This window comes from uncultured Abiotrophia sp., assembly GCF_963520105.1.
Taxonomy (GTDB): domain Bacteria; phylum Bacillota; class Bacilli; order Lactobacillales; family Aerococcaceae; genus Abiotrophia.
Genome location: NZ_CAUQPN010000004.1, coordinates 57,672 through 115,342, shown reverse-complemented (window position 1 = coordinate 115,342; position 57,671 = coordinate 57,672). Strand labels below are relative to the sequence as shown.

Below are 57,671 nucleotides of genomic sequence, written 5' to 3'. Positions count from 1 at the left end.
TAAGCCTTCCTCTTCTGTTGTTAAGGGAGACTGACTTTTTAGAAAACTAACATTTCCTTCTCTATAGCGCTTCATCACCATATAGAGATGTGAATATAAATTTACGTCATAGGGATAGGAAATGGCTTGCCCTAATTCGGTCTCAATATAAGTCAGTTGACTCATAATAAAATGGTGATCAAAAGAGCTTACTTCGTGCTCTGCATTATTCATGTAGGCGCTTTTATTTTGCTGTATAAACAGGGTATTGATGGCTATTCTAACCTGTTGTTCACTACCTTCAACTCTTACTTTTTGTCCTTCTACAACCAGTTTAAGCTGAAAGGCCGCTAGCGTATCCTCCATTTTTCGGCAATGGCGCTCAACTGTACTTTTACTCATGTAATCAATTGACATGATACTAGTCAAATCTAGACGGTAAGGATACTTAAAGAGTAGGCGCAATAATCGATTGGTCTCATCACTGTCGCCCTCGAAAAGTTGCGTCCAATCTTTATCGAGGTAATAACTGCTGAGTTTGTAGCCCTTACCTGTCTCTGCTAGAATAATTGGTTCTTGATATTGGCTAATCGCCACCTCATTTATTTTTTTAACCATTCGATAAACGGTCTTAGATGATACAGACATATGCTTGGATAAATCAGATGCAGACACGTAGTCATCGAAATTCAAAGCCTTCAAAACCGACTCTTCCTTCAAACTGAATGTCATACTTGTCACCTCTTATCTTTATTATAGTTAAGATACTGAATTTTTTACGTCAATCACTGTCTTTAAGACGAGCCACTCTGCTGGTATTGGGACTAGAAGGTGGCCTTAGCTATAGACAGCCTTCGAAATTTATTAGCCAAAATGTCCATAGTCTCCTCTCTTCCCCTAGTAGGCTTCAATATGCTTGGCTTTTTTCTCTATGCAAAAAGCCCCCGACAGCTGTAAGGCTGCCGGGGGCTGGTGCCCGCCACCTACTAGTGGACTATTTTTCTAGTAGTTCCCAACGTGGGGTTACTTTGAAGAAGTCAGCTAGGTCATATAACTGGCTATCGCTAATGCCATCTTGATGTGGCAAGTGAGCGATGCTGAGGTAGACCTTGGCTGCCTTGTTGACGGTCTCAATGAGGCCAAAGCAGTCCGCAATGCTTGAGCCAGTGGCTAAGATGCCATGATAAGCCCAGACGACGATGCGACTGTCCTTTAGTTTGGCCGCTGTCGCCTGACCAATGGCTTCGGTCCCACAAACCATCCAAGGCACGACCCCGATACCATCCGGGAAGACAATCAAGCACTCGGTAATCATACGCCAGAGAGTCTGGGTGAAGGCTTGGTCTGTCTGATCCAGAATGAAACTGAGGGCGGAAACTTCAGTTGCATGGTTGTGGAGGACAATCCGATGATGAGGGTCTACTGCCAGTCGGGTGCTATGGCTAAGTAGGTGCATATAAATCTCTGACGTTGGTTTATTGTCCCCTTCGAAGCCCCAGACAATGGCGTAACCATTAGGCTCTACTCGAATCACACCCAAAGTCTCCGTCAGGGAATCCCGTACCCGGCGAAATTCTGAGCCTGACGCTGTAATCAGGACATGACGACCTACCATCTTCTCCGGCACATGTTCCAAGGGAACAAAACGTGGGGATGCCACTTGATCAATTTGTGTGAGTTGCTCTTCAGTGAGAATAGCGGAGATATTGCCTCCGTTCTTCTCATCCCACCCCATTGACCACATGACATGGGTAATATCTGCAAATTCCGAAACGATGGTGCTGTTTTGGAACATGTTCTATTCACCTGCCTCTTCCATTTTTTTGTTGTAGGCCATACGTGCGCGATAGAGCACATAGAAGAGGCCAGCCCATAAGACGAAGAGTAGGATGCTGACAATATTGCCAGACAAACCAGTAGATAAGAGATAACGGAAATCAGGACCTTCAAAGGTTGACCAAGACAAGAGCTTGCCAGCTTCTACTACCGCAGCCCCTGTTTCATTAGCCAAACGGGTAATATAAGTAGCGAAGAAAGTTGCCCCGTAGAGGAAGAGCGGTGCAGACACCACCCCATGGAAGATCATCCGCGCCAAGTTCCCGTTGGTTAGGAGCAAGGCCCCTACAACGAAGGACAGGTTGATAATCCCCGCAAATGGTAAGACAATGTTACCAGGTAAGATAACAGACATAATCAAGAGCACTGGGATGGTAATAATCACGGCTACCCATAGTTCGTTACGCCCTGCCAAGATAGGCCAGTCCAAACCGATGAAGACTTCACGGTCGCTAAACTTCGTCCGCATAAACTCAGAGATAGCCTCAGATACAGGCGATAGAGCTTGAGAAAATAGCTTAGAAATCATTGGGAAGAGGGTCATAGCGGTCGCTGCTTGGACAGCTAACTTGAGGGACCCTGATAGGCCGTAACCGGCTGCCAAACCCAAGACGAAGCCAATAATGGCCCCCATAACGGAGTTTTCGCCAAAAATCCCGATCTTTTCCTTAAGGGCATCGGCATCCATTGGCTTGTTGAAGAAAGGAATCTTCTTCAGCAACTCATCAATTGGATAGAGAATAACGGAGATTAAGACAATAAAGTGCGGCACGGTTACCCCTGGAATCCCGGTCAAACGTTCCACTTCAGGTCCGTACATATCGCCCGCCTTGAGCTCGAAAATAATTTGAATCGTGGCTGCAACAAAGCCCATGATGACATTGCCGGTAATATAGGAAACCATAACGGCGGTAAAGATTTTACCCCAGACATTCCACATGTCCACGTTGACGGTCTTGGTTTGTTTGAGCATCAGCATGACAATGTTGACCCCAATGGTCAGAGGGAACATGAGAAAGGCATATGGCCAAGCCCAAGAGATGGCCGCCATCCCAGGCCAGCCCCCGTCTACAGCTGGCAAGGAGAAGCCTGTTCTCGTAGCCATTGAGGCAGCTGCATCCCCCATAGAGGTCATCATGTAACCAATCAATAGCCCCATCCCAGAGAAGGCTACCCCTAAGGTCAGCGCTGAATGGAAAGCCTCGGAGAATTTCATCTTCATAAGAAGCCCGATAATCAACATTAAGAGGGGAACAAAAACGGCTGCTCCCAAATCATTTAAGACATAATTGACAACTGTTTGTAAGATATCCATGTGTCATTCCTCCTTGATTCACACGGTCGTCGTTGCTAGGAAGTTAGGTCCTAGGCCTTCAAGAAATCAATAATCTTTTGTAACTCAGCATCTTGCCCCATACCTGTCAGGAAGGCAATGCCGTTAAAGGTTGGGATATCGATTTGATCCTTAGTTTTAACGATGGAAACATAGGCATCCGCATCTTTGACATGGTGTTTGAGTGATTTAATGTCCACTGCTTCGACATGAGCAGGTACGCCCTTGCCTTTGAGTAACTTATCTAACTTGGACGCCACTGTTTGAGAGGTCGCAACACCAGAACCACAGGCAACAATAATCTTTTTCATAATCAATCATCCTTTCTAATGGCTTAATAGGTCTACAATCGCTTCTGGCGACTGGGCAGCTTCTAGTTTGGCTACCAAGTCTTCCTGGCTTAAAAGTGCCATGAGCTCTGCTAGGAGATCCACCTGAGCCTTGGCTTCTTTTATACCTAAAATCATAATATAACGCGGATAAACTACCAAATCATCGGTCCCCATCTGGATAAAAGGCATTACCGGCTCTACCAGACGGTAAAAGGCGATAAAGGGACGTTTGACATGTTCAACATAGGTATGGGGAATAGCCACTGTCACATGTTCCAAGGCCAATCCTGTCGGGAACTCTGCCTCTCGCTCCGCCAAAGCCTGACCGAAGCTATTGGCCACATAACCTAAGTCTTGCAACTTGGCAGCCTGGTGGGCAAAGAAGAGGGCTTGGTCTGTCTCCTCACACGCCAAATCAATCAATTCCGACTGAATTAAACTTGCTACAACCCCCATTCGGGTCACTTCCTTCCTAGAATACGTACAAGGTGCAATAAGAGATAAAAATCTTCATCCTGGCCAAAGCTTAGATTGAACTCCGCTTGCAGGGTCTCCTTAAGGGTCTTTACCAGGTCCCATTCCCGGGGAAAGACTCCTGCAGTCGTCTCTAAGACAGTTTCGATTTTTTCCGGCGAGACGGCCTCTTGGCCTGTCTGATGGCTTAGGGTCCGAATCAGGAAGTAGCGAATATGAACCACGAAGCGCCCATAGTCGGGTGACTCCTTATCAAGGGGCTCTCCCGTCTTAGTCTCAATCACTTGAATCAAACGATTAAGGATTTCGCTCAGTTCTACCACATTATGGAAGCCCGCCTGATCAATCTGGCCATTGACCAGATGCAAGGTCAGGAAGGAAACCTCTTCCTGGGCCAGTCTAAGTTGATACTTGGCATTGACCTGGGCAATGGCCTCGGCTGCTGCCTGATACTCGTCCGGATAAAGATAATGGAGCTGATACTGGAAAGGGTCGTAATCGCCCCCTTCAATAGGCTCCCGGTCCAAGGCATATTGCAAATGTTTAGCAATGGTAAAAATGAAGGTGTCCATCAAGGATTTCTTCAAACAGGCCTCAGCGATGATGGTAATGTCTTGAGCTAGTTCGAACACCCATGGTTCCAGTTCCTTAATTAAGCCTAGCAACTGTTCCTGACGGTAACTAGACGCTAAACTAAAGACCCTTGTCACAGCAGTTGGGTCAATGGTGTCCCCTTTTTTCTTGCCAAACCCTACACCTTTCCCTAATGCTACCAATTCCGCCCCATCATCTCTGGCGACTAAGACAGCATTCTGGTTGAGTGATTGAATGACTTTCACTGCGCACCTCCCCTTTCGACAAAAAATAGGCACAACTCTCCCTATATGGGAAAGTTATGCCTAATCTAATAGTTACACCACTTATTATCTACATTATAGTGTATGCGCTACCTAAATTCAAGGGCATTTTCTTTACAAATCCATCTTTTTGCCTACAATATGCAGAACTGGTTCCACCAAAAGCCCTTTGCTAAGGCATTCTTAAAAGCAAAACTGAGACTTAATCAAGCCTCAGTTTCTATAATCTTAATAAACTTGCTGACCGGCCAAATAGGTGGCGGTCACTTTTACTTGTCGCCAGTCCTTGACGCTTCGCAAATCATGGGACAGGACAACGAGGTCTGCCCACATACCGGCTTCCATTCCCCCAATATCAGTTCGACTTAAGGCCTTAGCTGCCCCAAGTGTATGGGCATAGAGGGCCTCTTCAAGTGTCAAGCGTTGTTCTGGCATCAAGCCTTGAGGCGGTAGCCCATCCCAGGTCTGGCGGTGGACTGCGTAATGCAGACTCTCCAATGGTGTTACATTGACCACTACGGGTGTGTCGGTTCCAAAGGCCAGAGTTGCACCTTGCTTCAAGAATTCCTTAAAAGGAAACATGTGCTTAGCACGTTCAGGTCCTACTTCTTCATCCAAGCTATCATAGCCTACCATCAGGTGGCTTGGTTGAACAGAAACCACTAGCTGCTCTTGGGCCACTAGGTCTAAATCAGCCCAATCCATTACTTCTAGGTGCTCAATGGTGTGGAATTTACCTAGACTGAGGGGAAATTTGGCTAGGGCTTCCTTGTAATAGGTCAAGGTCAACTCAATGGCCCGGTCACCAATGGCATGAATTCGCATCGGCCAATCTTCTTGGCTAGCAGCTAAGATAAGGTCATGCTGGGTCTCAATCGGGATTAAGGGCCCACCCACATCTCCCGGGTAATAGGGCTCCGGATACTCTGACTTGAGATAGGCTGTATGAGAAGACGTCACGCCGTCAAAAAACTGCTTGACCCCACCCATTTGTAGCCAAGGGCCACGATAGCGCTGATAGAGTTGGCGCAGAGGCTCACGATTGGCCCGCATAGCTGGGAAGAAGCTGAGACGCAGAGGGACCTGGGCCAGGGCGCGTTCATAGAGTTCCGGATAGACCATATCATCCGGACTCTCACCTGTAATGGCGACATCCCCTACCGCCGTTACCCCCATAGCATGAAGGTGACGACTAAAATCTTGCATTGCTAGAACTGCTGCTTCATGGAAGCGTCGGAAGACCTCCGTCTGATAGTAGACTGCAGCAGCTTCTAGGAAGGTGCCCGTTAATTGGCCATCTGCCTCATCAACTAGAGCCTGGCCTGACAGGGTCACAACATTATCAGGATTCAAGCCCAAAGCCTCCAAGGCTGCGGTATTGAGCCAAATAGAGTGGGCATCGCCGGACAAGAGCATGGTAGGCTCCGAACAGTAACGGTCAAGCGTGCGACGATGGGGTTGCTGAGACGGTTGAAACTCGCTAGCATACCAACCAATGCCTAAGCGCCAACCCTGACGTATAGGTAGCTCCTGGGCTTGCCGTGCGACTATTTCAGGAGTCGTCCCCCCTACTTGCCCCAAAATCCCCGCTTGAATCAAGCTAGAAGGATAGAAGTGGACATGCGCATCAATAAAACCAGGTAGCAACATTTGCTGACCTAGGTCCTTGAGCGGCAAGTGCTTGAGTGATTCTGGCACTAGAGCCTCAAGATTAGCATGGCTTCCCATCGCTTCTTGATTATCCGGCTCATAGACAGCCGTAATTCGTTGGTCACGAATTTCCACAAGGGCTGGCCCGATGGTCCCCTTAGTCGGGTTATAGAGGGCCTGTGTCTTCAATAGATAGTGCATTATTTCCTCCTATAAGGCCATCTTGAAGCCTAAGAATTGTTCGTTAAATTCCTTAATGACATCCGCCGGTAGGAACTCGTAATGTTCGAGTTGTTGCAAGATCTCAGCAGGCGGATTGAAGGCGGGGTTGTCCAGCGTCTCTTGAGGCAGTAGATACTTGGCTGACTCGTTTGGCGTGGCGTAACCTACATATTCTGCGTTTTTAGCGGCATTTTCTGGTCTTAGCATAAAATTAATGAAGGCATAGGCACCGGCTTCATTTTTACTAGTGCTAGGAATAGCGAAATTATCTGTCCATACAGCCGAGCCGTCTTTTGGCACGATATAAACAATATTAGGATTGTCCGCTATGACACTAGCAGCATCGCCGGAATAACCCATGCCAATCGGCGCTTCGCCTAAGCGCATGAGTGGTTTAATTTCATCGGTCAAGACTGCTCGAACATTAGGAGCCAGTGCCTTGAGGTAGGTACCGGCAATGGCTAACTCCCCTGGATCTTGGCTGTTAAGCGAATAGCCACGCGCCTGTAAGGCCATCCCCAGAGTCTCGCGATGGCCATCTAGGACTAGGATGGAATTCTTAAATTCTGGTTTCCATAAATCCGACCAATTCTCAATCGTGGCTGGGTCCACTTGCTCTGTATTGACCATGATCCCAAAGGTCCCCCAGAAATAAGGCAAGCTATACTGGTTACCTGGATCAAAAGCATGGTTAAGCAACCAAGGTGTTAGATGCTCTGTACCTTCTAAGCGGCTATAATCTAGCGGTTTAAGTAAGTTCTGATTTTTAAGACGCGCAACAATCGACTCGCTAGGGAAGACTAAATCATAGGGCGTCCCACCTTGCTTGAGTTTGGCTTCCATGGCGTCATTGGAATCAAAGGTCTCGTAGATGACCCGATAATTGCTTTCTTCTTCAAAGGCAGTGATCAGTTCAGGATCAATATAATCCCCCCAGTTAAAGATATAGAGGGGCTGACGTTCCACCCCTTGGGCGGTTGTTTGAAGGGACTGCTCCAAATGATGGCGTATCCCCCACAGGGCAGCCATTACCCCTACCAAAATCACTAATCCTTGTACCAAACGCCGCACTGCGCGTCCCCCTTTCTAAACCGGATTCATTCACTTCTTTCATTTTATCATAGTCGCCAGTCCACTACTAGCCCTGTTTTTCGGCCTTAGTAGCGGAGGCCTTAAACGTTCGGCTTTTCCTAGCTAAGCTATCAAAAAAGGCGCCCTACCATTCAGTAGAGCACCTGATACTTAAGTGTTTTGGGCCACTTGCTCCATAAAGGCAAGGGCTTCTTGATAACCGCCACTGGCCTTAAAGCTCTTGGCCACACGTCCCGCTGCATCACGATAATGAGGCTCTTCCAAAACGGTTAGGACGGCATGCCGAATGGTGACTGGTGTCATGAGCTTGAGCCAGTAACCGGCTCCCAGTTCAGCAGTCCGTTTGGCTACGGCTCCTTGTTCAGGCGTTTGGGGGCAGAGAATAAGGGGTACCTGATGATAGAGCCCTTCTGAGGCAGAATTCATACCACAATGGGTAATAAAGACGTCCGCAATGGCCAATACCGCCATTTGATCTACTCGATCGTGAATTTCTATATGGTCAGGCAAGCCCTGCCAGTCGCTAAGCTCACTCTGGCCTAAAGCTATGATGACTTGATAGTCCGGCAAATCCCTAAAGGCCTCTATTACGGCATGATAGAAGTCCTCATTATGAACGACTGTCCCCAAGGATACGTAGATGGTCTTGGCTCGTGTCTTAGGATAAGGTTTTTCAAACGGTCGAATTGACGGTCCAATAAAGCGATAGTTGGAGCCAAAACTATCCCAACATGGTTGAAAGTAAGGGGAAGTATAGACCATGGTAGGGGTAGCCTCATCATTTTGAATTAGGTCTAGGACACTACCAATTTCATAGCCTCGCTCCCGCAAGCGATTGAGCTCGCGATTAATACTTGGCATGGACCAGAGCAATTTCAATAAGGCCCAGATACTCTGCCTCATATAACGTGAGGAGTCCTTATTGAAGGCAAAGGTCGTGTTGGAGCAAACATAAGGTAGACCCAATTTCTTAGCCAAGAGCTTGGCCCAAGTTGCCATCGAGTCCCCCACAACTAGATCCGGTTGGAGTTCTTTCAAAGCCTCTAGAGCTGGACCTTCCATAGCCAAGGTAGATTGGACTAGCAAATGTGTGGCAAAAGCCAAGTCCTTGCCTGAGCGGTCTGAGCTCTCACGCTCATCTAGCCCCAAGTCAAAATCTCCATAGTCATCGCAAGCCACAAATTGAGCACCTGTCGCCTGAATGGCTTGTCTGAAGCGCTCAAAGGAAAAATAAGTTACTTGGTGCCCGGCCTCCACCAGATAGCGCACCAACCCCAGAGTCGGATTGGTATGGCCTTGAGCTGGTATACAGAACCACGCAATTTTCATTCTTATCACCTCATTTACAAGACAAGAGCAAATAATAGAGACAATATATTAATCCTATTATAACATGGTGCCCCGCTAAACCCCAATAAAATTACCCTAGCCAAAATAGACAAACACCACCCTATGCTAGGCTGCATAGGATGGTGACTGACTTACTTATGGGAGCCGATTGCCCCCCGCTTTATAGATACGATACCAGTCCTCACGACTGACGTCAATGCGACAGGCTTGCGCCAAATCCACTAAGCGCCAAGGCTGCATGGAACCCACTAAGACTTGCATTTTAGCAGGATGGCGTAGAATCCAAGCTAGAGCCAAGGCATCCGAGCTGACACCATAGCTTAAAGCCAAGCTAGCTAAACAATCCCTTAAGTCCTGATAGTCTGGATGTAACATATAGGGGCCTTGGTGTAAATCCACTTGGAAAGGCGACCAAGCCTGAACGGTTACCTGATGAAGGCGACAATAATTGAGGACATCACCATCACGATTGATACTTTCCGAGTCTTTGGTGTTGACATTCAAGCTAGCATCTAAAAGCACCGTGTGGGCTGGCCCAAATTCCAACTGATTGACAATGAGGGCTTGATCTAAGTAAGAAGACAAGAGACTTATTTGTCCTGGATTCTGGTTGCTGACGCCAAAGTAGCGGACTTTACCCGACTGATGAAGGTCATGGAAGGCCTCGGCTACTTCTTCTGGTTCCATCAAGGCATCTGGCCGATGCAGGGCCAAGACGTCTAGGTAATCTGTTTGAAGTCGCTTGAGGCTGCCTTCCACCGCTTGGATAATGTGGGCTTTGGAGAAATCGAAATGGTAGTTAGACCAGACATCGGCCAAGCCACATTTGGATTGGATTAAGAGGTCCTGGCGAGCTAGGCCGAGGCCTGTCCAGGCTTGGCCAAAGCGTGATTCAGATTGACCCTTGCCATAAATATCAGCATGGTCGAAGAAATTAATCCCTAGGTCCTGGCAGGTTGCTAGGACCTTTTGGCTGTCAGCCAAGCTTAGGCTATCCATACGCATACAACCTAAGGCAATGGCACTTGCCCCTGCTAGCCGACCTCCTAAGTTTAAGGTCTTCATGCCTCAGCCTCCCCTTCTTCTGGACGATAAACAGCCTGATCTACTAAATTCAAGCTCTCTACTGGCACCGACTCCGTCTCAAAGACCACGAACTCGTTGTGAGCCTTGAGGAAGCCTGACGGAACATAGAGGTATTGGATAGGCCCCTGAGACCAGTAACGGCCAAGGTTGAAGCCATTGACACAGACGCAACCCTTACCATAGGCAGAGCAATCAATAAAGGTATCCTGAATCTGATCCATCTCAACCTCGAAGCGATAGAAATGGGGACTCTCTGCTTGTGTAGGTCGCGGACCTTCATGGTAGCTAACCGCTGCTAGCATGTCTGGCTTGAATTCTAGAGCATATTGTCTGAAGCCTTTGCGGAACTGGTGGTTAATCATAACTCCGCCCTTAATACCCTTAGATTGGGTTGGACTATTGAGTTTGAAGCCGTAATTGACGCGCCCCATATTTTCTACCAAGACATCAACTTGAGCAGTGGCCTGGTCGGTATCAAAGAGCACTTCATCACCAATGTCTTCTCGGTATTGGGTCACGAGATGCTTGCCTTGGATAAAGACTTGAACCCGGTCATGAGCATTGATGATTTTAAGTCGTTCCGGATGGCCGTGGTGTGCGACCCGCGTCCGATAGAGAGTATAACCATAGTGTTGGCCCAAGGCTTCCATGGCTAGCGGGTAGTCCACTTCTTGGCCGGTTCCTAACTGGTCGGCGACTTCTAACAAGTCGGCCCAGCCAAGCACTGGATAGGTGCCATAGGCTCTAGCCTGGCGGCTACGCGGCTCAAACTGAGGTAAGTCTGGGAAAAGCTCATGGGTCACCCGCTGAACTGCATAATATTTGGCAGTTGGTTGGCCCCATTCATTAATTGGGGCATCGAAATCATAGGAAGTGACCTGCGGGAGATCCCGATGCTTGCGCGCAGAACAGCCATTAATAAAGCCAAAGTTGGTCCCGCCTCGCAAGAGGAAGAGGTTGACACTGCCGACAGCCATCATTTCCTTAACATCATGGGCCAAGTCCTCTGGGTCACGGCGGACAATAGGCTCATTCCAACGGTTGAACCAACCATCCCAGAACTCCGTGCACATAAGTGGCCATTGCTTGCCATGACGGTCGAAGAAGGCTTGGAGGGCTTGGGTATTGCCCGGTGCATCCGAGCCGAAGTTACCGGTGACAAAGATATCATCTTCAATCAAGGTGCCGGACTCTAGCGCTTCAATCCAGGTGCCATCAGAGGTAAAGAGTGGCACATCTATCCCCCGGTCACGCATCATTTGGGCCACGGCCCGTAAATAGTCTTTGTCTTCTGCATAGGAACCATACTCGTTTTCGACTTGCATCATCAAGATGGGGCCCCCATGAGTGAACTGATAAGGTACTAGCTGTGGTAGGAGCCAATCATAATAAGCCGCTACCTTGGACAGAAAGGCCTGATCATAGGTGCGATATCGCATGCCAGGATAGTTGAGCAACCAAGCAGGAAGGCCCCCAAAATCAAACTCCGCACAAATATAGGGACAGGGGCGGACAATCAAGTGCAGTCCCATACGGCTGACTAGGTCAAAGTAGGCTTTGAAATCCAGCATGCCGTGGTCTTCAAAGACTCCTTCATGAGGCTCATGCAAATTCCAAGGGATGTAAGTCTCGACGGTATTGTAACCTAGCGCCTTGAGATTGTAGAGGGTGTCTTCCCATTGATCTGGATGCAGACGGAAATACTGGATTGCTCCTGACAAGATTTTGAAGGACTGACCATCTAAATAGAATTGGTCGCGAATTTCGAACTGTGTCATGCGCCCATCTCCTGTTGTTTATCAGCAATCTTAACGAATGGATAGTAGACGGCAGTGGAAATCCCGATATTAATTAAGGACAGGACAATAGCCCGCCAGTCAAAGGCTGTTGCGAAGAAACCATAGAGGACAGGTGGCATTACCCAAGTTACGTTCTGAGTAACCGGTGCTACCAAGCCCATCGTTGTCGCAAAATAAGCCACTGTTACCATCAGCACTGGGCTGAGGACAAATGGGATGAACATAATTGGGTTAAGAACGATTGGCACCCCGTACATGACAGGTTCCCCAATGTTAAAGACCATAGGGAAGATCCCTAACTTAGCCACTTCACGCAAATGACGACTACGTGCCATCCAGAGAATGGATATAGCTAAGCCAATGGCATCGAACCAGACAAAGGCACCGAAGGAGTTATCTGTCCATAGATAAGGAATAGTGGTACCAGCGCGGTAGGCTTCTAAGTTGGCTAGCATGGTCACCCCGAAGAGACTGGACATAACAGGCGCCAAGACGTTGCCGCCGTGGAGGCCGAAGAACCAGAAAATCTTGTTTAAGATGACAATAATGAGGACAGCCAAGAAGCTTTGCGACATATTAAGCAGTGGCGCTTGTAAGACCTTATAAACCCAGGTAATCATCAATTCGCCGGTCAATTGATTGAAGGCATAGGTGGCAATGGCGACTACATACATGGCAATGGCTGCCGGAATGATGGATAGGAATGGCTTAACGATAGCAGGTGGTACTGAATCTGGCAACTTAATGGTCCAGTTCCGATTCATGACCTTACAGAAGATGATAACTGATACGAAACCAATGATAATCCCTGTAAAGTAACCCTTGGCCCCGATTTGGTCTAGCGGAATGGCATTACGTACCGTAACCGCTAATTCCTCCCCTTGAACTGCTACACCTTGTAGCTTATCGCCCAGAAGTCCAGCTAAGGCCTTAGAGTCAACATTTTCTAGCTTAAAGTTCTGCGTTACCGTATTGGCAATGGTAATGACGTAGGAAGCAACAGCCACCAAACCAGCGGAGACCGTATCCACCTTGTAAATCTTGGCGATATTAACACCAAAGTTAAAGAGAAAGAGAAAGACAACAATTGGGATAGACCCTTTGAAGAGGATGTAGTTGATATCAATCAACCAACCAAAAGTCTGCGGGATGAAGGTATTGCCAAATTGGCCAGGTAAATCCGCCAAAAAGGCATTAATCATGAGAGCGAATGATCCGGCCATAATAACCGGCATGGTCCCAATAAAGGAATCCCGAAGTGCAACAAGGAACCGTTGGTTCCCGACTTTGTTGGCGATAGGCATCAGACGCTCTTGCCAACGATCGACTAAACTTGCCATGATAATTCCTCCTTAAAATCTTTACATAAATTAATTAAAACCTCGGTTTGGATGTCTACCAACCTAGCTCGGACTGCTCCTCAGCCACTTATTGGGGTAAGACTTGGTAGACTTCGATTAATTCCTGAGCTAAATCGACAAAGGCGATACTGGTCATGAGATGATCCTGACCATGAATCATAAAGAGACTGAAGGGCTGCTCAATCCCTTGCGCTTCTTGAGCTAAGACTCCGGCCTGGGCGTGATGGGCTTCTAAGAGGGCTGCTCGAGCCGCTGCCATTCGCTCCGTCGCGCCCTGGAAATCTCGCTTCTTAGCTGCTGCCATGGCTTCGATGGCACAGGACTTGGCTTCACCGCCATACATAATCAACTGCATGGCTACTTCTAATGCGGCTTCTTGTGACATAGGCTTGCTCCTTTATCCCATGAGACTTGCGGCTAAGGCCAGGACCTTATCGCCTTTCATCATGCCATAATCTGTCATGGGGATGACTTCCACTGGGATGCCACGGGCTGACAAGTCAGCGGAAAATTCGTTCTTCAAATAGCGGACTTGGGGGCCTAACAATAAGACATCTACTGCATTGTTTTGGAGATATTCCTTGGCTTCTGGCACTGGCACAGCAAAAATATGGGCATCTAACCCTTGATCTTGCGCGGCCTTTTCCATCTTGGATACCATGAGACTGGTCGACATACCAGCGGCACAGACTAACATGATTTGCTTGGTTTCCATTTACAACACCCTTTCCTTAAAATTCGAAAGAAAAAATAACCGGTCCCTATTATTTTGAAAATGTAAACAAGCAGGCGTGAACGGAACCGATTCTTAATTTATTATTTACTTTCTATTACTATTATAGGGTTGAAAGGGCTTTTTGTCAACGTTTACATTTGAGGCTATGCTTATTTTTTGTTATGATATTCGAGAGGGAGTGATTATCCATGACGTTAACTAAAAAACAAGCCGCCTTAAGGGCCACCATCTTAGATAAACTATATGCAAAAGCACCACTATCACGTATTGATATTGCCAAAGAAACAGGCATAACGCCTGCTACCACGGGGGCTATTATCGGGGATTTAATTCGCCAAGAACTCGTCTATGAAGTTGGGGAAGCTGAAGATGATACTGTAGGCCGGAAAAAAACCTTACTTAGTCTTATGCCCCATCGTGCCTACTATCTAGGTATCGAAATCTCTGAAAAATACTTAGCCTTGGTCATTACAGATAATCTTGGCGAAATTCAAGCCAGCGACTATAGCATGACCTTCCAACAACTAGGTAACTACCCGACTAGCGCTGACTTAGCCGACTTCATTCATCAATTTATAGGGCAACATCCTGACTTTCCCTTGACCGCCATTGGCGTCGGGCTACCGGGCCACGTGGACTTCGACTTGAGTCCCTATATTCAATCCAACAATCAGCATTGGCAGAATCTCAATCTGGAAGAGCTAGCCCAGGCCTTTAGCCTGCCGGTTTATTTTGATAATAAGTCTCACTGCTTGACCCTGGCCCAAAGACTTTATGGCCAAGATGACAAAAACGATCATAATTTTATCGTCTTCCATGTCGCTAACGGTATTCATTGTTCCTATATGTATCAAGGGCAAATCTACGGGCGTCAGAACTTCCTGATTGGCGAAATCGGCCATACGATTTTAAATCCACAAGGGGAAGCCTGCACCTGTGGTAAACGGGGTTGCCTGCAAGTCTATGCTAGCGAATCTAGTCTAATCGCTAAGGCCCAAACCCTCTATCGGGTAGCTCAATCCACCTTCCTGCCTAGCCTAGTAGCAGAAGCAGAGGCAATCACCCTGGCTACCATTATGGATGCCTGCGCCTTAGGCGATACTAGCTGTCTCCAATTGATTCAGCAGGCCTGTCACCACCTGTCAATCGCCCTATCCAATCTCAGTCAGCTGATTGACAGTGACGCCATCTACCTTGACGGCCAGTTCTTCTCCTATCCACTAGTCGACACCCTCTTGCACCAGGAGCTAGCGGCTACCACCCCGCTCTTCCATAAGCAAAAGAAAATACGGCTCATTCCCCTGGCCTATAGCCCACTCAATATTGCGCGGGCAGCCACTAGCCTCTGTGTCAAAGCCAGCTTCTTATCAGCATAAAAATAAGCGGACCTCCTACTAAAGCTTGTAGAAGGTCCGCTCTTTTATTGCCTTAATTAGCGGTTAATGGAACGCGCAATCATGGAAATGGTATGTCGTTGACCGCGAATTGCCTTGCTGAGGGCAAAAATGTTCTCTACAGGAGCCAAACAACCATAGCCAGAGTCCCCAATGTGCTGGATGTCTACCCCACAAATCTTATTGCGGATAGCCATCTGCTTAATGGTGTCGGTATCCGAGCTTTCTTGGCTAGTTCCAATGGCGCTCATCACTAGAGCCCCTGCTTGATGGGCTCGCTGAACAATGGCCTTGAGATCCGCCTCATCGAAGCCTGGCACACTGCCTACAGCCGGCGCCAAAATAATATCGGCTCCAGCCTCAATGAATTGGCTGACCGCTTCTAAGTCTGCAACAGGCTCGTCAACCCCTGCCCCATGCATCTTCCCCGCAATAACCAAGCCAGAGAAGTGCTGCTTGGTTAGTCGGATGGCCTCCGCTATGGTATGATTGGTCACACCAGTCCCAGGATTACCCGTCAAACAGATAAAATCAAGACCAAAAGCTTCGGCCGCCTGTAGCGATGCCACATTGACCTGGCGCCCAGTCACTAATTCTTGCCGTTCTTCATTCATCTTAGCGTTAAGATCGACAGGCTCCAAATTGACGCCAATCGGGCGGCCCACCAGTCGATGGAGCTCGGCGACAAAATTGGGTGCATCAGGATCAATAGCAAATATAACGGGGTTTAGTAAGTCTACCCCATTTAGTAAAATGAGATCCGCCCCAAAAGCGCGAGCCATCTCTGAGTTGGTAATATCCCCAATGTAGGACTCCTTAAAGCCCACATTCTCAGACAAAATCACTCGACCTTCACTAGCCTTAATACTCTGTTTTAGTTCTGCTGCTGACATGGCCAGAATTTCCGACGTGTTGGCACTAATCAAACGTTTTACCATGTGAATCCTTCTTTCTATTATTTCTTAATCAGAACAACCCTAACACTTGATTACGCCTTTTTGTTTACATTTTGTTATTAATTAGTATAGCATGATTCGTCAGTTATGTAAACGGTTTATGTTTTTAGGGGGCGCTAGTCTTGATGTAACTATATCGGGTCAATTTTATACGCCGAGTTCGGGTTAACCCGAACTCACCATAAAATCGTGACCGCTTAAGAAAATTATATTCCAGGAGCATTTTCCTCATTATATAAGCATTAGTCGAAATAAATTCTGTTCAAAACGCCTTTTAAAAAATCCGTTGAATTGACTTATAAAATCTGCTAATCATTAGGCACTTAAGCTCCTAGTTTATTCACCCTATATGGACAAAAAGGTTGGGCCTAAACCCAACCTTTAGTTTTAATCCATCTTTCGAATCATCTTCCGAGTTTTAACCAAATGCTCCTTGGTTGCATGGAATTGGCGTTGAGCCACCCCATAGTAAAGCAAATCGGTAATAATCAAAGATCCATCTCGGGAAGTAACAGAGCCTAGGCGAATTTCTTTTTCGTCTTGGGGGATGAAAAGGCAAATATCAGCAAGACTGACGAGGGGCGCCTTGAGATTATGTCCCGTGATAGCGATTATTTTGGCACCCTGCTCCTTAGCAAGGTAGGCCATTTGATTGACACTATGGGTGCTACCACTATAACTAACTACCAACACCACATCGCCAGGCATACAGTGCGCCATTTGCGCCATTAGTATATGAGTGTCACGATCATAGGTGACTGGACGATTAATTCGCGTCAACTTATGAACTAAGTCCATGCAGACTACACCACTGCCTCCAATTCCACAGAGAAAGAGGCGATGGGCGCTAGCCATCCAATCAATGGCTTGCGCAAGATCTGTTTCATCTATGAGCTCATAGGTCTGACGTAGATTCTGTTCTAGGATACTTTGGGTCTTATGGATGAGCTTAGACAGACAATCTTTAGGATCTAAAAAGAGATCCACCTCAGGCATTTCCTCATCAGTCCGGTCCTGTGCCAAGTCCAATTTTAAGGCAGGCAAGCCTTTATAACCCATCTTCTTAGCAAAGCGAGTCCAGGCCGCCCCTGATGTTCCAGAAGCAAAACCTAACTCCACAGTATTCATATCTAACACTTCATGCCGGTGCTCCAGTATATAGCGACCGATCATCTGTTCAGTCGCTGTCATTGATCCTAGGGCACTTTTGATCTTGGTAATACAACTCATACGATTCTCTCCTTTGTTATACCAAACACTGAATCCTACTTTCCATGATAGCCACGCCTAGCCCATTTTCGCCTACAGTATATCACAATAAATCGCTTACAGCAACTAGCTTTCCCTATGTTTATTCACAAACAGAGAGAGATTTTTGTCATTATCCAAAAGAAAACAGGCTCTAATAGCCTGTTTTTAGCTGACTAATTTTACATCATAGACATACTTTGCATTCTTCTCTATCCACACTGTTTATTTTGTAGCGCCTTTTTACCCAGACATTTCGCTAGCCATAGGCTTTGCGCCGACAAATAGGCAAAAGGCAAGTACAAGACCAGGCTTCGCCAATAAGCAGGCCCGACCCCCACGCCGCCTCGCATCATGAGCCAATAGAGAAAAGGATAGCAGAAGAGCAGAAGATTGACTCCGGCGAGCCCAAGATAAAGTCGCCAGGTCTGACGATGACGAGCTACTGTCGCTAGAATCGCGCCCAAGAATAAGCAGCCATTAAGAACCGATGCTTCACGCCAATCCAAATTGTTAAAGCCAAAACGCAAATTATTCAATAAAGGGACTAGGAAATAGAGCAACATCCCCGTCTGTAAGTAAGCCAAGCCTAACTGATGACGTTCCAAGGCTACTTGCTTCTTGTTTCGAGCCCTTTCTGGTTTAGGCCAAGCTTGGGCAAAGTTCTTAAGGCGATGGCTCCAAAATAGTGAAGCGAGGAAGAAGACGCCTGACCGAATCATCAAGTCGACTTCGTAGGCAGTCCTTAGTTTTGTACTTCCTTGTCCTGGCACAAGCAGCCCCATCAGCAGACGCCCCCAGAGCACAACTAGCCCTAGCCACTCCAATCGATAGGCCCATCGCATGATAGCCCCAGATTGAAATAACCAGGCCATCCAGGTGACTGCCATAGCTAGTAGCCAGGCAGCAAAAGGCAAGTTAATGAAGTCCCAGTTAAAGATGTTCTGGTATATCCATAAACCGGCCAGCACCTTGAAGGCTAAAAACAAGGCAAAGGCACGGTCCTGGCGTGCTTTATCTACTATTGGCTCCATGGCAGGCTCTCCTTTCCTCTAGTTTCCTTTATTATAACAGACTCTCCAAAAGGCGTCATTAACCGACTAGCTCAAAAAAGCGCGGACTAACCCGCACTTTCTCATATTAGTTCTTAATTCTTGTCTGGCACAAATGCAAGCCAATCTGCATCCAAATACCAGCCATCTGGAATGGCCTGACTGTCTGTTTCATGATAGCCTATTTGACCACGAAGGGTTAGGACTCCTTGCCAACTGCTGATAGCCTGTGGGACTTTCCCCTGAACGAGTACTCGCAGAACTTTAGCTGTGGCTTCCCCACCAGTAGACTGACTGAAAGTCAACCAGTAAGCATCCCCTACTTGTCCTAAAAAGCCCTTCTCATTAGTGGTCATTTGACATTCAATCAATTGGCCCCTTAAGGTCTCTGCTTGGGTCAATACTTGGTCTAAATCTTGTAACTGATAGGCCTCTGCCCCTTGGTAGCGGGAAGTGACGCCAAAGACATAGCCTTTGACGCTAGCCTTGAGCTTCCATAAAAGTAATAGAGCTAGTGCCGGTAGTCCTATCAAGAATAATACAGACAGTCCTAGGTTAAAGATTACTTTCATCCAGGTCTCGTAATAGTGCAAATTATGAAAAATCGGAGCCGCTACAAAAGGCCAAATCCCCATCAGGAGATAAACTACATCTAAAATCCAGGCAAGCTTAAGCAAGTCCGAGCGATGATGGCGGTAGCCCCACCATGTTAAGTGGATTGTCGCTAACCATAAGGCAATTACTAACAGATATGTCAGTCCAAGGAAATATTGCAAACGCATAACGACCATCAGCCATCCTTTAACGAAGAGATAGCCTAATAAAACACGATCAAGCGATTTAGTCCCCATGGTTGTAGCTAGCTTTAATCGAGACTCCCGCTTGCTAAGTTCACGTCCTACTAAAAATTGCTGATAGGCACAATAAAGCACTGGCACTACTGGAATATAGAGAATTGTGCATATGGCTAAGAAAGCGATAGGGTGGAAAAAGACGGATAACTCTCGAATATCATGGCTTGCAAAGAAATGAATTACGATACCGGCATTGGTCGCACCCGCTAAGTAATGACACCAAGCTTGCTTTGATTTATAGCCTAACCAGGTTAATACTAGTGGTAATAAAAAGATGAGTTCCTCCAACAATAGGTTCCACAAATCACTCTGCCCAATCCGTCCGACCATGACAGAACCAAAGACAACTCGGCTAAGCCGGAATAAAAGATAAACCAGTTGGCATTCCAGCAACCAACGTTGCTGATTAGATACTGACCTGTTAACTTGCATATGTTTTCCTCCTCTTAGGGATATTTAATCTTACTGACTTTGCCTCGTTAGAACTAGGCAAGACAGCAATGTATGTAGACTGCGATAGCACTAATATAAAGCGCACTACTATGACAGATAGAATTCTTAAAACGGAATTATCATGAAACCTTCGAAATCAGCTTGGTGATCCTTCTTGTTTTCTTCTGTCATTAGGCCCCTCCTAATCTTGCGATTGATGCCTGTATCTCTTAGTTTCCAGTTCATGTAACCAAACAGCCCTTGCTTCATCGAAACGGTTCTTGGCGCCTAGGAGTACTAGCCAGATTATGATAGGGATAATCAATAGTATCAGGATAAGGCCTTGGCTTGCCCATAAAATATATGGGAAAAATAAGATTCCAAGCACCCCTAAGCCTACTTCTAGACTGGTCAAAACTAAATCCAGTTGGTAGCCTCTTTTGAAGATTGTCGTATCATGATCTTTCCACGCAATCATCAACCAATAGAAAGCCAATAGGCGCCCAACATATACAAACCCAAGTACAAATGCGAACGACATTAAATCTAAGCCTGTTATCAACGTTAATACTCGCAAAACAGTGTACAAGGTCATGTAAAGGTTAAACTTGGACTGGCGCCCCTTTTTACTCTCGTCAATCAATGCATGTGCCTCCTTAACTTACAATTAAGCTTATATTACTAGTCCATAACTAAACAGCCAATCTGACTAGTCTGAATCAAAACGGCGCTTGGCTCCAAATAAAACGAGCCAGATAACGATTGGAACCACAAATATCAGAGGCATCTGCCAGGATGATATTAATGCTCCAAGCGCATATGGCCATATTATTAAGAATCCTAATAACCAAGGTAAAAGTTCAATCCCAGTCAGTATCGTATCTATCAGAAAGCCTGCCTTGAAATAGATATCCTTATTGCCTATCCAACCTCTCATTAACAAATAGAAAGCTAGTAGCCTACCAAAATAGATAGTCGCAAAAAGTGGAACAAACGGGTGAAAAGTGAATAAAAGATGTCCTGTCATAAAAGTCAGTATTCTCATGATAGTATACCAAAACATAAAATCATAAAAGTGCGGTTTATGATGACGTGTCTTTTTCTCTGACATTAGGACTACCTCCTACTTTTCCTTCTGGGTATCGATTTAAGTTAACTAGCATAATAATACCAGTCACAAAAGTAATGACTCTTAATGCGGTATAAATAGACATGTATCTTTCAAAGCCTGGTTGGTGGCTTTGCTTGACTTCTTCTGTCATTCTCCTTACCTTACAGTCTGTCCTAACCAACCTAATGACGTTAGGCCTTTAATTAATAGACTATTAATATGGCATCATTATACCAAAGTTCTCAAAGCTTGGTAAAGCTTTCGCTTCATTCATTCTTACTAGATTTAACCCTATACACCCGATAAAAACCTGATAAATCAATATTTCAACTGCTCACATCTTATATTTTGTCAACTTTCTGCTGACTTTTGGATTTTGAATGTTTCGTCCATCAAAACACCCCTTAAAAATAATAACCGAGGCTAAATTCATTGTAATTTAGCCTCGGTTAAATTATTTTATAGCCTCTACATAGAAGAGCCTACCTACAAAATCCTTCGTTACTTGAGGGTAGAGATAAAAACCTGCCTTCATTAACTCTGCACCACTTGCTTCAAATGATTGGAAGCCTGACTCTACTCCACTGTTATTAGAATTTGAGTCATCACATGCCGATTCAGTTAACGCCATCGCTTCAGCTTCTGGTCCTCCTTCTTCTTTTGCAAGGGTGGCACCCCAAGCACCTTCGCCTAGTACTTGGGTCACACGATATTGACATTCTGATTTCAGACCTTCTAGTTTAAGCACTTGCAATGGCTGCGAAGCCTTTCTTAATACTTGGAAGACCATGACCATAGATTCTGTCTGAGAATCATTGGTCAAACTCCAAGCAGTAAGGTTCCCATCAGCTTCAAAAGGACTAAGTAAACGATGGAAAGTCCCTTGTTGGAAAAGAGTCCGATGGTTTTTATAGAATGCAACTTGATCCTTTATTTCGGATTGCTCAGATTTTGTTAGCTTAGTAAAATCTAGCTCATAGCCAAATGCTCCATAGAAAGCAACTGCCGCTCGTGATGCTAGCGGTGTCTTACGCCCAGTTTGGTGATTTGGTACTGCTGAGACGTGTGCCCCCATCGCATTAGTAGGTACCATAAGAGAAGTTCCATACTGAATTTTCAATCTAGCTACCGCATCCGAATTATCACTAGTCCATACTTGTGGCATATAAGCTAATATTCCTAAATCAAAGCGCCCGCCACCACCAGAACAACTTTCAAAGAGTATTTCTGGATATCGAGAAGTAATACGTGACATTAAGGCATAAACCCCTAGCATATAACGATGAGTTATCTCTCCCTGTTGATCATAAGGAAAAGCACTTGAATAAACTTCACTTAAATGTCGATTCATATCCCATTTAATATAATTCAATCCAGTCTGCTCGATAACAGCTACCATTTGATGGTATATATGGTCTTGTACATCCGAACGAGACATGTCTAGAACATATTGATTTCTACCATAGGACTTAGCACGTCCTGGTGTATGGAGAGCAAAGTCAGGGTATTGCCGATAGAGCTCAGAATCTTCTGAGATCATCTCAGGTTCAAACCAAAGTCCAAACTGCATCCCTTTACTATGAACGTAATCCGCTAAACCTTTAAGTCCATGAGGCAGCTTAGTCTTATATTCAAACCAGTCGCCCAATGACGAATCGTCCCAATCTCGTTTGCCAAACCACCCATCATCCAAAACAAAAAGCTCAACACCTAAATCTGAAGCTGAGTCCACCATTGCATGCAGACGTTCTTCAGTAAAGGCAAAATAGGTGCCTTCCCAATTATTGATAAGTACAGGACGTTCTTTATCTCGGAAGCGAGCTGGGATGAGATGATTTTTAAGGAAATTATGAAATGCTTGTGACATACCATTTAGGCCATCTTCACTATAAGCTAGCACAACTTGTGGTGTAGCAAATTCTTGGTCGGGCTCTACTTTCCAGCGAAAACCTGTCGATTGGATTCCTGCTTGTAATCGTATTTGTTGATAGGGATCCTGTTCTACACTAAGTTCGTGGCTACCACTATATACCAACTGAACCCCTAGGGCTGCCCCTTGATTTTCCGTTGTGTTTGGCGATACCAAAGCCATAAACGGTGTTTGTTGATGACTACTAGTCCCCCGCTTACTATCATATACCTTACGGCCTCGGTGAACGGCTTCTCTCTCAAGCATTCTTTCGCGCCCCCAAGCGCCATTAAGTTGAATGATTTCAGATGGACGAGGTGATAGATCTAAACTAAAACTAGCCATACGCTCTATCGTTACCGGTTCTTCACTTTCATTTCGAAAGACTGCCCAACGAGTAATAATCGGATGATTCCTGAAAACTGTATAGTAGAGATCTACAAACCATGAGTGGGTTGGATCGCCCAAACGAACTTTCAGCGTTTCAGCCAGTTCACTTGAATCGACATAAGCATGCGGTAGCCCCTCTATAGATGAGGCCCCCTTTATAGTTTCATATGACTGATATCTAAAGTCTGTTACACTACTTCCGTCCATTTGCCGTAAGATTAAAGCCGGGTGACGATAATCGCCATGATTATATCCTGGAAATTCCTGTAAGATATTTCCTAATGACCAATCTCGTTTAGTTTTTTGATTTTGATCAACAAAGTCAACTTCAAAGTCCCTATGAATGACTGGGTAAGACAAGTAGTTAGAATATCGTGGCAATCGTGAGCCAAAATAGCAATGACTTAACACACCATATTCATCAACTTTCATAACATAAGAGATTTGGTCATTTTGAAGATGAAAGGTCTTATTTTTGTCGTTGTAATGTATCATCTAAACCCCTCCTTTATAATTTGCTACCAGTTGTTGCAATACCTTGAATAAATTGTCGTTGGAAGAAAACATAAATTAGCGCCATTGGCCATATTGCAAGTACTGATGCGGCCATCAAATGCGGATAGTTGACTGTGTAGGCGCCTTGTATCTTGGATAAAGCAGATGAAAGGGTCGCTTTATCTACCTGTGGATTAATGATTAGTGGCCACATTAAATCCTTAAAAGCGAATAGCGCTGTGAAGATACCTAAGGCAACCAGACCAGATTTTGCCAATGGTAGCATGATGGAAAAGAATATTTGTCCCACATTGGCCCCATCAAGAATGGCAGATTCTTCTAAGGATCGTGGTAGTCCCATAAAGAACTGTCTCAAGAGAAAAGTACCGAATGCTGAGACAATCCCAGGGAAAGCAAGCGCAAAAATCGTGTTACGCATGCCCATAGCATCTACCATCAGGTATTGCGGAATAATGAAAATTTGAGAGGGAATCATCATTTGGAAAAGCACCAATCCAAATAACAAATCTCTGCCTGGAAATTGCAGTCGAGCAAAGGCATAGGCTGCCATCGCTGAAAATAGCAAGCCACATACTAATCTGAAAAACATCATAGCTAGTGTATTAAAATATAGGACTGCAAAGTTATTATCTCGAATTACTTGCGTATAATTCTCAAAATGCCACTGGCTGGGCCAGAAGACAAATGGATCTAATTGAGTAGATTCCGTTACCGTCTTGAAGGAGGTCAGAACCATCCATAAGAAGGGTAACAACATAGATAGAGCTACTAGAATCAAAAATACATGAACTAGACCTTTTGATACCATCGGTTTTGACATAATTATCCCTCCATATAATTAACCCATTTCTTCTGGAGCCGAACTTGTATCACGGTAATTAGCATAATAATCGCCAATAACAATATGACAATAGTCGATCCATAGCCTTTATCACTATACTTAAAGGTATTATTATAGAAAAGGTAGACTAAAGAAACTGTTGAGTCATAGGCTGGACTGGTGTTAAGTATCATCATATAGATAGTATCGAAAACCTGTAAAGATGAAATAATACTTGTTACCAAAACAAAGAATATCTGTGGTGACAAGAGCGGCAAGGTAATCGAAAATAACTTTTTAATGGGTGTTGCTCCATCCATTGTGGCTGCTTCGTAATAATCTTTAGGGATTTCTTGTAACCCAGCTAACAAAAGTATCATGTTGTAACCAATGCTTCCCCAAATGCCAATGATGGCAACAGAGTACATAGCAAATTGCGGATCATCAATCCAGGCAATTGGACCAACTCCAAAATAACCTAATACATGGTTTATTAAACCAAACTGGGTATTGTATAGCCATTTCCATACCATGGTAATAGCAGCCGGCGCGGCAACCATAGGCAAGAAGTAAACTGAGCGATAGAAATTTCGCCCTTTAATTTTACTATTTAGAATAACCGCTAGAATTAAGGAAATAACGATAGTTGGTGGAACGACAAGTAGCATATAGCGTAAAGTGTTCCACGTTGCTTGCCAGACTTGGGGATCCGAAAATAGCTTCGCGTAATTTTTCAGGCCAATAAATTTATCGCCCTTTCCAAATGCGCCTGACTTATGAAAGCTCAAATAAAAGGTTTGAAAAATCGGAATGATATTGAGAATAAGGAGCCCCAGAATAGTCGGCGCAACAAAGCCATATGCCCATATCCAATCTTTCTTTTTAAACGAGTTTGACATTGATTTCACCGCCTTGCTTGCCTTTATAATATCTTCATATCTGAAGAGTGGGGCCACCTAACCTTTCAAGATAGCCCCACACAAACATTACTTATTAAGCACTACTCTTCCTCTTCTATAAGCTCGTTCATCGCTTTGGCTGCTTCTTCTGCAGCTTCTTTCACTGGTTTTTCACCTAGATATGCTGGCTTAAGAATTTCATATACTTTTTCTTCCCATTTTGTGGTTTCGTGTGTATATGGACGGATTTGAGCATCTTTGATTTCTTCTATGTATGACTTAAGGTTAAATTGCTTGTTAGTATCCACCCAAACATCAGAAGCACCTTCATAGGCGGAGATTGCAACCCCTAATTTAGAAGCCTTTTCTTGTACCTCTTTGCTGGACAGATAATTAACAAATTTCCAAGCCGCTTCTTTATGCTCTGTCTTAGCAGAGATAGCATTTGCTAAACCATTATAAATAGATACTCTCTTACCATCTTTGCTAGGCAATGGCACTACTTCCACCTTATCTTTAAGACTTTCATTACTGATAATGCTCCCAATCCGCCATGAACCAAAGAGAGCCATCGCTGCCTTATCATTAGCGAAATAATCCATGGCATCGCCAGTAGTTGGACTTAGGCCTTCTCGTCCAAAACTGAAATAATATTCTAACGCTTCAACTGTCTTTGGATCCGTGTAGCCAGACTTATTGTCAGATGTTAAAGCAGTCCCACCATTGGTATACATAAAATTATAAAAGCCTTCTTGGTTTGCTAGCATTGTAGCAATACCATAAATTTCCTTATCCTTATTAGTTAATTTCTTTGCGGCTTCTTTTAAATCATCCCAGGTCCACTTATCAGTCGGATAGGCAACACCCGCTTCATCAAATAACTTCTTGTTATACCATAATGCGATAGTGTCAAAGTCTTTTGGAATACCATACTGATGACCGTTGACCTTATAAATATCAACCAGACCTTGAGGGAATTTGCTAAGATCTAAGTTAGATTCCTTGATTAAATCATCCAGTGGCAACAATTGATCATTAGCACCGTATTTATAGATTTCATTTGAATGCATCCAGAATACATCAGGTAGTGATCCACCTGTCGCAGCAGCCTCTAACATTGTCCAATAGCCTTCCCATCCAGTTACCTGGATATCAACCTTAATATCAGGATTGGCTTTTTCAAAATCGTCTGCAATCTGTCTCAACCCCGGCTCTTGGCGTGAGTCCCAAATACCGTAAGTAATTGTTGTCTGCCCTTGTGCGGCCACAGAATCATGTACAAATAGTGTTGGAGTTACTACACCTAATACCAATAATAGGCTGAATATAAAGCTTGGCCAACGACGTTTATGTGCTGATAACATGATGAACACTCCTTATTTATTTGATATTTAAATTATACACTGGTAGATAGCGGTTTCATATCTTATAATGCCTAGTTTTTTATTTAAGAATGACGCATCATGTACGTACAACATATATTTTGTCTCTTTTCAACATATCTAAATTGACTATCCAAGCTAACTAGCATTATAATAGTATTATAACTTCTATCAGACGAGGTGATATCCATGTCCGAGCAAGAGTTTTACGTTTTCCATAATATATCTTCTGTTGATCTCTACCCCATTCAGTTTGGCAAGGAGAAGTGTGACCCCTGGCATCATTATGGGCCGACCCTGACCCATAATTACCTCTTCCACTACATCCTGTCGGGGCGAGGGAGCTTTCTTGAGAATGAGAGACATGAGGCCATTCAACTGGGACCAGGCCAAGGCTTTCTTATGCCCCCTAACACGGTCTGTTCCTATACGGCTGACCAAGACGATCCCTGGACCTATTGCTGGATTGAGTTCAATGGACTTAAGGCTGCTAATTTCATGCGCCAGGCAGGTTTGAATGCTAACAACCTGATTTTTACGCCTCATAAGCCCATGATTATTTCTAGTATCAAAGACACTCTAGAGACCATCATCCGCAATCACTCCCAGCATGAGTCCTTTCTGATTGCCCAGCTCTATCTCTTAGTTGATCATCTGATTCGCTTTTCCAAGCACAGTCCTCAGCAGCGTCCTAACGAGATTCACTCCTTCTATATTCGAGAGGCCATCCACTATATCCAGGACCACTATATGGACAATCCCAGCGTGGATCAACTGGCAGACATCTGCCACCTCAACCGCAACTATTTCACCCGACTCTTCAAACAAGAGCTCCACATGACACCTTCGCAGTTTATCTTGACCTACCGTATCAACCAATCCTGCGAGCTCTTGGCCTCAACTAATCGTTCCATTCGCGACATTGCCGAGCAAATCGGCTACAGCAATCAGTTCAACTTTTCTTCGGCCTTCAAACGTGTCAAGGGAATGACACCTATGGAATGGCGTCGGCGCTATCGTTAACTGAAGGTATGATGACATACAAAAATCCGCACTCAATCAGTGCGGATTTTTTTACATTCTAAGTTCTTGAACCAACCATGGGATCAGCATAGGTCAGTTGATAGATGACCAGTTCCTGAGGCGCTAAAGTAGCCTGCCAAATATGCTTTTCCGTCCGTTCCAAGCTTGCACGACCTGCGACTTGCATGAGGGTCTGGAGTTCGCCATCCCCCAAAACATAGGTTTGAGGTTGAGCTGTCGGATTACGTAGCGACAGAATGACACGACGCCCGTCATCACTCAAACAGCGATAGCCATACAACCCCGTATGGTCAGCTGGCTTATGGCCGATAAAGCGACTATTTTTAAGGCAATCGTCATAGTTATCCTGTACCCAGCGAATGGCCTCGGCATTGGCACGCCAACGTTCCTGGTCGAAGAGGTCGTAGGAATAATAGCACTCCCAGAAGGCATTACCGCGCGTCCCAATAAAGTAGAGATAGTCACGGAATTCACTGACACTGGCCTGGATAGGATGGTCTAAGAGCCCTGCAGTCGCCCGATGAGCAAAAATTGGCTCATGGTTATAGAAGTATTTCTGTGGCACTTGGATAGCTCGCTCGCGGATGAAGGCGTGATAGCGATCATCCCGATAGGTCATCATGCGGGCCAAATCAGTCTCCCCAAGTGAATCATAGCCTGTATCCTGAGAAACTTGAATCCATAGGCTATTGACATAGGCTAGCCACCAAGGGCTTGGATTGACGTAAGAAGTTAGATTCAGCCATAAATCTCGCTTCGCCCCTTTTTCATCATGGTCTTGGGCATGTTTTAGGCGATAGGCTGTCCGGAGGTTCTGGAAGAGCCTAATCAAACGTTCGTAAGTCGCCGTCATCTGGTGCATGCCATGGGGACCTGAGGCATCATCTTGAGCTGGCTCAATCAAAAAGCCATCTAGCTTCCAATAAGACAGATCATACTGGTCCTGATAGGCTAGGAGCTTAGCTTCTAAGGCATCCAAATAGGCCGGGTCACCCACATTGACGTCTTGAGTCCGCTCATTTTTAGTCCCTAGACCTAATTCTGGATGAGCCTTGAGCCAGTTGCTCATGGTCAGCTGCGTGCCCCCATAGCCACCGCGTGGCCCCATCCAAAGACCAAGCTGGCCGCCATAACTTGCCACTTGATCCTTGATACGTGAGAGGCCAAGCGGAAATTTCTCGTTGAATTCCCAAAAACTCTCATAATTGGCCCAGCCATCGTCCACCACATAGGTATCTAGCGGTACTCCATAATCACTGAAACCTGCTCGTATGGCGGCAAAGGAAGTCATAATCTTGTCCTCGTCGATGTCCAGCATATGGTCGTACCAGGAATTATATTGTAGGCGGAAGTGGTTGGGTAATGCAATGCTATCGATGTAAGCGAAGAAGGCTTGTTGGATGCTTGAATATTCAGGGCTTGCCGCTGATCCTATAACCGTCGCATGTAAATTCACTGGTTGGTCTGGCGTCACCTCTCGCCCTAGATAGTAGCGGGACCAATAGCGGCCTTCTTCTAGGTAGTTCTCTGCTAGGGGAAATTCCATCCCTAGGAAGAAACTATTGGCGTAGACTGGCTGGCCACAGGCCACATAGTAACCACTAAATCCTGCCATCTCAGGAATTGCCTCTTGTTCCTTTGGCGGATAAAACTTGGCATCCTCCTGGAAGGTCATGGCAGATAAATCTAGGAAATTAATCGCCTGTTTTGCCTCTAGCAAGCTAACCTTGCATTTAAGACAGCCGTCTATTAGCTCATAGATTACTTTGACTCGCGCTAGGTCGTCTTGGAACGCTACCTGAATGACTTCTGCGGCCTCCTTCTCAATCTGAGCTTGCATCTGGCTCGCGGTTAGTTGCCCGCCCTCCTGCCAATGGATGACAAAGGGCTCACTCTCACTTAATGCATAGGTCTTTCCCGTCTGTCTATTAGTCAGCCGGTCTAAGTAAAACTGTTGATGATTGCAGACAAAATGTCCGATAAGCGTTTGGCTTTGGAGTTCCATACGCCTCTCCTCCTCATAAAAGTAATCATACTTACCTAATATAATTGTAAGCGCCTAGCAAATATTTTACTATCTTATTTTGCTACCTTCTCTATGTGCTGATTAATCACTAAGGGACTTTTGTCATATTTATAGTAGATTTCACACATATTTCCAGTATAAAAAACGCTCAGAACCGAGTATAACTCATCCAATTCTCATTTTTTTGCCACTTTATTCAAATTCTTCTTGTGTGCCAAGGCCTAAAAGCGTATAATGTAGAGTAATTCATCTTTGTTATTAGGAGGTATTATATATGAATCAACCAAAAAAAGCCTACGGCCTCTTAACAGCTGTAGCGATGATTATTGGGATTGTGGTCGGTTCGGGGATTTACTTCAAGGCTGATGACATCCTGACCTATACGGGTGGTAGCCTAGCCTTAGGCTTACTGGTCCTATCCATTGGGGCCAGCAATATCGTCTTTGGTTCCCTATCCTTGTCAGAATTTGCTAAGTTAGAGACTTCGAGTGGTGGGGTTGTGGCTTACTTAGACCGCTTTATTTCTTCTCGCTTAGCGACTGGCTATGGTTGGTTCTTAGCCTTCGTCATGATTCCAAGTGTGGTTGCTGTTGTGTCTTGGGCTTCTGCCATCTACACCGGCATACTCTTCAATCTTGACCTTAACCTAGGTCAGCAAGTGCTCTTAGGTATGGCCTATACCCTCTTCTTCATGGCCTTGAATGTCCTCTCTCGTGTCCTCGGGGGTTACTTCCAAACCCTAACCATGTTCGTCAAGATGGTGCCCTTGGCACTGATTGTCTTTGCTGGTCTCTTCTGGTCAGCACCCGCACCAAATCTTCCGGCTGGTATTTCCGCAATTGAACCGAGCAATGTGGGCTTAGGTTGGCTATCTGCCCTAGTTCCTCTGGCCTTCACCTATGAAGGTTGGAACTATGTCGTGACTATTGCACCCGAGCTCAAACATCCAAAACGTGATTTGATTCGTGCCTTCATTATTGGACCGCTCATTATTCTCTTGACTTACTTGCTCTTCTTCTATGGCATGGTCCGCATTCTGGGGGCAACTTTCGTGCTATCAACTGGTGACCAAGCCATCACCTACGCCCTTACTTCACTCTTAGGTGAACGCGCTGGTAACCTAATCCTAGTCGTGGTGATTATCTCCATGCTAGGGGTTCTCAACGGCCTCCTCTTAGCTGGGATGCGTCTACCACAGGCCTATGCTGAAAAAGGCATGTTACCAAAAGGTCGCTTGGAAGAGATTCACCCTAAATATCAGGTATCCGTACCTTCCGCCATCCTCTTCACTGCTATTACGCTAGTTTGGCTCTTGATTCATTACCTAACACAAAAATTCGGGATTATGGGCAAGGGCGATGTCAGCGAAATTACCATTGTCTTCAACTACATCTTCTACATCATCCTCTATCTTCGCGTCATCAAACTCAATCGCGAGGGCTTGGCTAGCAATCGTCTGACCAGTCTCTTTGCTCCAGTGATGGGGATTATCGGGGCTGCTCTGGTCATTGGTGGGAGTTTGATTTCTTCCCTTCAAACTACTTTGGTTTTCAGTTTACTCTGCGCCCTAGTGATTTTAATCGGGTGGTTTTACTCTAAACGCCAAATGCAAAACTAACAAAAAGGCTGAGACGCTGTCTCAGCCTTTTTATTATCATGAATCTTGCGCTGGCATAGCTAGTTGGTTCATAGCTTGATGCATATGGCCTACAATGCCTTCATCCGTCACCGCAATCAGAATATCGCCTGCCTGCAGGACCATTTTGCCTTTGGTGATGTATTCTTTCTCGCCTCGTCGAATGGTAGCAATCAAGACCTCTTCAGGCCATTTAATAGCCGCTACCTTCTGGCCAACCAAGGGGCTGTCGACATAAATGGGCACTTCGAAGGTGGTCCGTCGTCCTGTCTTGGCTAGGTCCTCTTGGTGCAACATTTTTTCAGCCAATGCCTCATAAATTGGTGGCATCTTAAGGGCTTCTGCAAGAAGGAAGGCAGATAGGACCACTACCGCTAGCGGCATGAGTTGGTTGAGCCCACCCACCATTTCGCTAACTAGAAGTAAAGCCGTTAGTGGGGCTTTCCCGATAGCTGCAAAGCCCCCTGCCATAGCGAAGAAAATAAAGCAGAGCAAGAGTTCCTGATCCATGCCGGTGACATTGATAATGAACTGACCGTATAAGGCGCCTACTAAGGCACCTAGGGACAGGATAGGCAGGAAAATCCCACCTGGCAGGCCAGTCCCATAAGAAACCATGGAAAATACAAAACGGACCAGGAGAATAAGGGCTAGGACTAAAAGCGGCGTCTTAGTGTGAGCTAATTCTAAAATCAACTCACCACCGCCGCCTAGAATGTGGGGTGCCACCAATCCAATTGGAATGATAAGCAAGCCAGCCACAATGCCATAGAAAGGCGGTTTAACCCAAGGCACTAACTTAGCATAAAGCCGTGGCAAGGCAAAGGTTACACGTTGATAGCACCAACCGAAAGCTGCTAACAAAAGGCCTAAGACTACCAAATAACCGTAATAGGCGACAGGAAACTTTAGATGATTACCTAAATCAAGCGCTGGATGATTACCAAAAACATGTAGGGAGATAAAGTTAGCCGTCACCGTTGCTGTCAAAGTCGTTAAAGCGACCGTCGGACTGAAGCTATGGTGAATCTCTTCCAAAACAAAAAGCAAACCCGCAATGGGCGCATTAAAAGCCGTTGCCAGGCCGGCACCTGCCCCACTGGAAATCAAAATATTCTCTTGGACACGATTGCTCTTGGTTACCTTAGCGACCCCTTGACCGACTGCTGATCCCAATTGAATAGAGGGCCCTTCACGGCCTAGGAAGAGACCGGACCCAATAGCAATACCGCCCGCCACAAATTTCTTCCAGAGAATAGACCACCAGTTAAGGCTTAGATGCCCTTGAAGTTGGAGCTCTACCTGCGGAATCCCGCTGCCCTTAATATAAGGTTCACTCCGGACAATCAACCCCAGAACATAGCCTAGGACTAGGGTCCCTGCAATATAAGGTAACATTAGCCATGGATTAACCTGCATGGCCTGATAGGCTGACACAATCCATGACAGGACAGCACCTATCATAAAGCGGAAAGCCGACACAATACACCCCACTAGCCCCCCAACTAAGAGTCCCGCTAAGACATAGCGAGTCTTATTACGGCGAGCCGCAAATTCTTGAAATCTCCTACGCATACTATCACCTCTTCTAGTGAATATTATAGCAAAAAATTGAGAGCTGTGGTAAAGAATTAATTACTCATATCCAATCCTTGACTCACGCACCAGGCTTGAACATCCTCAATCACCTCATCCGCCATCTGACGGAACTCCCAATCATCGACCTTGAGAACATAACGGTAGATGCCTTGGGCCAATTGGAAGGATAGGCAGGCATCTAGCAGGGAGCTTGGCTCTTGCAGGGGCAGAATCTTGCGGTAGCCCGCTAGAAAGGCTTGGCGTTCTTCTGGCTGCTTGACTTCACGCAGCCAGAGCTTAGCTAATTCACGCCAGGGAATATCGACCACAAGGCGCTCAAAGTCAATGACCGCCCACTCATCCCCCCTACGTTTGAGGTTACGCCAGGAGTAGTCCCCATGCAGAACAGCTTGCGGAAGACTGGCATACTCCACATCGATTTGGTCAAAACGAGCTTGGAAAAAGTCATAGAGGGGCGCTAGCCTTGACGCTTCAGAGCTACCTAGTAAATCCTGATGCCAGCTCTTTACTTGCTGACTGAGCGGCGGTTGACGCCGCAAGTGATCAGCTAAAGGCGCTAGCCTCAAATGCGTTTTGGCTAGGAGCTCCCCTAGCTTACCTAAATCTTCAAGGCTTGTCGCCACCACTGGGTCTAGTTCCTGCCAGTTTTGAATGAGAACATGGCGTCCTTCTAAGACCAAATCCGCAACATACCAATCAGGCCAGATTGCCAGAAGACCTAGCTTATCCCGCCTAAACTTGTCTGCTTCCGCATACACTTTGACGAAATAGCGCCGCTGATACTGAGGCAAGTCGGCCCGGAAAACTGCATTCAGCGAAAGATGATCCAAAGGTGTCAAACTGGCTGACAAACATGCCGCTAACTTAGCTTGAAATTGCGGTGTGACGGGGCCATCATGAGGCACAAACCAATCTAGAATATCCTCTAACCGCGTCATGACGCGTTGCTGACCAGTCTCTGCGCCGATAAAGTTAATGCTTCCCACACCAGCAGCCAGCGCGCACTCAATATCTAGGTCGCGGTCACCGACATAGTAGGTTTGAGCCGGATCCAATTGATATTTAGCTAAGAGGTAATGCACCCCTTGAGGGTCAGGCTTGCGCTTAAAACCTGCTTCAATGGTAATGACTTCATCGAAATAGTCAGACCACCCCAATCGTTCCAGAACTTGAAAGGCTGCCTTGTCCTTATGGGTGTAGACAAAGTGGCGATGGCCCGCTTGCTTCAAGCCAGCTAGGGTGGCATCTGCCCCTTCCATGGGGCCAATCTGTCCGTCCCGAGCAGCGGTCGCTTGTTTAAGTCTGGCCACAAAAGGGTCGCGGTCCACCTGCCCAGAGGCCACTAAATTGGCGATGAGGTCGCGGATGGAATAATCAATAATATAGGTTGCCACCGCATCTCGGTCGAAACTGAGTCCGAAGGCTTGGTAGGTTTCGGCTAGCGCCTCTAGGGTATGGGGATAGGAATTAATGAGGGTCCCGTCCAGGTCCCAGATAAAGTTGGCCATGGGCGACAACTCCTTTTCATGAATTTAAGTTATTGGCTGAATACTAAGGTGCTACTTGCCAACTGGCCTTCAGACTGGCGATACCGGCTTCTAGTATTTCCAACTGAAGCAAGGTCTCTTGCGGTTGAACGCGACGGGGGGCGCCTTCTCTGAGTGTGGCATAGAGGGCCTGATAGACGCGGCCATAATCGCCCCTTTGACTCTGGATGGCTTGTCGGACTAGGCGCCCCTCTTGATCGAGGCTAGACAGAATGCCATAGTGCTCTGGCCTATCCAAACCAAAATCAAGCTGATCTGGCATATAGAAGGCCTTGAGATCTTCCTCCTGTCGGTCCTTGCTAGCCTTGATAAAGGAGCCCTTACTGCCATAGAGTTGGAAGGAAGGTCGTTCTTCTAGGCGGAAGTAAGAGGATTTAACAGAAACCTTGAGGGGACCATAATAAAGATCCAGGTCGAAGTAATCATTCATCCGATTGGGTCCTAAGAGAGATCGAACATCGTAGACCACCTGATCAGGCCGGCCAAAGTAGGCAATCACTTGGTCTAAAGTATGGCAGGCATGGCTGTAGAGAAAACTCGAATTGAGGGTGAATCTTTCCTGCCCTTGCGGAACTTCTGGTCGATAGTAATCAAAGTGCATTTCAACTTCCAGTAAATCACCCAACTTGCCCGACTCGATGACCGCTAGGCTAGTGAGGTAGTCCGAATCATATCGACGATTTTGATAGCACTCTAGGTGTAGGCCTAATGCTTCCGCCAAGCCAAAGAGCTCGCGCGCCTCTTGGGCGGTCGCTAAAAAGGGCTTCTCACATAAAACATGTTTACCTGCTAGGAGGGCTTGTTTAATATAGTCATAGTGGGAGTCCAGGGGCGTCGTGATGACCACCAAGTCCACTTCTGGGTCGCCCAAAATAGCCGCCAAGTCCTTACTATAGTTGATATCTGGGCGTTTGGGCCAGGCAAAGTTAAAATGCCGGACATAGACGCTTTTGACCCGAAACAAATGGGGCAGTTGATCGACAAAGGGTAGGTGATAGCGGTTGGTACTCTTGCCATTGCCGATATAGGCCAGAGTGAGGGGCTGAGTGGTCATAGCATTGCCTCCTTTTGCTAGTGACGAGAAATAGTATTTTCTAAGCTGATATAAGTTGCTAATTACTTCTATTATACGCAATGATTAGGGCTATCGACAAGCGCTTTCTATTCTCTGCCCCGAAAGACAAAAACCAGGCTAGAGTTCAAGCTCTAGCCTGGTTTTCCTGTCTGGTAACGCACCACCAGACAGTACCGGTTCCATTTTAGCTTATGCGTAAGAAGCTCGCTCGCGCCGGCGAGCCCAGTCTGACTTAAGTAGGCCATAACGTAAGTCATCGATGCGGGCATCGTCCAGTTGGTGTCTACCCCGCAAACAAGCTTCTAGGGAAAAGCCACATTTGCGTAGAACCGACTGACTCTGTTCATTACTGCTATAGCAGGACGCCTCTAATTTATAGAGATTCAATAAGCCAAAAGCCACCTCGATAAAGGCTGATACAGCTTCGGGTGCAATGCCCCGCCCCCAATAAGTTGGATGCAGGACATAGCCAATCTCTAAAATATCTGGCCCCAGACGATCGATAAAATCAATGGAGCCAATCACTCGGTCAATGCCCTTAAGAGTAATACCGTAACCAATCGGCATCCTGCGATAACTCATTTCCTGGGGAAAGACTTGGGTAAAGTAGGTAATTTCTTGTTCTAGACTCCGAATGCGCGGGAACCCCGCCGCCTGAGCCACGGTATCCAAATGAGCATAAGCAAACATATCTTCTGCGTCCGCCAAGGTCCGCTTGCGCAGGACTAGGCGATTGGTCTCCACGCGCGGCAAGTGGTTATCCACCACGCCACCAAATATCTTAATCATGGTTTTCTTTGGCCTCCTTCGCCTTGCTCCTGCCAAAGTTAAATGAAATCTTGTCCCAATTCTCGTGCTTATCCTTGAGATAAGCCAAGGCTTCCTTATTCACCTCCCGTAAATCCACCCCTTGTTGCTTGGCTGCAAAGACACAGCCACAGTAACACTGGCGATAGACATCGTATTCGCGGCACATGACGATTGAACGCTCATAGCCTTTATTTTTCTTAAAGTCACTTGGTAAGTAGTTAACATCATAGAGTTGTTGAACCTCTAGCCCCAATTCATTAATAAGCTGACTGTTTTTCTTAGGGGATAGGGTCAGAGCCGAACCAAAGTAGTCAAAGCCCAATTCTTGGGCCACTTGGGCTACCCGGTCTAGTCGCATATTAAAGCAAGCCGAGCAACGCTCGCCCCCCTCTTCTTCTTCAGCCAATTGATGGAACATGACCATACGCGTAAAGACTTCTGGCCGATATTCATCTTCAATAAAGCCCGCCTGATGGCCAGTCCTTTCATTGAATTGGTCAATGAAACGCTTCTGCTCATGGGCTCGGCGTTGATACTCAGACTTAGGATGAATATTGGAGTTGGAGAAGAAGATGGTCACCTCCGCGTGTTGGCAGAGAAATTCGAGGGTGGAAGTCGAACAAGGCGCACAACAAGAATGCAAGAGGATGGTTGGCTTGTCTTCCTGGGCCTCCCATTTAACAATCATTTTGCGTAAGACCTTGTCATAGTTAATGGTCTGATTCTTCAGACGTCTTAAGACTTCTTCTGCGTTAATCTTAGCATGCATGGCCTCATCTCCTTCCCGCCCTTTATCTACCTATAGTATACCATAAAACCGGTACCATGGAAGACTTGGCTCTTATTTTTATCGTTCATCATGCTCATCTAACAGGTCCAATATATAAGAAAAGACACCGGTAAACCGATGTCTCGACGGGTATATCATAACAAACGGTTGGGCGGCGTATCCAACATCTCAGTTACCTCTAAGAGGTGCGTCAGGTGCCTTTCTGACCTCGTTGTTATTCTACACTATTATTTTACCACTCTCGAAGAAGGGCTGTCAAGCCTTCGAATGCGGCCACTTCGTTGCATACTTTCTAGCTTGTCGTCTGTGACCTCATAGAGAGAAGCAACATAGTAGTGACCTTCCTTTTTGGCAAGTTTGACTGCTAGTAGGATATTGTCCCGATAGCACTTGATACACTCAAAACTTGGTTGGTCCACTCGCCTATTGCGCCCGACAAAATCTGGATGGGCAATCATCTCTGGAATACGAGTCACATAATCTAGACAATTGGCATGATGATGCTTATGCATATGCTTACGTAGGGCCTTTTCGGACACTGTCAGGGTTTTAGAACTAGGCTCTAGCTGCGCCATCGCTAAAATAGAATCGGGTATTTTAAGTTGATAATCCATGCTATCGCTCCTTAATTAAGCCTATTATATCATAAAGATTACCTTCAAACATTGCGAGTTTAGCGAAAGCAAGACACAGTAAAAGGCACCGCGTCAGCAGTGCCCCATAACTTTTATAAGTCGATTTCTACTTGGTAGCCGTCTTGAATCAGAAGATAGTTGGCGCCTGCTTGCTTAGCCTGAGCTAGCTGCCTTGCATTGTCCCTCAAGACGCTGTCAAGGGTACACCAAGTGTCATCTACCCTTTGTTCAATGGCATTGGCATGTGATTTGATATCGGCAAAGTGCTTTCTAATATAGTCCTCACTCATGATTAAGCAATAATACTTAATCTGGCTAAGTTCGTCTGCTTCAAAATCCTTGGCCCAATCAAAAGGGATATAGCAGCCTTCTACTATCAAATTCTGCCCATTCTCAATGACCGTTTTAATCATCTCCCGCACAATCGGCCAGAGAAATTCGGTCAAGGTCTGATCATCCGTCATGGCATGATGGGGACTATGCCCACTCCGAATCAAGCCCATTTTTAGATGGTCGATGGATAGGTAGGGATAATGATATTTTTCCAATAGTCTCTGCGCGAGTAGGGTTTTGCCTGTATGAGACGCCCCCGTAATTAAGATAATCATACTCTTTCCTTCCTCTCAAATTCTATAGAAGAAGAGGCAGAGACGCTCCGTCTCTCCCCCTTTAGAAGTCTAGTTTTCTTCGTTTTCTTCGTCACCAAATTCTTCTTCTTCGAAGTCTTGATAGTCAAAATCAGCTGCCAGTGTGCGCTCTGCATCTAGTGTCAGGAGCACCCAACGAATACGGCCATTTTCAATTTGCGTGGTCGTCAAGACATAGTCGTTAACCCGCACCGACAAACGCTCATCATCATCTGGCACATAGCCGATAATTTGAATCATAAGGCCGGCAATGGTTTCCACGTCCTCTGACCGCACAGACTCATTGAAGGTCGCATTAAACTTATCTAGGGTAACCCCGCCGTCAACTTCCCAGTGGGTCTCGTCAATGGCCTGGAAGGACTCGCTATTGATGTCGGACTCGTCTTCGATTTCCCCGACAATCTCTTCAATTAAGTCTTCTAGGGTGACAATCCCCTCGACACCGCCATATTCATCCTTGAGGATGGCCAAATGGGTTTGTTCGCGACGGAATTCTAGGAGTAAATCATCCGTATAGATAGTATCCGGCACAAACATTGGCTCATTGGCAATCTCACGCAAGTCTAAGTTATCAAAGCCATGTTGGCGTGAGGCACGTAAGAGGTTTTTAACATGAATCACACCAATCACATTGTCCTTATCCCCTTCATAGAGTGGAATCCGCGAGAAAGGACTATCTAATAAGGCATTGATATTTTCTTCTAGCGGATCTTCAATATCAATCATCTGGGTGTCTGTCCGAGGCACCATGACCTCACGGGCCAACTTACTATCAAGCGATAGCACGCCCTGCATCATGGCAAACTCATCCGTGTCAATGGCCCCATCGTTACGGCTGTTAGCCAAGAGAGCCTTCATCTCACTACGGGTGAACTTTTCTTCTTCTTTGGTAAAATCAATTGGCGTCAATCGCTTCAAAAGCCCCGTTGAAGCCGTCAGCAAGCCCACAAAAGGCTTGGCTAGCCACTGGGTAACAGAGATAAAGCCCGCCGTGCCTAAAGCAATCTCTTCAGGCATCTGAAGGGCGACTTGCTTAGGATAAAGTTCCCCTAAAACCAGGGTTAAATAAGATAAAACAAAGGTGACAATCAAAATCGCGACTGCTTTTCCGCCCGGCAAACTTGGCAGCCAAGTCATAATTCGATCTGCAAAGGTAGTTGCAGCCGACGCACTAGAGAAGAAGCCCGCTAAGGTAATGGCTACTTGAATGGTAGCCAAGAAGTCGTCCGACTTATCCAACAATTTCATCACGCGTTGGGCTTTGACATTGCCTGATTCCGCCAGTTGGGTCATCTTTTGTTGGTTGAGCGAGACGAAGGCAATCTCTGATGCCGAGAAAATCGCATTAATAAAGGTCAGTACTAAGATTAATAAGATTTGTGTACTTAAATTCCCCGAGGGGTCCATTGTCGTCAATCTCCTTTTGCTTTTACAATATAATGTTAAGTTTAATAATAGGTAAAAATGATGCAAATTGCAAGAGCTAGGGACCAATAATACGTTTTCTTTTAGATATTTTTAATATTATATGAGATATCCATGAGAAAACATTGTGTTCTGTCCTTATTTTTGATACACTATATGAGATTGGGCCCCATTTTAGGGGGCAAAAGTTCCCCAGAAAGGAGTGTCGCTATGATTGAACAACTAGTCGTCCCTAAACAGCAGATTACCTATCTAACCGAAGCCGATAACTGCGCAAGCGCCTTGGATTTATTAGAAGATCAGGGGCTACGCTGTGTGCCCGTCCTAGACGCCACCCAGACCCTCTACCGCGGTAATCTCTATCGCTATCACATCTATCAATATGCCTATCATCACCCTGATGAAGATTTGAGTCGCCTGCCAGTCACCCATTTCCTCAAAAACACGACTCGCGTAGTGCACGAGCAGGACTCCTTCTATCATATGGTCTTTACCCTCAATGACCTACCTTACGTAGCTGTTCTGGACCGGGACAATCGATTCAGCGGTGTTATTCGTCATAACACCATGTTGCAGTGGCTAGCTCAAGCCTGGGCCATGCCTAATGCAGGCTTTGCCCTATCAGTCGAGACCCTGGGTAGTCGTGGAGAACTGGCTCAAGTCAGCAAGTTAATCAATCGCTTTAGCGACATTATCTCTGCTACCACCCTGGAGAAAACCGATATGGATACCAAGGGCCAGATCCTCTATGTTCTGCCAAGCAGTCTAGACCCCGTTGAGTTTAATCAATTGGTTAAGCAATTAAAGCGACGTGGCTACCGCATTCGAAGCTACCGTATACATTAAGTAAGGTTGGAGTTAACTCCAACCTTTTTCTATAAGAAAAGAGCTCGATTAGTCAGCTATCGAGCTCTCTTTTTGTTCTAAGTTACTTTCCCTTTTGGCTAGCCAGGCGGCCATATCCTCAGGTAGAGGGGCCGATAGCACTAGGCGCTGTCCAGTGAAGGGCTGGGTGAGACGTAGTTCACCGCAGTGGAGGGCCTGGCGACTAATCTCTTCCAAATGCGGGCCACCATAAAGGTCATCTCCAACTAGCACCCCACCTGCATCTTGCATATGAACCCGAATCTGATGGGTACGACCAGTATGAAGGCGAAGCTTGAGTAGACTGCTGTCAGCAAAACCTTGCTTAAGCCAATATTCGGTGACTGCCCGTTGGCCACTTTCATGGACCCGTCGAGTGATAATCGAATCTTCTGTGCGCGCAATGGGGCGATCAATGACGCCGTGCGACGGCCAGTCTGATTTTGTCGAAATGGCCAAATAATACTTCTCAACTTGTCCACCTTGGACCTGCTTATCCAACATGGCGTGAGCCAAACGGTGCTTAGCTATCAGCATGAGGCCGGTGGTCTGACGATCCAAGCGGGTGACAATATGGATTACCTGGTCCGCGTAGCCTTGGCGCTGATAATAGCCCTTAACCCGATTGGCCATGGCGGAATCCGGAATCCGTTTGGAGGGGATGGAGACAACGTCTGTCGGCTTATTGACAATCAGTAGGTCCCGATCTTCGTAGATGACCTGGATGGGAACATGTGAAGGTGGCACCGTCTCATGTGTGCCCTCGTCGGCCGCAACCAAGGTCAGGACATCGCCTGCTTCTAATTTGGCAAGGACATTGACTTCTTGTCCGTTCAGTAAGATGTTACCGCCTTCGAATTTGACATGTGATACGAACTTGCGAGGGATGCCCAGATGCTTAAGGTAGTCCTTAATCCGTACTGGATGGTCCCCCTCATAGTGCCATTGAAACTGAACCACGCTTATTTCGCCGCCTCATTGATAAAAGCTTCTAGCTCCGCCATCTTACTAGCGTGGTTAACATTGATTCCTGGCTTGCCCCCTTTAACAATAAAGGCATTAGGCACTTTATTCACACCATAGACTTGCATAGCAGATTCGAAGTTACTGTCATTAGCGTGTTTACGCGTATTGTAGTAATAAACGGTCACGCCCTTTTCCTTGGCCAGTTGGTTTAACTTAGGAGAGAAGGCGTGGCAGTAAGGACACTCGTCAAAGCCCAGATAGATAATCTTAGCCCCATCTGCCGTTGACAAAATTAAGTCGTTATAATCCTGTTCGCTTATAATCTCCTTAAAGTTGGAATAATTGGAAGCCTTATGGCCCTCGCTCGTATCTAAGGTAATTTGATCTAAACTAGCGTAAAAACTCGCCTTATCAGATTCAGACATGGTCGCGATATTAGTATCTTCAGGAATCTCGACCTTTTGATCAACTTCTGAAACCGGCACATTAGCCACGGAGCTGTTTGAAGGCTGACTCGCCTCTGGTCCTAAATTACAAGCTGCTAGGCTCAAGCTTGTTAGTCCTAAAAGACTGAATTTGATGATTGCTTGTAGGTTAAAACGCATGTGTTTCCCTCTTTTTCTATTTTACTGACTTGTTAGTGTTTGATTTTTGCATCCCGTTCCTGCTTGTGGCCGATAAAGGAATTCTCTACGCGGTCCCAGAAATGGGTATGGCGGAAGCTGGCAAACTTAATCCTTGTATCAGCCAACTGGAATTTGACTGACTGGATGCCCTTAGTCTCGCAAGTGAGATGGTCAATCATGAGCATGGTCTGAGCTTCTTCTTGGATAACCAAGGTTAGGTATTCATCGCGTGGAATAATCATAGGAGCACCCAAGGTTCGATAGACCCGGTTGTTAAGGGCGGCCATCTCAGTTAATTGTAAGGCATCCACACGAGGATGCATGACAGCCCCACCTAGTGACTTGTTAAGCCCGGTTGACCCGGTTGGCGTTGCGATACAGAGACCATCACCACGGAAGGTCGCAAAGAACTTCTCGTTAATCTGAATCTCGGCCACCATGGTGCCAGCCATCGTTCGCAGGGAACATTCGTTGAGGGCCAGCCATTCATGAATTTTGCCGTCTTTGCAAGCTGCCTGTACCTTAAGTAAGGGATAGCTGACATGGCCCTGACCGCCAGAACGAGCCAAACTATCTACCAGCTCATCTAATTCATGCGGTAGCCAATCAGCATAGAAACCCAGATGGCCGGTGTGAATCCCGATAAAGATGACACAATCCAACCAGTCCTGATAATCGTGGAAGGCCGCTAGGAGCGTGCCATCACCGCCAATGGTAATCAGGTAATCAGGCACCTGGCCAGATTCCACCAATCGGAAGCCTGCAAGCTCTAATTTATCCTTGAGACTGGCCTCAATTTCTAAGGATTGGGGCTGCTGATTGGTATAAATCATGATTGCTTGTTTCATCCGTCAACCGTCCTTCCTTAGCGTTTGTCGAAGAGCAAGAGGGCTTCACGAATTTCATCGCGAATCTCAGACATCTCTTCGTCCAGGCGAAAGGCTGCCTCCGAGGCGCGCTCTAGCCGTTCTAAGATTTCTTGTGGGTATTCCCCTTGGTATTTGTAGTTGAGCGAGTGCTCAATGGTTGCCCAGAAGTTCATAGCCAAGGTCCGAATCTGAACCTCAACAATGAGTTGCTTGACTTCGCCGGAAGCCAGCTGGACAGGATACTCCAAAACCATATGATAGGAGCGATAACCGCTTGGCTTACGGTTTTGAATATAATCGCGAATTAAGAGTACTTTGAAGTCCTGACGATTCTTCAAAATATTGGCCACTTCATAGATATCTTCTACGAACTGACACATAATCCGAACACCGGCAATATCCTGTACCCCTACTAGAAAATCTTCTGGCGCAATCTTGCGTACTTCCATTTTCTCTAAGATGCTCTCCCGCGTTTTGACCCGTCCGGTCACAAACTCGATAGGCGCCCGACGATGTTCGATACGAAACTCCTTGCGCAGGTTTTTAAGTTTGAGCTTAAGCTCATCCACTGCCTGCTCATAGGGTGCCAAAAATAATTGCCAATCATCGATAAAATCATCCGCGACCATGCAACCCACCTCCTGATACTCACACCCTTCATTTTATCATATTTGAAGCCCCTTCGGCTACTAGAAACCTAAGCTAATACGCGACTAGATACCACAGAAAAAGGAGCTAGCTCTCTCAAGCTAACTCCTTAAGTAAATCCTTATTCCTTCCAGCCTACTAAGACCGTCACATCAAGTAGAAATTCATTCGGCAGAGACTCCACTAGTTGGCTGGCCTGACTTGCATCTAGGTGCCAAGTCAAAGGTGTCATTGCCACTAAGTCAGCTTTGGCTTGGTCTGTGAGCAGGCGCTTTGCCTGCACTGGATAGGCTTGATGATGGCGGTAGTGGCTTTCAAAGACTTGTCGCGTTGCTTGGTTGTCGTAAGTTTGCTTGACAGTCTCTTGCCCTAAGGCTCGACGAATTTCTGCCAAATATCCAGCATTCGGAATAGCCTTGAAGACCCGTCCGCCCGGAGCCAAGACCCGGTCGAATTCCTGATAATTGGAAGGCGATAAGATAGACAATAAGCCCTCGATGCTATGGTCGCCAATTGGTAACTGAGCTAGGTCTCCTACTAGATTAAGTTGTTGCCCATTAAAATCGGTAGCCAGTGCAATACCTGCCCGCGCCAAATCCACACCAAGTCCAATCCGGTGGTTAGAGTCTTGAGCTAAGAGCCAGGCCAAGTGACTCCCTTCGCCAGAACCTGCATCTAGGATACGATAAGGCGCGTCTGATTGTGCTAGGCTGGCTTGATGGTCGCTTACTAATTGGTTTAGCAGGTCCTGCAAGGGAGCGTAATAAGCAGATTCTTGAATAAAACGCCGTCTTGCTTGGAATAGTTGGCGGTCATAATGGTCATCAACTGACTTATTGCTCAAAAAATAGGTGCCTTGTTTATGGCTATCTACTCGGTGTCCCTGAGGACAAACCAAACTATAGCCCTCCAGGCTCAAGGCTTGATGGCAGTGATGGCAGCGTAAGCTTAGATGCCCCAAATGCGCTTGGAGCCAGTCCTGGGTCCGGTCTTTCTTGCTTTTTAATTCCGTCATGATAGGCTCCCTCCGTACTTTTCTATTGCATGATCGTCATTGGACATTATAGCCCTTATCCGCTGATTTTTCAATCGAGCTAGCCAATAACAACAAGAAAGGTTGGCACCCTAAGGTCCCAACCTAATACTAGGCTTATTCGATTCCGCGTTCAGCACGAATGACATCGGCAATGGTATCCACATAGCGGGAAACCTTCTCGTCGGTTGAGGCTTCTGCCATAACCCGTAAGAGAGGCTCAGTGCCACTTGGACGAACCAAGATACGTCCGTCACCGTTCATTTCAGCTTCAACCGCTTCAATCACTGCCTTAACAGCAGGCTCATCCATAACGGTGTGTTTGTCTCGTACGCGAATGTTAACTAGTTTTTGCGGGAAGATGGTCACTTGAGCCGCTAGTTCAGACAGGCTCTTACCTGTTTCCTTCATTACGGCCAGGAGTTGAACGGCACTTAAGAGGCCATCCCCAGTTGTATTCAAGTTAAGGAAGACGATGTGGCCAGATTGTTCGCCCCCAAGGACATAACCACCTTCACGCATGGCTTCTACTACGTAACGGTCACCCACTTGGGCTTTCAGTGCGACCATGCCATGCTCTTCAATGGCCTTGTGGAAGCCAATGTTGGACATAACCGTCGATACGATGGTGTCTTTTTCTAGGCGGCCTTTAGATTTAAGGTGTTGGCCACAGATGAACATAATTTTGTCACCGTCAACCAATTCACCATTCTCATCTACTGCAATCAGACGGTCGCCATCTCCATCGAAGGCCAAACCAACCATGGCGCCTTTTTCTTTGACGAAGGCTTGCAGACCTTCTGGATGAGTAGAACCTACGCCATCATTGATGTTAATGCCGTTAGGACGGTCGCCCATGGTGTAGAAGTCGGTCTCCAAATCAGCGAAAAGTTGGTTAACTAGAGGTGCTGTTGCCCCGTTAGCTGCATCGATGCAGACACGAATCCCTTCCAAATCACCCGAAATAGTCGATTGCAGGAACTGCAAGTATTTGATGGCCCCTTCAGGGAACTCATCGATGGTACCAAGACCGTCGGTACTTGGCCGTGGCAAGGTATCTTCTGGTGCATCAATTAAGGCTTCGATTTCTTCTTCCTGTTGATCAGAAAGTTTGAAACCATCAGAACCAAAGAATTTAATCCCATTATCCAAGGCTGGGTTGTGGGAAGCAGAAATCATAACCCCTGCTGCCGCATTCTGCGTACGGGTCAGGTAGGCTACTGCTGGCGTCGAGATGACGCCTAATTGCATAACCTCAATCCCTACTGATAAAAGGCCGGCTACTAAAGCTTGCTCTAGTAATTGGCCAGAAATCCGGGTGTCGCGTGCCACCAAGACGCGTGGATGCGCCTGTTCTGGTGCATGTTGCATTAAAACGTAACCCCCGCACCGGCCTAGTTTAAAGGCTAACTCCGGTGTTAATTCCGTATTAGCGACGCCGCGAACGCCGTCAGTTCCAAAGTATTTTCCCATTGTGTTTGTTTTCTCCTTCTTATTATGAGCTAATCTACAGGTGTTCGATGCTTATTCGACACCTTGAGCGCCAGGATTGGCGTTATTGTCTTCTGTCACACCTGGATTGGCGTTGCCACCATTTTGATTGGGGGTTGTTGGGGCTTCTTCCACCGCACTGCTGGAGCTAGCGGCAGGTGTGCTACTGGTAGTATCACTGGTATCCGTTGTGATTGGGGTGACCGTCACAGCAACTGAAACGGGGCCTGAAAGATTGGCGGTGACACCATCTGGCAGTTCTAACTGACCTTTGAGTGTGGCACTAGAGGTCAAGTTGCTGACATCTACATTGACCTTAATATTACGGATGTTTTCTAATACTGAAGCCGATCCTTGAAGGGCAATTTGACTAGCATCAACCAGTTGATATTGGTAACGATAGCTATTGGATTCGCCTTGCGCGGCCACCACTAAGTTAACCGTCTTACGCTGTTGGGCGTTAAGCTCAACATGTGCTTCTACTTCGCTAACATTGGCATTGACGTCCAAGAGTTTGTTGTCAGCATCCACTACCTGGAGTTTGAACTTACCGGTAAAGGTCCGGTTGTGAGCAGTAGTATTGCCTATGCGGATGTAGGCGCGTTTCACCTTATTGATATTTTCCTCATTGCCCGTCAACTCAACTTGACTTGGATTGAGCGTCACATTTCCAACTTCCATACCAGAGGCAATGGTACCTTCTTCGATTTCATATTCTACAGGCACAGTCACCGTCTTACGTCTGGCGACCTGAACGACTACCCGCGATGGGTTAATCTGATATTTAACACTGTCTGGCAAGCCAGGAATTTCTAATTTGAGGGTTTGTTGCCCTGTCTCAATACCGGTTAGATCTTCGGTTTGGACAACTAAATTGCCACTAGCTAGGGAAGAAACGATATTCTTAGGACCCGTTAGGGTAACGGTCACGGTTTCTTGCAGTTGGCTGACAAAGATATCATCGTCATGCTTACCTAATTTAACTGGCACATTGGAGATGGTTTCGGTTGTATCCACACTGACTACTTGCTGCAAATTAGATAGGCTAGTCACTGAGGGGCTACTTGCCTGTACCATACCATAGAGGAAGACCGCAAAGACTAGAGAAGCAATCCGCAAGAACCATTTATTGTCATACCAACGACTATTCCAAAACTTATTCATGCGGCACCACCTTTCTGCTTGTTAAAGAATGACAAGAGCTCATTAACCAGGCGGTTACGATTAGACTCAGCATTATCGCCTTGGTCGTCTCTACTTAAATATCGTTTTAAGAGCTCCTTGAGCTCCTTAGAATCTACATCCCGGTGCAAATGGTCTCTCATGGCTAAGCTAACCCCACCTGTCTCTTCCGAGACAATCAAGGTCACCGCATCTGTTACTTCTGACAGACCGATAGCCGCCCGATGGCGCGTCCCTAATTCCTTAGGAATGGCCTGACTACCAGATAAAGGCAGATAGCAGGCAGCTGCTGCCACGCGATGGCCCGCGATAATAACGGCCCCATCATGAAGTGGCGTATTGGGGATGAAGATATTTACTAAGAGCTGATGCGAAATAGCTGAATCCATAGGAATCCCTGTTTGGATGTATTCATTCAGACTATTTTCTCGTTCAATCGAAATCAGCGCCCCGATTTTCCGCCGCGACATGTACCAAATACTCTTGTCTAAGTCTTGAATCAATCGAGCAGTCGGATCATGCTCCAATCCCTTTCGTGAGCGAGAACTAACCGTACGGCCAATTGATTCTAGAGCTCTACGCAATTCTGGTTGGAAGAGGATGACCACGGCCACCACACCCCAGGAAATGATTTGTTGTAGCAACCAGTCAATGGTCTGCAGGCCAACAATAGAGGCAATAAATTTTGCGGCCAGAATCATGCCGACCCCTTTTAACAAGTTCATTGCTCGAGTATTACGTGCATAGAGTAAGACACGATAGATAATATACCAGACAATGGCGATATCTAGGATTCGAACCAAGGGCTTGTCCGCTAAGAATTGATTAAACCATTCTAACATCTTCTCCTCACCTTTCTCTTGTATTCGACTTATTATACCATAAGTTGGGCAAGGGAGAAAATTTTTGTATAGATAAGCTCCCAGATAATCTTGTCAACTGAAACTAGCAAGAACACGAGCTATCTGTATGACTATCTATTCTAAAAGAAAAAGACCAGCAACAGCTGATCTTTTCCTCTCGCAACTTAGCGAGCGCCCTTACCAAGCAGGACAATTTGTATGGTTTTAATGAGAATTTTGACATCTAGCCACAAGGACCAGTTATCGATATATTCGGCGTCTAACCGCACGACTTCCTCAAAGTCAGTAATATCACTACGGCCACTTACTTGCCAGAGACCGGTAATACCGGGTCGTAACTTAAGACGTTTTTTGTGACCAGCAGAATAGGCTTTGAACTCACTCTCGGTCGGTGGCCGGGTGCCGATTAGACTCATGTCACCAATCAGAACATTATAGAACTGCGGCAGCTCATCTAAACTGGTCCGACGAATAAAGCGACCGATTTTGGTGATACGTGGGTCATCTTCTAACTTGAACATGAGACCCTTCATCTGATTGTATTGTTCCAATTCCTTCTTGCGCTCCTCAGCATCAGCGTACATGGAACGGAATTTATAGAACTTAAAGACGCGTCCATTACGACCTACACGGTTTTGGGCGAAGATAGCTGGCCCCTTGGATTCTAGCTTAATCAAAGGCACTAGCACTAACCCTATTAAGAAGGTCAGGACAAGGCCAACTAAGGCACCTAGGACGTCCAGTAGTCGCTTAATTACCATCCACTCGTAATCATAGAATTTAGTAGAGAAAGTCAAGACACTAAATTTACCTAACTTGCGAACTCGGCGATCCGAATTGAGAGGAATCTCGAAGGCCGAAATATTAAGGCTTACTATAATTCCCATGGATTGGAAGAGCAAAAGGTAGTCTGAAATCTGCTCATCGAAATCACGGGACAAATTGAGGAAAACCTCATCAACAACATTTTGCCTAGCATAGCATTCCATTTCATCAACCGTGACTAGATGCTTACCTTTAAAAATATCAGGCAAAGCAATTTCTTGAGGAGCATCTAGTAGGGCAATCGCACTAATCTGACCACCCCAACCTTGACTTACCTTAAATCGTTCAGCGATGATATCTAATCGATCGGAAGTAGTAACTAACAGAACCTTACGTGAATATTTGAGAGTTGGATAGAGGTGTTGGTAATAGTACTTAATACTCGAATGAATAGCAAAAACCAAAAGTCCATTCAAAGCGACAAAAACCAGGGATGCAGTCCGAGGAATATAGAAATGACTTTTTGACATAAAGACCATCATGGTAATACCAACAAGAAAATACAAAGAATAGATAATGACTGATTTGAGTTGCTCTAGATAACCCCTATCAAACAAGGAGTTAAACTGGCTTGACATATAAAAAGCCGCTATATGGATCAGCAGCATGGTATTAACATCTTCTATATCAATATGGAATCGAGGTGAACTACTCTGGGTTAAAAATAGGCCTACTAATATGACACCCATCAAGTCAACCATACATATTAAAAATTTTTTTAAATCACGATCTTTCGTGGTCACAACAGAGTATCCTCCTTACAGGAAAAGCCAAGGCTTAGTAACAACATTAACCCATTATAGCACCTCTTACCTAAAAATTCTATGCTTTTCACAATGAAAATTGACGCTTATTGTTTTTCATCTAGAAGATGAAAGAAAGTGCGCAAAATGTTTAGCAATAATATCATAAACTACAAACCCTTTCAACAAGAGGCTGGTCACATTCATCGCACTGATATCAAAAAAAGGCCGGGACTCTTATCCCAGCCTTTGTTATCATTTATCTAGTTCTATTGCCAAACGCTTGATGTAGGCCTTTAGACCTAATTCCGTTTCAGGATGGTTTAGACCATATTCAACCATATAGCGCATGTAACCCATTTTGTTGCCAACATCATGTCGGTTGCCTTGGCATTGGACCGCTAGCACTCGCTGGGTCTGATTGAGCTTATTGAGGGCATCCGTCAACTGAACCTCGTCTTCCTTACCTACAGGTAGGTCTTCCAAGAGATTGAAGATTTCAGGTGGCAAGACATAACGTCCTGCAATAGCCATGTGACTCTTGAGTTCGCTAGCCTTTGGTTTCTCCACCATATTGTCAATGTGATGAACAGGCAAGCCGACTTGACTGGATACTTCTTTGCCTAATTCAACAATCCCCATTTGTTCAGCTTCCTCATCAGAAACCTCCATAATGGCTACATTGGCCGTCTGGGTCTCTTGATAAAGGTCCATGAGTTGGCGAGTGACAGGTTTTTCACCCGTCATGATATTATCGCCTAGCATCACTACAAAAGGCTCATCCGCCACAAAGGCCTTAGCCGCTAAAATCGCATCTCCTAAGCCCTTTGGATAGGATTGGCGAACGAAGAAGAGATTAGCCTGGGTAGTCCCCTCTACTAATTTAAGCAAATCAGCCTTGCCTTTTGAGCGGAGGTTGTCTTCCAATTCAATATTGGAGTCAAAGTGGTCCTCGATGGGACGTTTGGTTCTACCCGTAATAATCAAGATTTCCTCGATACCAGACGCAATAGCTTCTTCCACAATAAACTGAATAATAGGCTTATCTACAATCGGGAGCATTTCCTTGGCAAAGGCTTTAGTTGCTGGCAAGAAGCCTGTTCCATAGCCTGCCGCAGGAATGACAGCTTTTCTAATTTTCTTCATGAGGAGTCTCCTATTCTTTTAGATCAGATAGCAAGGTCGTGCGCAATTCAGCTAGAGAGGCTTGATCAGGGATATCGTAGTAAACACCATTAATGGTTTGGCCCTGCCCTTGTAACTGGCCAAGTTCAAGTTGTAAATCGGCCTGACGATACTGGTTGAAGAGGCCCATCAATTGATCCAGGGACAAGTCAGTCGAGACAGATGTCATAAGTGACGCAACTTTCAAAGGATCTAGCTTAAAAGAAGCATCTTGCGCCTTATGCATTAGGGCTTCAAGCACTTGTCGTTGACGGGCTTGGCGGGCATAGTCACCGCTTGAAGAAAAGCGATCTCGCACATAGTAGAGGGCTGTCCGGCCATCTAAATAAACCGGCGTGTCTTGGTAAAATTCATAGCCATCAATGGTAAATGTTTCAGGTGGCACTACTTCTACGCCGCCCACTAAATCCACCAAATCTTCTAGTCCCTTCATATTAAGCGCTAGATAGTGTTGGATGGGGACGCCTAGTAAGTGCTCGACGGTTAGTTTGGATAACTCCGCACCACCATAGGCATAGGCGTGGTTGAGCTTATCCATGCCCTCGTAGCCCTCAATATTGACATAGGTGTCTCGCGGTAGACTAACGAGGCGTAAGGTTTTATGGCTAGGGTTGAGGGTCATCACCATGATGGTATCGGAACGACCTTGTTCTGTCCGGCCCAATTCCCCCGTGTCAATTCCTAGAAAGAGGAAAGACATAGGCTCAGAATCTGGCGCTGCCTGAACTTGAGGCCCTTGCCACAGACTGGCCACTAGGGCCAAGACGACCATTAAAAGCAAATGCTGGAGTTTTGATTTCATCTAGGGAGCCTCCTAGTCAGCTTGAGTGGTTTGATTGGCGAAACCAATGATGGCTTCCTTGAGAACATCGCCTTCTAAGGTGTCGAATTCTGCCATCTTAGCTTCAATGGTAGCCAGCGGCATGGTATTTACCTTGCCGACGAAGATTTGATCATGTACTTGGTTATCTACAAATTCTGATGCCACCAAGAGCTCTTCATAGAGTTTCTCACCCGGACGAATGCCTACTTCAACAATTGGGATTTCTTTTTCAGTATGACCACTAAGCAGGACCATTTTCTTAGCTAAGTCATAAATCTTAACAGGTTCACCCATATCTAAGATGAAGACTTCGCCGTCGCGGGCATATGCTCCGGCATGAATGACTAAGCGGCTAGCTTCCGGAATGGTCATAAAGTAACGGGTCATGCGGAAATCGGTCACCGTCAGCGGGCCACCTGCAGCAATTTGTCGTTCGAAGACTGGAATGACACTGCCTCGGCTACCTAAGACATTACCGAAGCGAACGGCACAATAGGTAGATTGACTGGTCTTATTGAAGCCTGTCACAATCAGTTCGGCCACACGCTTGGTTGCCCCCATCACGTTAGGTGGGTTGACCGCCTTATCTGTCGAGATCATGACCATCTTAGGTACACCGGCTTGGTCGACTGCTTTGGTTACATTATAGGTCCCGTGGATATTATTCTTGAGGGCTTCCTTAGGGTTACGCTCCATCATCGGCACATGCTTATGAGCTGCTGCATGATAGACGATAGCTGGTTGGTAATCCTGGAAGACTTGTAATAAGCGTGGATAGTCTTGAATATCTGCAATAACGGGCACATATTCAATTTCTGGATGACTCTTAATTAATTCATGGTAAATCAGATAAATGGAGTTTTCGCCATGACCTAAGAGAATGACCCGTTTAGGCTTGAAGCGACTGACTTGGCGACAGATTTCGCTCCCGATTGAGCCACCTGCCCCGGTCACTAAGATGGTTTTATGGCTTAACTCTTGGTCCAGGCATGACTCATCTAGGCGGATTTCCTTACGACCCAAGAGGTCTACAATGTCAATTTTCTTAATCTCATTGCGTTGTGGGCCAGCCCCTTGAATAACATCTTCAACCTTAGGCATTTTATAGACGGTTAAGCCCGCCTCGTTACACATTTCGAGGATACGTTCATATTCGCGCGGTTCAAGAGAGGGAATAGCCACAATGACTTCATCAATATCATATTCTTTGGCTAGGCTGGCTAAGTCATCGTAACGACCTAAGACCGGCACGCCACTTAGCTGTTGCCCCTTCTTATTGAGGTCGTTATCCAATATCCCCACAATGTCCAAATCACTGGTTTGAGGTTGATAGCTGTTCATGAAGGCCGCGCCTCCGTCCCCAGCCCCAATTAGGAAAATCCGGCGACTGGTCGCCACCTCCTGGCCGCGATCACGTTGGGAGTATAAGAGCTGCCAAATCAAACGTGGTGCAAAGACCAAGAAGGTACTCAAGAGAATGAAGAGAACCAAGAAACGAACTGAAAACTGAGGCAAGAAGACATAGCTAATGCCATAGCCCACCACACTGGAAATGGCGATGGTGGAAAAGAGCTTCATAAATTCATCTAGGGAATTGTAGCGGCTCATACTTGCTGCCAAGCCCATAAGATGGGTTAAGACTTGGTAAATTGCAAAAGTTAACCCCACATACACAATATAGTCAAAGGGATTAGGGTTAATCAAGGTATAGAAGAGGACATAGGATACCACAATGGCTACAATAAAACTTATTAAGTCACTGATGGCCCAGAAAAATTGTTTCTGCCCCCGATTTAATCTTTCAACGATGTCTATTACATAGCCGGCTATATCTTTATTCAAAATCATACTGCCACCTTTTCTATAGATTTGCATTCTTTTGTATCAGTACTATTTTACTCTTGATTGGGTCAAAATACAATGTATTTTCGCTAAAAAGAGCTCCAGTTAGCCCATAGGACTCTGTCCCTGTCCTAAATAAAAACACGGCAAGGCTAACCCTTACCGTGTCGTTTGCTTATCTTCCTGAGCCTTAAGGTGATCATGATAGCGTTGGCGATACTCTTTAGGACTGACACCCTCAGATTGTTTAAAGACCCGATAAAAATAGGCTTGATTCTGATAGCCAACCTTGACCGCAATCTGGGCCACCGACAGCTTAGACGCAATCAGTAAATCCTTGGCGATGGCTAGACGATATTGATTGATATAGCGGGACAGAGTCATACCGACCTCACGCTTGAAGAGTTGGCCCAAGTACATGACATTGACATGGAGGTCATCGGCCAAACTCTTCATGGAGATATTCTCGTTATAACGTTCATAGATAGCCGCCAAGACTTCATTGACTATTGGCGGATAGAGGTGGTGACGCTTCTCACGCCCACCTAAATCCAAACTCTCCTTGAGGTGTTGGCTTAGCGAGGCAAAAGTCAGAGGCTGATTGGCCCCTTCATCTAGGAGACTGGTTGGGGTATGCTGGTTAGATTTAATATCAAAGTAATGCCGAATCAAGGCCGTTAATTGCACCACTTCCTGAGGCGCTAGTTCCCGCTCCTGACAAAAGGCCAAGAAGCTATCTAAGTCCGCATCCAGTTTAATGCTATTCTGATTATCGATGGCTTCATAGAGATGACCCACTAATTGATCGACTAACTTAACGGTCGTAGGATTTGTTTGGGAAGCGTCACTCTCATCCTGCCAAAAGATTTGCCTAGCTCGCTCTTCATCCCACTCCCATTCATAGAAAAGCCGTCGACTTTCAGCCTGAAGGAAGCTTTGAAGCTTGTGATGAATATTGGTCAAGCTCAGCCCAGTCTGAATTTGCATCCCACTGTCTTGAAGTTTTTGACTAGAATCCGACTGGGGCATAATCCCTAGTAGCCAGTCACCTAGCACCATAATAGACCAACCGCCCGTAGCCAACAATTGGGGCTGACAAGTTTTTTGTGCCAAAACCCACTGCCAGTTGGGGGCAGTGACATCCTGGTAACGAAGAGGTAAGCTCCCTTGGCCTGTCTCTAACCAACTAGTCAGTTGAGCTTGCTCATGGTCCGAAATAACCTGATCTAGGGCTCGCTTATCCCGAATTTCTTGGGCTACTTGGCTAAGCACCCGATGGAGTTCTACCTTGTCGATAGGCTTAAGCAGATAATTCTTGGCCCCTAATTCCATACCTCGCTTAACGTACTCAAATTCCTGATAGCCTGACACAAAAATGAAGACAAAGTCCTGGCCTAGCTCCTTGGCTTGACTAATAAAATCAATCCCCGTCACGTTAGGCATATTGACATCGGTGATGACAATATCCACCGCTTGGTGACTCATTAAGTCCAAGGCTTCCTGGCCATTACCAGCTGTCCCTGCAAGTTGCAGACCTAGTTCTTGCCAGCGGATCAGGCGTTCTAAGCCTTTGACAATCATGTACTCATCGTCCACAATCATGACCCTGAGTGGGGTGGGTTGAAAGGACACTTGAGCCATACACGGACACCTCCTTCTTCATTTATTTGATAAGATAAAGTAGCCTCGCCACCAAAATAATGATGGAGTCGCTCAGCCACATTAAAGATTCCAATTGACTGCCGGCTATTCGGTTCAATGGGTCGAGCTCCCTCTCTTAATCCTTGATTTAAGGAGCTGAGGGTTTCTGGGGACATACCTCTCCCATTATCAGACACTTCAATCCAGAGCCTGCTAGTCAGGTTGGCTTGGTCGGCCACGTCTTCCACCCAGGCTTTGATGACTAAGTGGTTATCACTCCTAGCGAAATCCACGCCATGCACAAAATAGTTTTCAATCAATGGTTGCAAGGTAAACTTAGGCAAGACGAAAGCTTGACATTCTGATGTCATCTCAATATCCACCTGCAATTTGTTAGGATAACGCACTTGGTAGAGGTGGATGTATTTACGGCAGAAGGAAAGCTCACGCTCCAAGGTCGTCTCCTTCTCATCGCTAATGTTATTTCTTAATAAGGCAGCGAAATCATAGACGATATCGGCCAATTCATCTGCCCCCTCAGTCAAGGCACTCATGCGAATAAACTCTAGCGTGTTGTACATAAAATGCGGATTAATTTGCGACTGCAAAGCCTTGAGAATGGCTTCGTGCTCGCGGGCTTCCATGGAATAGAGTTCCTGTATGTTAACCTGATACTGGTCTAACATGGTATTAATGGAGTGGGTAATTTCCCGCAGTTCATCCTGCTTATCCGTTTCCCGAATACGATAGTAAAATTGCCCTTCTCCAATTCGCTTGAGGGTCGTGACCATATCATGAACCTGATTGGAATAGGCCCCGAAGAAACGATAAAGCAAGGCCAAGAGGATGACTGCCACAAGTATGGTAATCAAGGTAATCACTAATACTGGACCCATAACCCGTTGCCAGATGATCGACTTAGGCAGAAGGCTGATGATTAGTAAATCTTCGCCCGTCTCCATGCGGCTGATCAGGTAGCCAGAAGGCACGTTTTCTCCTTTGATGACTGCTTGTAGCTTGTCTTGACTCAGCTTGCCACGTTCTAGGAGCATGCGTTTTAGCTTGGCATCGACGACGACAGTTTGAGCCTTTGTTAAGAGTGGCGACTCAGCCAGCCCTTGGAAGAAACGATCGGCATGATAGTTGACTTGTACCTGCCCCAAACTATGGCCAGAACGCAAGTCGAATAAAGGGCGGTCAAAGCCAATCTCTTTACCCTCTTCTTTACTTATATCTGACGGCATCATCTTACGGCCTCGGGTGTTGTCGGCGGTAGAGACAATCAGTTCTTTGGCATTATCGACATGGATAAGAATCGAGGTAATATCTTGAAACTCCCGATGAAGTCGATAGAGCTTATCAGGCAAGTAGAGATTGTACTGACGATTCATTAGAAAGCTCTCTAGCGACTCCTGGTAGCTATAATTGGCATAATGGCGCAAGGCTTCAATCTGCTTGGTTGACTCAGTCAGTTTTTGCGCGATTTTCTGAGTATCTTGGTCAGCCTGACTGAGTTCTGTCTGAATATGGTAGTGCATGAGATTGAGCTCAGCCAGGGCATTATTAATATTATGTTGATAGAGCAAGTAGACCGCTACTAGAGGCAGAAGAAAAACTAAGACTAAAATCAGGGTCGCATAGTAGCGTAAGAGCCGACTAAAGCGATTGGGATTCTTCTGGCTCATGCGGAATCACTCCTTGCCGACGCCACTCTCTCAAATAGAAGGACGACAAGCTAGTCACCCAGAGAGGGACCGCGAAGATAA

At 46.0% G+C, this 57,671-nt stretch carries 53 protein-coding genes (2 of these 53 cut by a window edge); 4 read left to right on the top strand and 49 right to left on the bottom strand.

All coding sequences use genetic code 11. The annotated features are described in order from the left end of the window. From RWO08_RS05895 to RWO08_RS05830, 14 genes are all read right to left on the bottom strand, one after another. On the bottom strand, positions 1-711 hold the start of the coding sequence (locus RWO08_RS05895) for a PRD domain-containing protein (protein ID WP_314211496.1). Its footprint begins 759 nt before the window's first position; the window shows 711 of its 1,470 coding nt (coding positions 1-711); the start codon lies at positions 709-711; its stop codon lies beyond the left edge, outside the window. A gap of 262 nt (positions 712-973) precedes the next feature. Continuing rightward, positions 974-1,774 (bottom strand): rhamnulose-1-phosphate aldolase, encoded by an 801-nt coding sequence (rhaD, locus tag RWO08_RS05890; RefSeq protein WP_314211495.1) that lies wholly within the window; start codon positions 1,772-1,774, stop codon positions 974-976. A gap of 3 nt (positions 1,775-1,777) precedes the next feature. Beyond that, on the bottom strand, positions 1,778-3,130 hold the full coding sequence (locus tag RWO08_RS05885; protein ID WP_070756280.1) for a PTS galactitol transporter subunit IIC: 1,353 nt from the start codon (positions 3,128-3,130) through the stop codon (positions 1,778-1,780). Between the two features lie 50 nt (positions 3,131-3,180). Continuing rightward, entirely contained in the window at positions 3,181-3,459 is a 279-nt protein-coding gene (locus RWO08_RS05880) for a PTS sugar transporter subunit IIB (RefSeq protein ID WP_291430195.1), read from the bottom strand. A 15-nt stretch (positions 3,460-3,474) separates the two neighbouring features. After that, positions 3,475-3,936: a PTS sugar transporter subunit IIA gene (locus RWO08_RS05875; protein WP_314211494.1), complete on the bottom strand. Its 462-nt coding sequence runs from the start codon at positions 3,934-3,936 to the stop codon at positions 3,475-3,477. A gap of 5 nt (positions 3,937-3,941) precedes the next feature. Continuing rightward, complete coding sequence (locus RWO08_RS05870; protein WP_291430200.1) at positions 3,942-4,793, bottom strand: PRD domain-containing protein; 852 nt, start codon at positions 4,791-4,793, stop codon at positions 3,942-3,944. Between the two features lie 246 nt (positions 4,794-5,039). Beyond that, on the bottom strand, positions 5,040-6,662 hold the full coding sequence (locus RWO08_RS05865) for an amidohydrolase (protein WP_314211493.1): 1,623 nt from the start codon (positions 6,660-6,662) through the stop codon (positions 5,040-5,042). A 9-nt stretch (positions 6,663-6,671) separates the two neighbouring features. Beyond that, positions 6,672-7,754 (bottom strand): PotD/PotF family extracellular solute-binding protein, encoded by a 1,083-nt coding sequence (locus RWO08_RS05860; protein ID WP_291430204.1) that lies wholly within the window; start codon positions 7,752-7,754, stop codon positions 6,672-6,674. Between the two features lie 171 nt (positions 7,755-7,925). Then, positions 7,926-9,104, bottom strand: a complete 1,179-nt coding sequence (locus RWO08_RS05855; RefSeq protein ID WP_314211492.1) for a nucleotide disphospho-sugar-binding domain-containing protein — start codon at positions 9,102-9,104, stop codon at positions 7,926-7,928. Positions 9,105-9,260: 156 nt separating this feature from the next. After that, on the bottom strand, positions 9,261-10,190 hold the full coding sequence (locus tag RWO08_RS05850; protein ID WP_314211491.1) for an aldo/keto reductase: 930 nt from the start codon (positions 10,188-10,190) through the stop codon (positions 9,261-9,263). Further along, entirely contained in the window at positions 10,187-11,989 is a 1,803-nt protein-coding gene (locus RWO08_RS05845) for a beta-galactosidase (RefSeq protein WP_314211490.1), read from the bottom strand. Before RWO08_RS05845 ends, RWO08_RS05850 begins: the two co-directional genes overlap by 4 nt. After that, on the bottom strand, positions 11,986-13,350 hold the full coding sequence (locus RWO08_RS05840; RefSeq protein WP_023391244.1) for a PTS sugar transporter subunit IIC: 1,365 nt from the start codon (positions 13,348-13,350) through the stop codon (positions 11,986-11,988). The genes RWO08_RS05845 and RWO08_RS05840 overlap by 4 nt, the downstream gene beginning before the upstream one ends. An 88-nt stretch (positions 13,351-13,438) precedes the next feature. After that, a complete protein-coding gene (locus tag RWO08_RS05835; RefSeq protein ID WP_314211489.1) occupies positions 13,439-13,756 on the bottom strand; it encodes a PTS lactose/cellobiose transporter subunit IIA in 318 nt (105 codons plus the stop codon). A gap of 12 nt (positions 13,757-13,768) precedes the next feature. Continuing rightward, a complete protein-coding gene (locus RWO08_RS05830; protein ID WP_314211488.1) occupies positions 13,769-14,086 on the bottom strand; it encodes a PTS sugar transporter subunit IIB in 318 nt (105 codons plus the stop codon). A gap of 209 nt (positions 14,087-14,295) precedes the next feature. On the opposite strand from RWO08_RS05830, the gene RWO08_RS05825 reads away from it, so the two are divergent. Continuing rightward, positions 14,296-15,483: an ROK family transcriptional regulator gene (locus RWO08_RS05825; protein WP_314211487.1), complete on the top strand. Its 1,188-nt coding sequence runs from the start codon at positions 14,296-14,298 to the stop codon at positions 15,481-15,483. 56 nt (positions 15,484-15,539) lie between these two features. Here the strand turns inward: RWO08_RS05825 and RWO08_RS05820 are convergent, their stop codons facing one another. The 11 genes from RWO08_RS05820 to RWO08_RS05770 form a co-directional block, all read right to left on the bottom strand. Beyond that, positions 15,540-16,439: a PEP phosphonomutase gene (locus tag RWO08_RS05820; protein ID WP_070756267.1), complete on the bottom strand. Its 900-nt coding sequence runs from the start codon at positions 16,437-16,439 to the stop codon at positions 15,540-15,542. Positions 16,440-16,844: 405 nt separating this feature from the next. Beyond that, entirely contained in the window at positions 16,845-17,687 is an 843-nt protein-coding gene (locus RWO08_RS05815; RefSeq protein WP_291430217.1) for a MurR/RpiR family transcriptional regulator, read from the bottom strand. Between the two features lie 230 nt (positions 17,688-17,917). After that, positions 17,918-18,739 carry a hypothetical protein gene (locus RWO08_RS05810; RefSeq protein ID WP_314211486.1) on the bottom strand — a complete coding sequence of 274 codons (822 nt, stop codon included), beginning with the start codon at positions 18,737-18,739 and terminating at the stop codon, positions 17,918-17,920. A gap of 113 nt (positions 18,740-18,852) precedes the next feature. Continuing rightward, complete coding sequence (locus tag RWO08_RS05805; RefSeq protein WP_314211485.1) at positions 18,853-20,043, bottom strand: hypothetical protein; 1,191 nt, start codon at positions 20,041-20,043, stop codon at positions 18,853-18,855. 202 nt (positions 20,044-20,245) lie between these two features. Beyond that, positions 20,246-20,686 (bottom strand): hypothetical protein, encoded by a 441-nt coding sequence (locus tag RWO08_RS05800; RefSeq protein ID WP_314211484.1) that lies wholly within the window; start codon positions 20,684-20,686, stop codon positions 20,246-20,248. A gap of 66 nt (positions 20,687-20,752) precedes the next feature. After that, positions 20,753-21,154, bottom strand: a complete 402-nt coding sequence (locus RWO08_RS05795; RefSeq protein ID WP_314211483.1) for a hypothetical protein — start codon at positions 21,152-21,154, stop codon at positions 20,753-20,755. Continuing rightward, on the bottom strand, positions 21,126-21,305 hold the full coding sequence (locus tag RWO08_RS05790; RefSeq protein WP_314211482.1) for a hypothetical protein: 180 nt from the start codon (positions 21,303-21,305) through the stop codon (positions 21,126-21,128). Before RWO08_RS05790 ends, RWO08_RS05795 begins: the two co-directional genes overlap by 29 nt. A gap of 303 nt (positions 21,306-21,608) precedes the next feature. Further along, entirely contained in the window at positions 21,609-23,948 is a 2,340-nt protein-coding gene (locus RWO08_RS05785) for an alpha-galactosidase (protein WP_314211481.1), read from the bottom strand. A gap of 13 nt (positions 23,949-23,961) precedes the next feature. Next, positions 23,962-24,789 (bottom strand): carbohydrate ABC transporter permease, encoded by an 828-nt coding sequence (locus RWO08_RS05780; protein WP_314211480.1) that lies wholly within the window; start codon positions 24,787-24,789, stop codon positions 23,962-23,964. Between the two features lie 2 nt (positions 24,790-24,791). Continuing rightward, complete coding sequence (locus tag RWO08_RS05775) at positions 24,792-25,688, bottom strand: carbohydrate ABC transporter permease (RefSeq protein ID WP_268442224.1); 897 nt, start codon at positions 25,686-25,688, stop codon at positions 24,792-24,794. A gap of 101 nt (positions 25,689-25,789) precedes the next feature. Continuing rightward, positions 25,790-27,052: a sugar ABC transporter substrate-binding protein gene (locus tag RWO08_RS05770; protein WP_314211479.1), complete on the bottom strand. Its 1,263-nt coding sequence runs from the start codon at positions 27,050-27,052 to the stop codon at positions 25,790-25,792. Positions 27,053-27,259: 207 nt separating this feature from the next. Here RWO08_RS05770 and RWO08_RS05765 point away from each other — a divergent pair, with 207 nt between their 5' ends. Further along, complete coding sequence (locus RWO08_RS05765) at positions 27,260-28,093, top strand: AraC family transcriptional regulator (RefSeq protein ID WP_291430224.1); 834 nt, start codon at positions 27,260-27,262, stop codon at positions 28,091-28,093. Positions 28,094-28,151: 58 nt separating this feature from the next. Here RWO08_RS05765 and RWO08_RS05760 read toward each other — a convergent pair whose 3' ends face one another. Further along, positions 28,152-30,119: an alpha-N-acetylgalactosaminidase gene (locus RWO08_RS05760; RefSeq protein WP_314211478.1), complete on the bottom strand. Its 1,968-nt coding sequence runs from the start codon at positions 30,117-30,119 to the stop codon at positions 28,152-28,154. A gap of 295 nt (positions 30,120-30,414) precedes the next feature. Here RWO08_RS05760 and RWO08_RS05755 point away from each other — a divergent pair, with 295 nt between their 5' ends. After that, positions 30,415-31,758 carry an amino acid permease gene (locus RWO08_RS05755; protein ID WP_314211477.1) on the top strand — a complete coding sequence of 448 codons (1,344 nt, stop codon included), beginning with the start codon at positions 30,415-30,417 and terminating at the stop codon, positions 31,756-31,758. A gap of 36 nt (positions 31,759-31,794) precedes the next feature. On the opposite strand, the gene RWO08_RS05750 is transcribed toward RWO08_RS05755, so the two are convergent. From RWO08_RS05750 to RWO08_RS05715, 8 genes are all read right to left on the bottom strand, one after another. Beyond that, the gene (locus tag RWO08_RS05750) at positions 31,795-33,351 is read right to left on the bottom strand and encodes a ClC family H(+)/Cl(-) exchange transporter (protein WP_314211476.1); all 1,557 of its coding nucleotides are present in this window, start codon (positions 33,349-33,351) and stop codon (positions 31,795-31,797) included. A gap of 56 nt (positions 33,352-33,407) precedes the next feature. Then, complete coding sequence (locus RWO08_RS05745; protein WP_314211475.1) at positions 33,408-34,883, bottom strand: HAD-IA family hydrolase; 1,476 nt, start codon at positions 34,881-34,883, stop codon at positions 33,408-33,410. A 43-nt stretch (positions 34,884-34,926) separates the two neighbouring features. After that, on the bottom strand, positions 34,927-35,976 hold the full coding sequence (locus tag RWO08_RS05740; protein ID WP_314211474.1) for a Gfo/Idh/MocA family oxidoreductase: 1,050 nt from the start codon (positions 35,974-35,976) through the stop codon (positions 34,927-34,929). A 210-nt stretch (positions 35,977-36,186) separates the two neighbouring features. After that, a complete protein-coding gene (locus RWO08_RS05735) occupies positions 36,187-36,786 on the bottom strand; it encodes a GNAT family protein (RefSeq protein WP_314211473.1) in 600 nt (199 codons plus the stop codon). Further along, positions 36,779-37,576 carry an epoxyqueuosine reductase QueH gene (locus RWO08_RS05730; RefSeq protein ID WP_298077864.1) on the bottom strand — a complete coding sequence of 266 codons (798 nt, stop codon included), beginning with the start codon at positions 37,574-37,576 and terminating at the stop codon, positions 36,779-36,781. Before RWO08_RS05730 ends, RWO08_RS05735 begins: the two co-directional genes overlap by 8 nt. Before the next feature lie 248 nt (positions 37,577-37,824). Then, entirely contained in the window at positions 37,825-38,211 is a 387-nt protein-coding gene (locus RWO08_RS05725; protein ID WP_314211472.1) for a hypothetical protein, read from the bottom strand. A gap of 113 nt (positions 38,212-38,324) precedes the next feature. Then, positions 38,325-38,840, bottom strand: a complete 516-nt coding sequence (locus RWO08_RS05720) for an AAA family ATPase (RefSeq protein WP_314211471.1) — start codon at positions 38,838-38,840, stop codon at positions 38,325-38,327. A gap of 69 nt (positions 38,841-38,909) precedes the next feature. Then, on the bottom strand, positions 38,910-40,286 hold the full coding sequence (locus RWO08_RS05715) for a hemolysin family protein (protein ID WP_070756251.1): 1,377 nt from the start codon (positions 40,284-40,286) through the stop codon (positions 38,910-38,912). A gap of 228 nt (positions 40,287-40,514) precedes the next feature. Here RWO08_RS05715 and cbpA point away from each other — a divergent pair, with 228 nt between their 5' ends. Next, positions 40,515-41,150: a cyclic di-AMP binding protein CbpA gene (gene cbpA, locus RWO08_RS05710; RefSeq protein WP_314211470.1), complete on the top strand. Its 636-nt coding sequence runs from the start codon at positions 40,515-40,517 to the stop codon at positions 41,148-41,150. A 48-nt stretch (positions 41,151-41,198) separates the two neighbouring features. On the opposite strand, the gene RWO08_RS05705 is transcribed toward cbpA, so the two are convergent. The 15 genes from RWO08_RS05705 to RWO08_RS05635 form a co-directional block, all read right to left on the bottom strand. After that, positions 41,199-42,128 carry an RluA family pseudouridine synthase gene (locus tag RWO08_RS05705; protein WP_314211469.1) on the bottom strand — a complete coding sequence of 310 codons (930 nt, stop codon included), beginning with the start codon at positions 42,126-42,128 and terminating at the stop codon, positions 41,199-41,201. A gap of 2 nt (positions 42,129-42,130) precedes the next feature. Continuing rightward, positions 42,131-42,739, bottom strand: a complete 609-nt coding sequence (locus RWO08_RS05700) for a thioredoxin family protein (RefSeq protein WP_314211468.1) — start codon at positions 42,737-42,739, stop codon at positions 42,131-42,133. A gap of 32 nt (positions 42,740-42,771) precedes the next feature. Next, positions 42,772-43,608, bottom strand: a complete 837-nt coding sequence (locus RWO08_RS05695; protein WP_314211467.1) for an NAD kinase — start codon at positions 43,606-43,608, stop codon at positions 42,772-42,774. Between the two features lie 17 nt (positions 43,609-43,625). After that, entirely contained in the window at positions 43,626-44,258 is a 633-nt protein-coding gene (locus RWO08_RS05690; protein ID WP_070756246.1) for a GTP pyrophosphokinase family protein, read from the bottom strand. Between the two features lie 140 nt (positions 44,259-44,398). Further along, positions 44,399-45,292, bottom strand: a complete 894-nt coding sequence (locus RWO08_RS05685) for a methyltransferase domain-containing protein (protein WP_314211466.1) — start codon at positions 45,290-45,292, stop codon at positions 44,399-44,401. Between the two features lie 135 nt (positions 45,293-45,427). Continuing rightward, positions 45,428-46,783 carry a phosphoglucosamine mutase gene (glmM, locus tag RWO08_RS05680; protein WP_070756244.1) on the bottom strand — a complete coding sequence of 452 codons (1,356 nt, stop codon included), beginning with the start codon at positions 46,781-46,783 and terminating at the stop codon, positions 45,428-45,430. 51 nt (positions 46,784-46,834) lie between these two features. Next, positions 46,835-47,965: a YbbR-like domain-containing protein gene (locus RWO08_RS05675; protein WP_291454070.1), complete on the bottom strand. Its 1,131-nt coding sequence runs from the start codon at positions 47,963-47,965 to the stop codon at positions 46,835-46,837. Beyond that, positions 47,962-48,825: a diadenylate cyclase CdaA gene (gene cdaA, locus RWO08_RS05670; protein WP_291430249.1), complete on the bottom strand. Its 864-nt coding sequence runs from the start codon at positions 48,823-48,825 to the stop codon at positions 47,962-47,964. The genes RWO08_RS05675 and cdaA overlap by 4 nt, the downstream gene beginning before the upstream one ends. A gap of 185 nt (positions 48,826-49,010) precedes the next feature. Next, positions 49,011-50,360, bottom strand: a complete 1,350-nt coding sequence (locus RWO08_RS05665; protein ID WP_291427388.1) for a sugar transferase — start codon at positions 50,358-50,360, stop codon at positions 49,011-49,013. 309 nt (positions 50,361-50,669) lie between these two features. Continuing rightward, a complete protein-coding gene (gene galU, locus RWO08_RS05660; RefSeq protein ID WP_070756241.1) occupies positions 50,670-51,560 on the bottom strand; it encodes a UTP--glucose-1-phosphate uridylyltransferase GalU in 891 nt (296 codons plus the stop codon). A gap of 10 nt (positions 51,561-51,570) precedes the next feature. Next, positions 51,571-52,401, bottom strand: coding sequence for an LCP family protein (locus tag RWO08_RS05655; protein WP_311467346.1), 831 nt, complete (start codon positions 52,399-52,401; stop codon positions 51,571-51,573). Between the two features lie 12 nt (positions 52,402-52,413). Then, positions 52,414-54,264 (bottom strand): nucleoside-diphosphate sugar epimerase/dehydratase, encoded by a 1,851-nt coding sequence (locus RWO08_RS05650; protein WP_314211510.1) that lies wholly within the window; start codon positions 54,262-54,264, stop codon positions 52,414-52,416. Between the two features lie 159 nt (positions 54,265-54,423). After that, positions 54,424-55,905, bottom strand: a complete 1,482-nt coding sequence (locus RWO08_RS05645; protein WP_314211465.1) for a response regulator transcription factor — start codon at positions 55,903-55,905, stop codon at positions 54,424-54,426. Further along, complete coding sequence (locus tag RWO08_RS05640) at positions 55,863-57,590, bottom strand: sensor histidine kinase (protein WP_314211464.1); 1,728 nt, start codon at positions 57,588-57,590, stop codon at positions 55,863-55,865. The genes RWO08_RS05645 and RWO08_RS05640 overlap by 43 nt, the downstream gene beginning before the upstream one ends. Then, positions 57,562-57,671 carry the 3' end of a DUF624 domain-containing protein gene (locus RWO08_RS05635; RefSeq protein WP_314211463.1) on the bottom strand. It continues 517 nt past the right edge of the window, so 110 of the gene's 627 nt are visible here — the last part of the coding sequence; its start codon lies beyond the right edge, outside the window; its stop codon occupies positions 57,562-57,564. Before RWO08_RS05635 ends, RWO08_RS05640 begins: the two co-directional genes overlap by 29 nt.

Coding starts and splice junctions, on each gene's coding strand:
- rhaD (WP_314211495.1), bottom strand. CDS start 1,774: ATGTTCCAAAACAGCACCATCGTTTCGGAATTTGCAGATATTACCCAT.
- RWO08_RS05885 (WP_070756280.1), bottom strand. CDS start 3,130: ATGGATATCTTACAAACAGTTGTCAATTATGTCTTAAATGATTTGGGA.
- RWO08_RS05880 (WP_291430195.1), bottom strand. CDS start 3,459: ATGAAAAAGATTATTGTTGCCTGTGGTTCTGGTGTTGCGACCTCTCAA.
- RWO08_RS05875 (WP_314211494.1), bottom strand. CDS start 3,936: ATGGGGGTTGTAGCAAGTTTAATTCAGTCGGAATTGATTGATTTGGCG.
- RWO08_RS05865 (WP_314211493.1), bottom strand. CDS start 6,662: ATGCACTATCTATTGAAGACACAGGCCCTCTATAACCCGACTAAGGGG.
- RWO08_RS05855 (WP_314211492.1), bottom strand. CDS start 9,104: ATGAAAATTGCGTGGTTCTGTATACCAGCTCAAGGCCATACCAATCCG.
- RWO08_RS05850 (WP_314211491.1), bottom strand. CDS start 10,190: ATGAAGACCTTAAACTTAGGAGGTCGGCTAGCAGGGGCAAGTGCCATT.
- RWO08_RS05845 (WP_314211490.1), bottom strand. CDS start 11,989: ATGACACAGTTCGAAATTCGCGACCAATTCTATTTAGATGGTCAGTCC.
- RWO08_RS05840 (WP_023391244.1), bottom strand. CDS start 13,350: ATGGCAAGTTTAGTCGATCGTTGGCAAGAGCGTCTGATGCCTATCGCC.
- RWO08_RS05835 (WP_314211489.1), bottom strand. CDS start 13,756: ATGTCACAAGAAGCCGCATTAGAAGTAGCCATGCAGTTGATTATGTAT.
- RWO08_RS05830 (WP_314211488.1), bottom strand. CDS start 14,086: ATGGAAACCAAGCAAATCATGTTAGTCTGTGCCGCTGGTATGTCGACC.
- RWO08_RS05825 (WP_314211487.1), top strand. CDS start 14,296: ATGACGTTAACTAAAAAACAAGCCGCCTTAAGGGCCACCATCTTAGAT.
- RWO08_RS05820 (WP_070756267.1), bottom strand. CDS start 16,439: ATGGTAAAACGTTTGATTAGTGCCAACACGTCGGAAATTCTGGCCATG.
- RWO08_RS05815 (WP_291430217.1), bottom strand. CDS start 17,687: ATGAGTTGTATTACCAAGATCAAAAGTGCCCTAGGATCAATGACAGCG.
- RWO08_RS05810 (WP_314211486.1), bottom strand. CDS start 18,739: ATGGAGCCAATAGTAGATAAAGCACGCCAGGACCGTGCCTTTGCCTTG.
- RWO08_RS05805 (WP_314211485.1), bottom strand. CDS start 20,043: ATGCAAGTTAACAGGTCAGTATCTAATCAGCAACGTTGGTTGCTGGAA.
- RWO08_RS05795 (WP_314211483.1), bottom strand. CDS start 21,154: ATGTCAGAGAAAAAGACACGTCATCATAAACCGCACTTTTATGATTTT.
- RWO08_RS05790 (WP_314211482.1), bottom strand. CDS start 21,305: ATGACAGAAGAAGTCAAGCAAAGCCACCAACCAGGCTTTGAAAGATAC.
- RWO08_RS05785 (WP_314211481.1), bottom strand. CDS start 23,948: ATGATACATTACAACGACAAAAATAAGACCTTTCATCTTCAAAATGAC.
- RWO08_RS05780 (WP_314211480.1), bottom strand. CDS start 24,789: ATGTCAAAACCGATGGTATCAAAAGGTCTAGTTCATGTATTTTTGATT.
- RWO08_RS05775 (WP_268442224.1), bottom strand. CDS start 25,688: ATGTCAAACTCGTTTAAAAAGAAAGATTGGATATGGGCATATGGCTTT.
- RWO08_RS05770 (WP_314211479.1), bottom strand. CDS start 27,052: ATGTTATCAGCACATAAACGTCGTTGGCCAAGCTTTATATTCAGCCTA.
- RWO08_RS05765 (WP_291430224.1), top strand. CDS start 27,260: ATGTCCGAGCAAGAGTTTTACGTTTTCCATAATATATCTTCTGTTGAT.
- RWO08_RS05760 (WP_314211478.1), bottom strand. CDS start 30,119: ATGGAACTCCAAAGCCAAACGCTTATCGGACATTTTGTCTGCAATCAT.
- RWO08_RS05755 (WP_314211477.1), top strand. CDS start 30,415: ATGAATCAACCAAAAAAAGCCTACGGCCTCTTAACAGCTGTAGCGATG.
- RWO08_RS05750 (WP_314211476.1), bottom strand. CDS start 33,351: ATGCGTAGGAGATTTCAAGAATTTGCGGCTCGCCGTAATAAGACTCGC.
- RWO08_RS05745 (WP_314211475.1), bottom strand. CDS start 34,883: ATGGCCAACTTTATCTGGGACCTGGACGGGACCCTCATTAATTCCTAT.
- RWO08_RS05740 (WP_314211474.1), bottom strand. CDS start 35,976: ATGACCACTCAGCCCCTCACTCTGGCCTATATCGGCAATGGCAAGAGT.
- RWO08_RS05735 (WP_314211473.1), bottom strand. CDS start 36,786: ATGATTAAGATATTTGGTGGCGTGGTGGATAACCACTTGCCGCGCGTG.
- RWO08_RS05730 (WP_298077864.1), bottom strand. CDS start 37,576: ATGCATGCTAAGATTAACGCAGAAGAAGTCTTAAGACGTCTGAAGAAT.
- RWO08_RS05725 (WP_314211472.1), bottom strand. CDS start 38,211: ATGGATTATCAACTTAAAATACCCGATTCTATTTTAGCGATGGCGCAG.
- RWO08_RS05720 (WP_314211471.1), bottom strand. CDS start 38,840: ATGATTATCTTAATTACGGGGGCGTCTCATACAGGCAAAACCCTACTC.
- RWO08_RS05715 (WP_070756251.1), bottom strand. CDS start 40,286: ATGGACCCCTCGGGGAATTTAAGTACACAAATCTTATTAATCTTAGTA.
- cbpA (WP_314211470.1), top strand. CDS start 40,515: ATGATTGAACAACTAGTCGTCCCTAAACAGCAGATTACCTATCTAACC.
- RWO08_RS05700 (WP_314211468.1), bottom strand. CDS start 42,739: ATGCGTTTTAACCTACAAGCAATCATCAAATTCAGTCTTTTAGGACTA.
- RWO08_RS05695 (WP_314211467.1), bottom strand. CDS start 43,608: ATGAAACAAGCAATCATGATTTATACCAATCAGCAGCCCCAATCCTTA.
- RWO08_RS05690 (WP_070756246.1), bottom strand. CDS start 44,258: ATGGTCGCGGATGATTTTATCGATGATTGGCAATTATTTTTGGCACCC.
- RWO08_RS05685 (WP_314211466.1), bottom strand. CDS start 45,292: ATGACGGAATTAAAAAGCAAGAAAGACCGGACCCAGGACTGGCTCCAA.
- glmM (WP_070756244.1), bottom strand. CDS start 46,783: ATGGGAAAATACTTTGGAACTGACGGCGTTCGCGGCGTCGCTAATACG.
- RWO08_RS05675 (WP_291454070.1), bottom strand. CDS start 47,965: ATGAATAAGTTTTGGAATAGTCGTTGGTATGACAATAAATGGTTCTTG.
- cdaA (WP_291430249.1), bottom strand. CDS start 48,825: ATGTTAGAATGGTTTAATCAATTCTTAGCGGACAAGCCCTTGGTTCGA.
- RWO08_RS05665 (WP_291427388.1), bottom strand. CDS start 50,360: ATGGGTGTCATATTAGTAGGCCTATTTTTAACCCAGAGTAGTTCACCT.
- galU (WP_070756241.1), bottom strand. CDS start 51,560: ATGAAGAAAATTAGAAAAGCTGTCATTCCTGCGGCAGGCTATGGAACA.
- RWO08_RS05655 (WP_311467346.1), bottom strand. CDS start 52,401: ATGAAATCAAAACTCCAGCATTTGCTTTTAATGGTCGTCTTGGCCCTA.
- RWO08_RS05645 (WP_314211465.1), bottom strand. CDS start 55,905: ATGGCTCAAGTGTCCTTTCAACCCACCCCACTCAGGGTCATGATTGTG.
- RWO08_RS05640 (WP_314211464.1), bottom strand. CDS start 57,590: ATGAGCCAGAAGAATCCCAATCGCTTTAGTCGGCTCTTACGCTACTAT.